Origin of the sequence: Bacillus infantis NRRL B-14911, from assembly GCF_000473245.1 — a bacterium.
GTDB lineage: Bacteria > Bacillota > Bacilli > Bacillales > Cytobacillaceae > Bacillus_AB > Bacillus_AB infantis.
On the sequence record NC_022524.1, the window covers coordinates 37,501 to 95,000 of the forward strand.

General features: G+C 47.8%; 57 protein-coding genes, 2 tRNA genes and 3 rRNA genes (2 of these 62 only partly in view). 58 read left to right on the top strand and 4 right to left on the bottom strand.

Annotated elements, in window-relative coordinates; genetic code table 11:
* Together N288_RS00180 and rrf are read left to right on the top strand one after the other, a co-directional pair.
* Positions 1-802, top strand: a 23S ribosomal RNA gene (locus N288_RS00180) (it extends 2,143 nt beyond the left edge of the window).
* 69 nt (positions 803-871) lie between these two features.
* A 5S ribosomal RNA gene (gene rrf / locus N288_RS00185) occupies positions 872-988 on the top strand.
* A 543-nt stretch (positions 989-1,531) separates the two neighbouring features.
* Here rrf and N288_RS00195 read toward each other — a convergent pair.
* Positions 1,532-1,735 carry a sigma factor G inhibitor Gin gene (locus N288_RS00195; RefSeq protein ID WP_022543201.1) on the bottom strand — a complete coding sequence of 68 codons (204 nt, stop codon included), beginning with the start codon at positions 1,733-1,735 and terminating at the stop codon, positions 1,532-1,534.
* A 228-nt stretch (positions 1,736-1,963) separates the two neighbouring features.
* Between N288_RS00195 and N288_RS00200 the strand changes: the two genes are divergently transcribed.
* The 10 genes from N288_RS00200 to rsmI all read left to right on the top strand — a co-directional run bounded on the left by N288_RS00200 (position 1,964) and on the right by rsmI (position 9,178).
* Positions 1,964-3,424 (top strand): aminotransferase class I/II-fold pyridoxal phosphate-dependent enzyme, encoded by a 1,461-nt coding sequence (locus tag N288_RS00200; protein WP_035401349.1) that lies wholly within the window; start codon positions 1,964-1,966, stop codon positions 3,422-3,424.
* On the top strand, positions 3,417-4,052 hold the full coding sequence (gene tmk / locus N288_RS00205) for a dTMP kinase (protein WP_022543202.1): 636 nt from the start codon (positions 3,417-3,419) through the stop codon (positions 4,050-4,052). The genes N288_RS00200 and tmk overlap by 8 nt, the downstream gene beginning before the upstream one ends.
* Positions 4,053-4,227: 175 nt before the next feature.
* The gene (locus N288_RS00210; protein WP_009791690.1) at positions 4,228-4,557 is read left to right on the top strand and encodes a cyclic-di-AMP receptor; all 330 of its coding nucleotides are present in this window, start codon (positions 4,228-4,230) and stop codon (positions 4,555-4,557) included.
* A 25-nt stretch (positions 4,558-4,582) separates the two neighbouring features.
* Positions 4,583-5,023, top strand: coding sequence for a YaaR family protein (locus N288_RS00215; RefSeq protein ID WP_009791691.1), 441 nt, complete (start codon positions 4,583-4,585; stop codon positions 5,021-5,023).
* 13 nt (positions 5,024-5,036) lie between these two features.
* Positions 5,037-6,044, top strand: a complete 1,008-nt coding sequence (gene holB / locus N288_RS00220; RefSeq protein ID WP_009791692.1) for a DNA polymerase III subunit delta' — start codon at positions 5,037-5,039, stop codon at positions 6,042-6,044.
* The gene (locus N288_RS00225; RefSeq protein ID WP_009791693.1) at positions 6,037-6,864 is read left to right on the top strand and encodes a PSP1 domain-containing protein; all 828 of its coding nucleotides are present in this window, start codon (positions 6,037-6,039) and stop codon (positions 6,862-6,864) included. Before holB ends, N288_RS00225 begins: the two co-directional genes overlap by 8 nt.
* A gap of 13 nt (positions 6,865-6,877) precedes the next feature.
* Positions 6,878-7,246 (top strand): DNA replication initiation control protein YabA, encoded by a 369-nt coding sequence (gene yabA, locus N288_RS00230; protein WP_009791694.1) that lies wholly within the window; start codon positions 6,878-6,880, stop codon positions 7,244-7,246.
* Positions 7,247-7,304: 58 nt separating this feature from the next.
* Positions 7,305-8,045 (top strand): tRNA1(Val) (adenine(37)-N6)-methyltransferase, encoded by a 741-nt coding sequence (locus N288_RS00235; RefSeq protein ID WP_009791695.1) that lies wholly within the window; start codon positions 7,305-7,307, stop codon positions 8,043-8,045.
* On the top strand, positions 8,035-8,322 hold the full coding sequence (locus N288_RS00240) for a GIY-YIG nuclease family protein (protein ID WP_009791696.1): 288 nt from the start codon (positions 8,035-8,037) through the stop codon (positions 8,320-8,322). Before N288_RS00235 ends, N288_RS00240 begins: the two co-directional genes overlap by 11 nt.
* Positions 8,300-9,178 carry a 16S rRNA (cytidine(1402)-2'-O)-methyltransferase gene (gene rsmI / locus N288_RS00245; protein WP_009791697.1) on the top strand — a complete coding sequence of 293 codons (879 nt, stop codon included), beginning with the start codon at positions 8,300-8,302 and terminating at the stop codon, positions 9,176-9,178. Before N288_RS00240 ends, rsmI begins: the two co-directional genes overlap by 23 nt.
* A 91-nt stretch (positions 9,179-9,269) precedes the next feature.
* Here rsmI and N288_RS00250 read toward each other — a convergent pair whose 3' ends face one another.
* Positions 9,270-9,554 carry an AbrB/MazE/SpoVT family DNA-binding domain-containing protein gene (locus tag N288_RS00250; RefSeq protein ID WP_009791698.1) on the bottom strand — a complete coding sequence of 95 codons (285 nt, stop codon included), beginning with the start codon at positions 9,552-9,554 and terminating at the stop codon, positions 9,270-9,272.
* Positions 9,555-10,735: 1,181 nt separating this feature from the next.
* On the opposite strand from N288_RS00250, the gene metG reads away from it, so the two are divergent.
* The 26 genes from metG (at position 10,736) to N288_RS00385 (ending at position 36,013) form a co-directional block, all read left to right on the top strand.
* Complete coding sequence (gene metG, locus N288_RS00255) at positions 10,736-12,697, top strand: methionine--tRNA ligase (RefSeq protein WP_009796187.1); 1,962 nt, start codon at positions 10,736-10,738, stop codon at positions 12,695-12,697.
* A 151-nt stretch (positions 12,698-12,848) separates the two neighbouring features.
* Positions 12,849-13,619: a TatD family hydrolase gene (locus tag N288_RS00260; protein WP_009796186.1), complete on the top strand. Its 771-nt coding sequence runs from the start codon at positions 12,849-12,851 to the stop codon at positions 13,617-13,619.
* 268 nt (positions 13,620-13,887) lie between these two features.
* The gene (locus tag N288_RS00270) at positions 13,888-15,081 is read left to right on the top strand and encodes a G5 and 3D domain-containing protein (RefSeq protein ID WP_022543204.1); all 1,194 of its coding nucleotides are present in this window, start codon (positions 13,888-13,890) and stop codon (positions 15,079-15,081) included.
* Between the two features lie 207 nt (positions 15,082-15,288).
* Positions 15,289-15,849 (top strand): ribonuclease M5, encoded by a 561-nt coding sequence (gene rnmV, locus N288_RS00275; protein ID WP_009796183.1) that lies wholly within the window; start codon positions 15,289-15,291, stop codon positions 15,847-15,849.
* Positions 15,842-16,723: a 16S rRNA (adenine(1518)-N(6)/adenine(1519)-N(6))-dimethyltransferase RsmA gene (gene rsmA / locus N288_RS00280; RefSeq protein WP_009796182.1), complete on the top strand. Its 882-nt coding sequence runs from the start codon at positions 15,842-15,844 to the stop codon at positions 16,721-16,723. The genes rnmV and rsmA overlap by 8 nt, the downstream gene beginning before the upstream one ends.
* A gap of 156 nt (positions 16,724-16,879) precedes the next feature.
* A complete protein-coding gene (yabG, locus tag N288_RS00285) occupies positions 16,880-17,755 on the top strand; it encodes a sporulation peptidase YabG (protein ID WP_022543205.1) in 876 nt (291 codons plus the stop codon).
* 313 nt (positions 17,756-18,068) lie between these two features.
* Positions 18,069-18,332 (top strand): biofilm formation stimulator Veg, encoded by a 264-nt coding sequence (veg, locus tag N288_RS00290; protein ID WP_009796178.1) that lies wholly within the window; start codon positions 18,069-18,071, stop codon positions 18,330-18,332.
* 158 nt (positions 18,333-18,490) lie between these two features.
* Positions 18,491-18,661 (top strand): small, acid-soluble spore protein, alpha/beta type, encoded by a 171-nt coding sequence (locus N288_RS00295; protein WP_009796176.1) that lies wholly within the window; start codon positions 18,491-18,493, stop codon positions 18,659-18,661.
* Positions 18,662-18,917: 256 nt separating this feature from the next.
* Positions 18,918-19,787, top strand: coding sequence for a 4-(cytidine 5'-diphospho)-2-C-methyl-D-erythritol kinase (gene ispE, locus N288_RS00300; protein WP_009796175.1), 870 nt, complete (start codon positions 18,918-18,920; stop codon positions 19,785-19,787).
* Positions 19,788-19,845: 58 nt separating this feature from the next.
* On the top strand, positions 19,846-20,673 hold the full coding sequence (gene purR / locus N288_RS00305) for a pur operon repressor (protein WP_035403610.1): 828 nt from the start codon (positions 19,846-19,848) through the stop codon (positions 20,671-20,673).
* A 14-nt stretch (positions 20,674-20,687) separates the two neighbouring features.
* Positions 20,688-21,062 carry a 2-iminobutanoate/2-iminopropanoate deaminase gene (gene ridA, locus N288_RS00310; protein WP_009796173.1) on the top strand — a complete coding sequence of 125 codons (375 nt, stop codon included), beginning with the start codon at positions 20,688-20,690 and terminating at the stop codon, positions 21,060-21,062.
* A gap of 228 nt (positions 21,063-21,290) precedes the next feature.
* On the top strand, positions 21,291-21,581 hold the full coding sequence (spoVG, locus tag N288_RS00315; protein ID WP_009336662.1) for a septation regulator SpoVG: 291 nt from the start codon (positions 21,291-21,293) through the stop codon (positions 21,579-21,581).
* Between the two features lie 242 nt (positions 21,582-21,823).
* Positions 21,824-23,197 (top strand): bifunctional UDP-N-acetylglucosamine diphosphorylase/glucosamine-1-phosphate N-acetyltransferase GlmU, encoded by a 1,374-nt coding sequence (gene glmU / locus N288_RS00320; RefSeq protein WP_009796169.1) that lies wholly within the window; start codon positions 21,824-21,826, stop codon positions 23,195-23,197.
* A gap of 28 nt (positions 23,198-23,225) precedes the next feature.
* Positions 23,226-24,182, top strand: a complete 957-nt coding sequence (locus N288_RS00325) for a ribose-phosphate diphosphokinase (RefSeq protein ID WP_009796168.1) — start codon at positions 23,226-23,228, stop codon at positions 24,180-24,182.
* 183 nt (positions 24,183-24,365) lie between these two features.
* A complete protein-coding gene (locus N288_RS00330) occupies positions 24,366-25,001 on the top strand; it encodes a 50S ribosomal protein L25/general stress protein Ctc (protein ID WP_009796167.1) in 636 nt (211 codons plus the stop codon).
* Between the two features lie 66 nt (positions 25,002-25,067).
* On the top strand, positions 25,068-25,631 hold the full coding sequence (gene pth, locus N288_RS00335; RefSeq protein ID WP_009796166.1) for an aminoacyl-tRNA hydrolase: 564 nt from the start codon (positions 25,068-25,070) through the stop codon (positions 25,629-25,631).
* Between the two features lie 132 nt (positions 25,632-25,763).
* Positions 25,764-25,994 (top strand): anti-sigma-F factor Fin family protein, encoded by a 231-nt coding sequence (locus tag N288_RS00340; protein WP_022543206.1) that lies wholly within the window; start codon positions 25,764-25,766, stop codon positions 25,992-25,994.
* Positions 25,995-26,075: 81 nt separating this feature from the next.
* Positions 26,076-29,615 carry a transcription-repair coupling factor gene (gene mfd, locus N288_RS00345; RefSeq protein ID WP_009796164.1) on the top strand — a complete coding sequence of 1,180 codons (3,540 nt, stop codon included), beginning with the start codon at positions 26,076-26,078 and terminating at the stop codon, positions 29,613-29,615.
* 265 nt (positions 29,616-29,880) lie between these two features.
* Entirely contained in the window at positions 29,881-30,417 is a 537-nt protein-coding gene (gene spoVT / locus N288_RS00350) for a stage V sporulation protein T (protein ID WP_009796163.1), read from the top strand.
* Between the two features lie 201 nt (positions 30,418-30,618).
* Entirely contained in the window at positions 30,619-32,220 is a 1,602-nt protein-coding gene (locus tag N288_RS00355) for a putative polysaccharide biosynthesis protein (protein ID WP_009796162.1), read from the top strand.
* A gap of 6 nt (positions 32,221-32,226) precedes the next feature.
* On the top strand, positions 32,227-33,687 hold the full coding sequence (yabN, locus tag N288_RS00360) for a bifunctional methyltransferase/pyrophosphohydrolase YabN (RefSeq protein ID WP_009796161.1): 1,461 nt from the start codon (positions 32,227-32,229) through the stop codon (positions 33,685-33,687).
* A 14-nt stretch (positions 33,688-33,701) separates the two neighbouring features.
* Positions 33,702-33,971 (top strand): RNA-binding S4 domain-containing protein, encoded by a 270-nt coding sequence (locus N288_RS00365; protein WP_009796160.1) that lies wholly within the window; start codon positions 33,702-33,704, stop codon positions 33,969-33,971.
* 128 nt (positions 33,972-34,099) lie between these two features.
* Positions 34,100-34,402 carry a sporulation protein YabP gene (gene yabP / locus N288_RS00370; RefSeq protein WP_022543208.1) on the top strand — a complete coding sequence of 101 codons (303 nt, stop codon included), beginning with the start codon at positions 34,100-34,102 and terminating at the stop codon, positions 34,400-34,402.
* A complete protein-coding gene (yabQ, locus tag N288_RS00375) occupies positions 34,399-35,025 on the top strand; it encodes a spore cortex biosynthesis protein YabQ (protein WP_009796158.1) in 627 nt (208 codons plus the stop codon). Before yabP ends, yabQ begins: the two co-directional genes overlap by 4 nt.
* 23 nt (positions 35,026-35,048) lie before the next feature.
* A complete protein-coding gene (locus N288_RS00380) occupies positions 35,049-35,456 on the top strand; it encodes an FtsB family cell division protein (protein WP_009796157.1) in 408 nt (135 codons plus the stop codon).
* An 86-nt stretch (positions 35,457-35,542) separates the two neighbouring features.
* Positions 35,543-36,013 (top strand): S1 domain-containing RNA-binding protein, encoded by a 471-nt coding sequence (locus tag N288_RS00385; protein WP_009796156.1) that lies wholly within the window; start codon positions 35,543-35,545, stop codon positions 36,011-36,013.
* 370 nt (positions 36,014-36,383) lie between these two features.
* On the opposite strand, the gene N288_RS00390 is transcribed toward N288_RS00385, so the two are convergent.
* Both N288_RS00390 and N288_RS00395 read right to left on the bottom strand, forming a co-directional pair.
* Positions 36,384-36,455: transfer RNA gene (locus N288_RS00390), tRNA-Glu, on the bottom strand.
* 16 nt (positions 36,456-36,471) lie between these two features.
* A tRNA-Met gene (locus N288_RS00395) sits at positions 36,472-36,545 on the bottom strand.
* Positions 36,546-36,877: 332 nt separating this feature from the next.
* On the opposite strand from N288_RS00395, the gene spoIIE reads away from it, so the two are divergent.
* The 20 genes from spoIIE to N288_RS00495 all read left to right on the top strand — a co-directional run.
* Positions 36,878-39,355: a stage II sporulation protein E gene (gene spoIIE, locus N288_RS00400; protein WP_022543209.1), complete on the top strand. Its 2,478-nt coding sequence runs from the start codon at positions 36,878-36,880 to the stop codon at positions 39,353-39,355.
* A gap of 89 nt (positions 39,356-39,444) precedes the next feature.
* Positions 39,445-40,182 carry a vWA domain-containing protein gene (locus tag N288_RS00405; RefSeq protein ID WP_009796154.1) on the top strand — a complete coding sequence of 246 codons (738 nt, stop codon included), beginning with the start codon at positions 39,445-39,447 and terminating at the stop codon, positions 40,180-40,182.
* Positions 40,151-41,143, top strand: a complete 993-nt coding sequence (locus tag N288_RS00410) for a serine/threonine protein kinase (RefSeq protein ID WP_009796153.1) — start codon at positions 40,151-40,153, stop codon at positions 41,141-41,143. Before N288_RS00405 ends, N288_RS00410 begins: the two co-directional genes overlap by 32 nt.
* A gap of 211 nt (positions 41,144-41,354) precedes the next feature.
* On the top strand, positions 41,355-42,743 hold the full coding sequence (gene tilS / locus N288_RS00415) for a tRNA lysidine(34) synthetase TilS (RefSeq protein ID WP_009796151.1): 1,389 nt from the start codon (positions 41,355-41,357) through the stop codon (positions 42,741-42,743).
* A 22-nt stretch (positions 42,744-42,765) separates the two neighbouring features.
* Complete coding sequence (gene hpt, locus N288_RS00420; protein WP_009796150.1) at positions 42,766-43,311, top strand: hypoxanthine phosphoribosyltransferase; 546 nt, start codon at positions 42,766-42,768, stop codon at positions 43,309-43,311.
* 143 nt (positions 43,312-43,454) lie between these two features.
* The gene (gene ftsH / locus N288_RS00425) at positions 43,455-45,443 is read left to right on the top strand and encodes an ATP-dependent zinc metalloprotease FtsH (protein ID WP_009796149.1); all 1,989 of its coding nucleotides are present in this window, start codon (positions 43,455-43,457) and stop codon (positions 45,441-45,443) included.
* Positions 45,444-45,690: 247 nt separating this feature from the next.
* Entirely contained in the window at positions 45,691-46,470 is a 780-nt protein-coding gene (locus N288_RS00430) for a type III pantothenate kinase (RefSeq protein ID WP_165352714.1), read from the top strand.
* Between the two features lie 27 nt (positions 46,471-46,497).
* Positions 46,498-47,376, top strand: coding sequence for an Hsp33 family molecular chaperone HslO (gene hslO, locus N288_RS00435; protein WP_009796146.1), 879 nt, complete (start codon positions 46,498-46,500; stop codon positions 47,374-47,376).
* Between the two features lie 24 nt (positions 47,377-47,400).
* The gene (locus N288_RS00440; protein ID WP_009796145.1) at positions 47,401-48,291 is read left to right on the top strand and encodes a peptidyl-prolyl cis-trans isomerase; all 891 of its coding nucleotides are present in this window, start codon (positions 47,401-47,403) and stop codon (positions 48,289-48,291) included.
* A 220-nt stretch (positions 48,292-48,511) separates the two neighbouring features.
* Positions 48,512-49,435, top strand: coding sequence for a cysteine synthase A (cysK, locus tag N288_RS00445; protein ID WP_022543210.1), 924 nt, complete (start codon positions 48,512-48,514; stop codon positions 49,433-49,435).
* 126 nt (positions 49,436-49,561) lie between these two features.
* Complete coding sequence (locus N288_RS00450; RefSeq protein ID WP_022543211.1) at positions 49,562-50,977, top strand: anthranilate synthase component I family protein; 1,416 nt, start codon at positions 49,562-49,564, stop codon at positions 50,975-50,977.
* Entirely contained in the window at positions 50,974-51,564 is a 591-nt protein-coding gene (pabA, locus tag N288_RS00455; protein ID WP_009796142.1) for an aminodeoxychorismate/anthranilate synthase component II, read from the top strand. Before N288_RS00450 ends, pabA begins: the two co-directional genes overlap by 4 nt.
* Positions 51,565-51,566: 2 nt before the next feature.
* The gene (pabC, locus tag N288_RS00460; protein WP_009796141.1) at positions 51,567-52,442 is read left to right on the top strand and encodes an aminodeoxychorismate lyase; all 876 of its coding nucleotides are present in this window, start codon (positions 51,567-51,569) and stop codon (positions 52,440-52,442) included.
* Complete coding sequence (gene folP, locus N288_RS00465) at positions 52,439-53,275, top strand: dihydropteroate synthase (RefSeq protein WP_009796140.1); 837 nt, start codon at positions 52,439-52,441, stop codon at positions 53,273-53,275. Before pabC ends, folP begins: the two co-directional genes overlap by 4 nt.
* The gene (gene folB, locus N288_RS00470) at positions 53,268-53,627 is read left to right on the top strand and encodes a dihydroneopterin aldolase (RefSeq protein WP_009796139.1); all 360 of its coding nucleotides are present in this window, start codon (positions 53,268-53,270) and stop codon (positions 53,625-53,627) included. Before folP ends, folB begins: the two co-directional genes overlap by 8 nt.
* Before the next feature lie 2 nt (positions 53,628-53,629).
* The gene (gene folK / locus N288_RS00475) at positions 53,630-54,157 is read left to right on the top strand and encodes a 2-amino-4-hydroxy-6-hydroxymethyldihydropteridine diphosphokinase (RefSeq protein ID WP_022543212.1); all 528 of its coding nucleotides are present in this window, start codon (positions 53,630-53,632) and stop codon (positions 54,155-54,157) included.
* A complete protein-coding gene (locus tag N288_RS00480; protein ID WP_009796137.1) occupies positions 54,109-54,324 on the top strand; it encodes a helix-turn-helix domain-containing protein in 216 nt (71 codons plus the stop codon). Before folK ends, N288_RS00480 begins: the two co-directional genes overlap by 49 nt.
* A gap of 30 nt (positions 54,325-54,354) precedes the next feature.
* Positions 54,355-55,347, top strand: coding sequence for a tRNA dihydrouridine synthase DusB (dusB, locus tag N288_RS00485; protein WP_022543213.1), 993 nt, complete (start codon positions 54,355-54,357; stop codon positions 55,345-55,347).
* Positions 55,348-55,582: 235 nt separating this feature from the next.
* Positions 55,583-57,040 (top strand): lysine--tRNA ligase, encoded by a 1,458-nt coding sequence (gene lysS, locus N288_RS00490; RefSeq protein ID WP_035403607.1) that lies wholly within the window; start codon positions 55,583-55,585, stop codon positions 57,038-57,040.
* A gap of 445 nt (positions 57,041-57,485) precedes the next feature.
* Positions 57,486-57,500, top strand: a 16S ribosomal RNA gene (locus N288_RS00495); it runs 1,535 nt beyond the window's last position.

The following is a 57,500-nucleotide window of genomic DNA, read 5'->3' on the forward strand; positions in this document are numbered from 1 at the left end:
TGGTACAGCTTGTACAGGATAGGTAGGAGCCTTTGAAGCCGGAGCGCCAGCTTCGGTGGAGGCATTGGTGGGATACTACCCTGGCTGTATTGAAATTCTAACCCGCGCCCCTGATCGGGGCGGGAGACAGTGTCAGGCGGGCAGTTTGACTGGGGCGGTCGCCTCCTAAAAAGTAACGGAGGCGCCCAAAGGTTCCCTCAGAATGGTTGGAAATCATTCGCAGAGTGTAAAGGCACAAGGGAGCTTGACTGCGAGACCTACAAGTCGAGCAGGGACGAAAGTCGGGCTTAGTGATCCGGTGGTTCCGCATGGAAGGGCCATCGCTCAACGGATAAAAGCTACCCCGGGGATAACAGGCTTATCTCCCCCAAGAGTCCACATCGACGGGGAGGTTTGGCACCTCGATGTCGGCTCATCGCATCCTGGGGCTGTAGTCGGTCCCAAGGGTTGGGCTGTTCGCCCATTAAAGCGGTACGCGAGCTGGGTTCAGAACGTCGTGAGACAGTTCGGTCCCTATCCGTCGTGGGCGCAGGAAATTTGAGAGGAGCTGTCCTTAGTACGAGAGGACCGGGATGGACGCACCGCTGGTGTACCAGTTGTCTTGCCAAAGGCATCGCTGGGTAGCTATGTGCGGAAGGGATAAGTGCTGAAAGCATCTAAGCATGAAGCCCCCCTCGAGATGAGATTTCCCATAGCGTCAAGCTAGTAAGATCCCTGAAAGATGATCAGGTTGATAGGTCTGAGGTGGAAGCGTGGTGACACGTGGAGCTGACAGATACTAATAGATCGAGGACTTAACCACATTTGATTGCTTTGTAATTCTTCTTCTGCATTATCTAGTTTTGAGGGAACAAAAACCTCATCTAAATAGTCTGGTGGCGATAGCGAGAAGGTCACACCCGTTCCCATACCGAACACGGAAGTTAAGCTTCTCAGCGCCGATGGTAGTTGGGGGCTCTCCCCCTGTGAGAGTAGGACGCTGCCGGGCAAAATGAAGAACAGTCTGTGGGACTGTTCTTTTTTTGTGCTGTTTTTAGTGAAATGGAGAAGGTTTTAATAAGAAAAGGGTTCTTGGGCGAAATTAGTGACGGCGTGGGGGAAATGAGCAGGTTTTCGTCGAGAATATTGGGGAGAGCAGCTGCTTTGGTTTTGAATTTAATCATTTGGCTCGATAATCTACCGACTCAGCGATTTATTTAATCAAATGGCCAATTAATTTACCAAAATCCCAACTAATTTACCATTTGCCTTAAATCCAACTACAGCCGGCAGCTGCTTTCTTAAATGTATGCCGGACGGGCGAATTGCTCTGCGTCCTTGCTTAACATATCGTTGAATAAAGCAGCTTTAACCATGAATAATCAATTCGCAAGACAATCCACCAACACCCCAACTAGACTAATAAATATAACCCTGCTGTCCAACCCCACACTCTGCCTTCTAATGTGATTGCCTGCTGCGGCCGCCATGGACACAATGTTAAAATGGATGCTTTCGTACAAAAAACCACAAAAAAAAGAAGCATCAGCTTCTACGAGAATATTTCCGGTGTATTTACTTTCCGCAGTTTCTTTAGATAATATTTATATTTTGGATTGTCCGTGTCGGTGTTAATCAGATCAGATTCACAATCTGTGCAGATGAAAGAAGTATATAAATGTATGCCCCTTGTTTTATCCTCTTCGCAAATGACACAGGTTTTCTTCATCTGATTGTTTGCCAATAAAGAATCCATATCTCCACCTCCACCTCTTATTCTGTCCATTGTGCAAAAAATAATACAATTTTTTGAAAAGTCTCGAGGGTATTTACATGTTTTCTATTGTATGTTCTGCTTCGCTTCCGGGTGTATGTCTATAGGCAATTCTTTTGGCAACAGCTTATTTTTATTTAGGGGACGCATTATCTTTTTAAGATGGGGTCTGATAAAATAGGTGAAGAATCTAACAATCTGGTGATAACAATGAATGACTATAATAATATTCCCCTGTACGGCAGGCTGCTGGATCATATAGGTAAGGACAGCATTTCCCTGCATGTCCCGGGACATAAGAATGGCCTTTTATATAAAGGCAGCCAAGAGGCCTACGCAGAGGCACTGAAGCTGGATGTGACGGAATTGTCCGGTCTGGATGATCTCCATGCTGCTTCAGGTGCCATCAAAGAAGCAGAACTTTTAGCAAGCAAGCTGTATGGAGCTAAAGAGAGCTCTTTTTTAATAAATGGGTCGACTGTTGGAAACCTTGCCATGATCCTTGGGACTGTGAAGGAAGGCGAGACGGTCCTTGTGCAGCGGAATTGCCATAAGTCCGTTTTGAATGGGATACGTCTTGCCAAGGCATCTTCTGTTTTCCTGGGGCCGGAGTATAATGGTGACTGGGGGGTGGCCGGTGGCATTGCTCCAGAGACGGTGGAAAAAGCTATCAGCCTTCACCCTGATGCCAAAGCAATCATCCTGACTTATCCGAACTATTATGGCATGGTATTTGATTTGCAGGCAATCATCCATAAAGCCCATCAGCATGGGATACCTGTATTGGTGGATGAGGCGCATGGGGCTCATCTGATTAAAATGTCCCGGCTGAAGTCAGCAGTGGAGCTGGGGGCTGATTTCGTGGTGCAGTCAGCCCATAAGACGCTCCCTGCCATGACGATGGGTGCTTATCTCCATTATAATAGCCGGCTCATCGGTTATGAGGGAGCAAGGGAATATTTGCAGATGCTGCAGTCCAGCAGCCCTTCTTATCCGATCATGGCATCATTGGATGGTGCCAGGCATTATTTAGAAACATTTACAGAAGAGGATGATAAAATCCTCCTTGAGCGTATAGAATCATTCAGGCGCGGGCTGGCCGGCATAAGCGGCCTGCTGGTGCTGGAATATGAAGAAGGTGCAGGAGACCCGCTGAAAGTTGTGATCCAGCCTGAAGGGTTGTCCGGCTTTGAGCTGCAGAGCCTGCTGGAGGATGAGGGGATTTATCCTGAAATGGCGGATCCCTATAATGTCGTGTTTGTCCTCCCGCTCTTAAAGAAGGATATGGATTTTCCTTTTAAAGAGATTATTTTTAAAACGGAGAAGGCCATGTCCGGAAAAAGGAAGGGCCAGACTGCAAAAGTGAATTATTTTCAAAAGCCATCTGTTTCGACCCTTGCCGTGAATGCCCAGGACCTGATGGGGATGAGCAGAAAAGCAGTATCCATGGAGGAGGCGGCAGGAAAGATATGCGCAGAGCTGATCATTCCGTATCCTCCAGGTATTCCGCTCCTTTTTCCCGGTGAAGTGATATCAGAAGAGGATGTGAAGAGCATCCGGCTTTTACAGGCAAGCGGTGCAAGGTTCCAGGGCGGCAGCCATTTAGATAAAAATCAAATCAGCATATATGCTTTACAAGCAGAATGTAAGCAGGAGGAACATGATGGATAAAGGTTTATTTATAACAGCGGAAGGTCCTGAGGGAGCCGGCAAGACGACTATTATCAATATGCTGGCGAGCGGGCTCGCTGATGAAGGATATAAAGTGATGCAGACGAGGGAGCCGGGCGGCATTGAAATCGCTGAGCAGATCAGGGCTGTTATCCTGGATACAAAGAATACGGCAATGGATCCTCGGACAGAGGCGCTTCTTTATGCAGCAGCGAGAAGGCAGCACTTGGCAGAGAAGGTGCAGCCTGCTCTTGATGAAGGCTATATCGTCCTGTGCGACCGTTTTATTGACAGCTCGCTTGCCTATCAGGGATATGCCCGGGGGCTTGGGATTGATGAGGTCTATTCGATCAATCATTTCGCCATTGAAGGCATGATGCCTGAGCTGACCTTATATTTTGATATTGATCCGGCTTCCGGCCTCCAGAGGATCGGCCGGAATCAAGGCCGGGAAGTGAACCGGCTGGATTTGGAGAGCCTGGAATTTCATACGAAGGTACGGGAAGGCTATGAGATCCTGCTTGCAAAATTCCCGGATAGGATTAGCCGCATAGATGCTTCTCTTCCTGTGGAAGAGGTTTACCAGCTGGCATCTGCCAGGCTGAAATCGCTGTTTGCAGATAAATAGATTCTGAACGAAAGGGCCTCATGGGGCCTTTTCTCCTTTTCAGGAAAGTTTTTTTGTTCTTTAGAGAACGGATTTATTTCATTGCTCCTGAATAGACACTGTTTATAGACAGAATTCTTGCTATAATATAGATAGATACACGCGGAAAAACACTTTTTAAAGGACGTGACAATAGATGAAGCTAATATTAGCCGTTATTCAGGATCAGGACAGCAATAAGCTGATGAGTGCGTTAGTGGAGCATAATTTCAGGGCAACAAAGATGGCGAGCACCGGCGGTTTTTTAAAAGCGGGCAACACGACCTTTATGATTGGTACAGATGATATCCGGGTGGACAAGGCCCTGCAGGTCATAAAGGACAGCTGCAGTGCGCGCGACCAGCTGGTGGCGCCAGTATCGCCGATGGGCGGGAATGCCGATTCTTATGTGCCGTATCCGGTTGAGGTCGAAGTGGGCGGAGCGACAGTATTTGTTCTGCCGGTTGAAAGCTTCCATCAGTTTTAATAAGGGATAACAGGAGACGATCGCTTTGAAAATAAATCAGGATTTGCGCCTTAACCTTGATAAGGTTAAGCAGGATCAAAAGCTTCAGCCAGGCGATGGGGCAAAGTTCCAGCAGCTTGTCCAGAAGCAGGACCAAAAAATGCAGATGGCCCAGCTTCAGGGGCTTTTGAAGGATATCGACTCTGCCGGGGAACGCCTGGGGAGATCGCGCAATTTCAAGGATCTTGCCAAGTTTAAAACACTTGTCAAACGTTTTGTGAAGGAAACAGTGGATTATGGGATGGAGCTGAACCAGTCCCACAGCTGGAACCAGTATGGACAGGGCCGGTCTTTAAAGATTGTGGAGACCATTGATCAGAAGCTGGCCGATCTGACGGAGGAAGTCATGAAGAAGGAAAAGCAGTCCATCGGTATTCTCGGGAAAATCGGGGAAATCAAAGGACTGCTCATTAATATATATATGTAGGTGAGTGATCAGTTTGGCAAAAACGTGGGAGCAGCTGGAGAGGCTTCAGCCTGCCGTATTGAAATTATTCAAAAACAGCATACAGAAGGACCGGCTTGCCCACGCCTATTTATTTGAAGGGATGAGGGGGACCGGCAAGAAGGATGCCGGGCTTCTTTTGGCAAAAAGCCTGTTCTGCGAAAGGCCGGAGGGCGGCTATATCCCATGTGAAGACTGCACGAACTGCAGGAGGATCAACAGCGGCAACCATCCGGACATACATCTGCTGGAGCCTGATGGGCTTTCAATTAAAAAGCATCAGATACAGGCGCTTCAGGAGGAGTTCTCGAAAACAGGAGTGGAGTCGAAGCGCAAGCTTTATATGATCAATCATGCCGATAAAATGACGGTAAATGCGGCGAACAGCCTTCTCAAGTTTCTGGAGGAGCCGAACTCTGACTCTGTCGCCATCCTGATGACCGAACAGGGACAAAGGATGCTGCCGACCATTTTGTCCCGCTGCCAGACCATTTCATTCATTCCGCTAACGCCCCAAAATATGGAAATGCAGCTTGCGGAAAACGGTGTAAGCCCGCAAATGGCGCCATTATTGGCCCAATTAACCAATAATTTGGATGAAGCAATCGCTCTCTCCAGTGATGATTGGTTTGCACAAGCACAAAAAATAGTGTTAAAATTATATGAAGTGCTGAAAAAGAATCCTTTAGAGGCGATGGTTGCACTGCAGGAAGAATGGTTTTTGCACTTTAAAGAGAAAGAGCAGTTTGATCGCGGTTTGGATTTGCTGATACTTATCTTTAAGGATTTACTATATATACAGCTTGGGAAAAAGGGACAGGCTGTTTATCTAAACGAGATGAACCGTTTAGAGCAATATGCATTACAAACGTCCGGACGTCGTCTGACCGAGCAGATGACAGCCATTTTGGAGGCAAAAAGAAAGCTGCACGCAAATATGAATCCGCAGCTGTTGATGGAACAGCTTGTGTTAAAATTGCAGGAGGGATCTTCATTTGTATGATGTAGTGGGAGTACGGTTTAAGAAAGCCGGGAAGATTTATTACTTCGATCCCGGAGATCTCTCAATTCAAAAGGACGACTTTGTAATCGTGGAAACAGTCCGGGGCGTAGAGTACGGAAAAGTAGTAATTGCCCGGAAGCAAGTGGATGAGAACGATGTTGTCCTTCCATTGAAAAAAGTTCTGAGAATTGCAGATCAAAAGGATCGGATGATTGTTGAGGAAAACAAGGAAGCTGCACATGAAGCCTATGAGGTGTGCTGTGAAAAAGTCAGCACTCATCAGCTTGATATGAAGCTTGTTGATGTTGAATATACATTTGATCGAAATAAAGTGATTTTTTACTTTACAGCCGACGGAAGAGTAGATTTCCGGGAGCTTGTAAAGGACTTGGCAGCGATCTTTCGGACAAGGATCGAATTGCGCCAAATTGGTGTTCGGGACGAAGCTAAGATGCTCGGTGGCATAGGACCATGCGGTAGGATGCTTTGCTGTTCTACCTTCCTGGGGGATTTTGATCCGGTGTCGATCAAGATGGCAAAGGACCAGAACCTTTCCCTTAACCCAACTAAAATATCCGGACTGTGCGGACGTCTCATGTGCTGCCTGAAGTACGAGAATGATGAGTATGAGTCTGCGAAAGAGCAGCTGCCGGATATAGGAGCGGTCATCAATACTCCACAGGGCCGCGGCAAAGTGGTTGGGCTCAATATTTTAGAACGCGTTCTGCAAGTGGAAGTGAGAGACCAGGAGCGTGTCCTTGAATATACGCTGGACGAAGTGCTGACAGAAGGTGCTGTTTCGGTACAATCCACAGATTAATGAGGTGGAACGCGTGGATAAAAAAGAAATTTTTGACTCCGTGATCAATATGGAAACCCAAATCGGACAACTGTATACACAGCTTGGCGAGCTTAAACAGCATCTGGCAGAGATACTTGAGGAGAATAATTCCCTGAAGCTGGAGAATGACCATTTAAGGCGCCGGCTGGAAACAACGGCAGAGCAACAGTCCAACAGGAAGAAAGACAAGAAAGGGAAAAGCAAGCCTCAGCAGGATGATAAAGTCATCGATATTGGTGAAGGCTATGACAATCTTGCAAGGCTTTACCAGGAAGGTTTCCATATTTGCAATCTGCATTTTGGGAGCCCGCGCAAAGAAGGGGATTGCCTTTTCTGCCTTTCCTTCCTTAATAAGAAATAATGTAAGCCTTCCTTTTGCCGGGAAGGCTCTTTTTACAATGTTTATCGGAGGAAATTGTATGCTGAATTTAAAAGGGGATGAGCGGCTGGATTATCTGCTTGCTGAAAAGCTGCGCATCATCCAGAGCCCGTCTGTGTTTTCTTTTTCCCTGGATGCAGTCCTGCTGGCGAGGTTTTCTTATGTGCCGATCCAGAAAGGGAACCTGATTGATCTGTGCAGCGGGAATGGTGTAATCCCGCTGTTTTTGAGCAGCCGGACAAAAGGGTCGATCACCGGTGTGGAAATCCAGGAGAGGCTCCATGATATGGCTGTGAGAAGCATAGAGTACAATGGGCTTGAAGACAGGATTAAAATGATTCATGGGGATATCAAGGAGATGCCGACCCTGCTTGGGCACGGGAAGTATGATATTGTAACATGCAATCCGCCTTATTTCCTTACCCCAGCCAAAGATCAGATCAATGCCAATGAACATCTTGCCATTGCCAGGCATGAGATTCTGTGCACACTGGAGGATGTGGTGCGCGTCTCAAGCCAGCTGCTGAAACAGGGAGGAAAGGCGGCTTTTGTCCACAGGCCAGGAAGGCTCCTTGATATGGTCACTCTGATGAGGCAGTATAAGCTTGAGCCGAAGCGTCTCCAGTTTGTTTATCCGAAACAGGGCAAAGAAGCCAATATGCTCCTTGTTGAAGGGGTCAAGCAGGGGAGCCCGGATTTGAAGGTGCTGCCGCCGCTTTATATCTATAATAAAGATCATGAATATACACCGGAAATCAGTGAGATGTTATATGGAAAATGATGCACATTACTTCTATGTTTTAAAATGCAGAGATGGCAGCCTCTATGCCGGCTACACCAATGATCTCGACAGGCGGGTCAGGCTTCATAATGAAGGGAAGGCGGCTAAATATACAAGGGGGCGGGGACCGGTTGTGCTAGTCTACCATCAGGTCTTTTCAGGAAAAACTGAAGCGATGAGGGCAGAATATCAATTCAAGCAGTTAAGCAGAAAAAAGAAAGAAGACTTTCTAATGAAGGAAACAGGTGATTTGGATGTGGCAGCAAAAGAGCTTTAGCAATGATTATAAGAAGGGTACGCTTTATTTGGTGCCGACGCCGATTGGAAACCTGGAGGATATGAGCTTCCGGGCCGTGCGGATGCTGAAAGAGGCTGATTATATTGCAGCTGAGGATACACGTAATACAAAGAAGCTTTGCAATTATTTTGAAATAGAAACGCCTGTCATCAGCTATCACGAGCATAATAAAGGCCATAGCGGTGAAAAGATCATTCAGATGCTTGAAGAGGGATCAGCGGTTGCCGTGGTGAGTGATGCCGGGATGCCGACTATCTCGGATCCGGGCTATGACCTGGTCGTAAAGGCGCTTGAACACCAGCTGACTGTTGTTCCGCTTCCAGGGGCAAATGCTGCACTGACGGCTCTCATTGCTTCAGGCATTGCCTCGCAGCCTTTTTATTTCTATGGTTTCCTGAACAGACAGAAAAAAGAAAAAAAGCAGGAGCTGGAAAAGCTCGCTAAAATGGATGCAACCATTATCCTGTATGAATCTCCGCATCGCCTGAAGGAAACACTGCAGCTGATGAGCGGGCAGTTAGGCGAACGCCAGGCCGTTCTATGCCGGGAGCTTACAAAGAGATATGAAGAATTCATCCGGGGCAGCCTTTCAGAGCTGGCGGAATGGGCAGAATCTGATGAAGTCAGAGGAGAATTCTGTATTATCCTGGAGGGGAACCCGGAGGGAGAATCAGCGGAAGAAGATATGTGGTGGGAGCAGCTTTCCATTGAAGAGCATGTGAAGCACTATATATCTGTGAAGGAAATGAGCTCCAAGGATGCCATCAAGCAGACAGCGAAGGATAGGAGCCTGAATAAAAGAGAAGTTTACAGCGCCTATCATATTGAACAATAGAAAAAAGCTTCCGGTATATGGAAGCTTTTTTCTTTTCATATAGTATCAAAAAGTATTACACTTACACAGAGCGCAAGTGACTATACTTTTATTATTTTGCAGTTTCAAATGTGCTTTGGATTTCTTTCAGCAGCTGCTCTGCACCGTCACGGCTCAGGATCAGCTTGCCGCCTGCAAGTGTGATGTTATCATCAGAGACTTCGCCGGTAACCTGGCAAGTCATGTTTGGCTTATATTTTTTCAAAATGATGCGCTCATCATCAACATAGATTTCAAGAGCGTCCTTTTCGGCGATGCCAAGTGTACGTCTTAACTCAATCGGAATAACTACGCGTCCCAGCTCATCAACTTTACGAACAATACCTGTAGATTTCATATTAAAAATCTCCTCTCATATCTCCACTATTTTCTTTTTCTCTATCTATAGATTCGTCATTATTCGACAAAATTCTTATAGATTACATAATACCAGCCATTCCCAAATCCGTCAATTACTTTTAAATCAAATTTTTTTAGAAATTTTTAGGCGATGAAGAAAGTTGCTATATCAGGGTTTTGTGGCTGGAGAGACACATTTTTGGTATAGAGCTGTTCTGAAGATTATTTTGAATTAAGAGTATAAATTTATACTATGATAACATCATTCGACAAAATTCTACAATAATGTCGAAACGCTTCATAATATATACTTCGTGCTTGGTTCCGGATTTTTGGGGATGGAAGGGGGAGCTTCAGACCTGGGCAAGCCGCCTCCGCTTTTCTTCATGTCCAGCTCCCGGCGCTAGCCCCTCGAGTCTTAAGCCAATCAGATCAGGAGGTTAAAGAACAACCTTCCGCTCTGCCCGTCTTAAGCTTGTCGGGGCTGAGCAAGCGCCCTCCGCCTTTCTTCATGTCCAGCTCCGGGCGCTAGCCCCTCGAGTCCTAAGCCAATCAGATCAGAAGGTTAAAGAACAACCTTCCGCTCTGCTCGTGTTAAGCTTGTCGGGGCTGAGCAAGCGCCCTCCGCCTTTCTTCTTGTCCAGCTCCGGCTCCTAGGTGCTCGAGTCATAAGCCACTTTGGAACCGAAGGCAAAGAACGCCTTCAATTCCAAAGCGTCTTATGCTGGGCTCACAGGATGTGGGTCATGCAGGCGTTGCCACAGGACGTGGCGTATTTAGCCTCCGTTCCTTAAATTGCAAGTCGCCTCCGCCTTTCTTATGTCCAGCTCCAGCGGCTAGAGCCTCGAGTCATAAGCCACGGCAGAATTAAAGGCAAAGAACGCCTTTTATTCTGCCGCGTCTTATGCTTGTCGGCTCTGGGCAAGCCGCTTCCGCCTTTCTTAGTTGCACTATTTGATATTTTTAGGTATATTTTGAGGGTATAAGAGGCTATGCTGACGAGTATAGAAAACATAGTGAATTTGCTTGATTGCGGGCATGCTAGGCTGATTTTCGCTCTCGTCCTGGAAAGGGCGGGATTTTTTGCATTCAGGGCCTGAGATGCCATGTCAAATAGATGGACGAGCTTGTTTCTTTTGCTTGCTCTTACTTTGCTGAACATTAACAGGAGGGAAACCAATGGAAGGAAAATTGAAGACCTTTTATCTTACAACCCCGATCTATTATCCGAGCGGAAATCTGCATATCGGCCATGCCTACACAACAGTGGCCGGAGATGCGATGGCCCGCTATAAGCGCCTGCGCGGCTATGATGTAATGTATTTGACCGGTACGGATGAACATGGACAGAAAATTCAGCAGAAAGCTGAAGAAAAAGGCGTAACGCCGCAGGAGTATGTTGATGAGATCGTCGATGGCATCAAGGACCTGTGGAGCAAGCTGGACATCTCCTATGATGATTTCATCCGCACGACCCAGGATCGCCACAAACAGGTGGTTGAAAAGATTTTCGCCCGCCTGCTTGAGCAGGGCGATATTTATTTGGGAGAATATGAAGGCTGGTATTGTACGCCTTGTGAATCATACTTCACAGAACGCCAGCTGGTTGACGGCAACTGCCCTGACTGCGGACGCCCTGTCAATAAAGTGAAGGAAGAATCCTATTTCTTCAAGGTGAGCAAATACGCAGACAGGCTGCTTAAGTATTATGAAGAAAATCCGCATTTCATCCAGCCAGAATCACGCAAGAATGAAATGATCAACAATTTCATCAAGCCTGGACTTGAGGACCTGGCTGTTTCAAGGACAACCTTTGACTGGGGCGTAAAAGTGCCGGACAATCCAAAGCATGTGGTATATGTATGGATCGATGCGCTTTCCAACTATATTACGGCCCTTGGCTACGGAACAGAAGACGACTCCAAATATCTGAACTATTGGCCTGCGGATGTCCATCTGGTCGGCAAGGAAATTGTCCGTTTCCATACGATCTACTGGCCAATCATGCTGATGGCGCTGGATCTGCCGCTGCCAAAGAAGGTATTTGCCCATGGCTGGCTTTTGATGAAGGATGGGAAAATGTCCAAATCCAAAGGGAATGTCGTTGATCCTGTTACATTGATTGACCGCTACGGACTGGATTCCCTCCGCTATTACCTCCTTCGCGAAGTGCCGTTCGGCGCTGATGGTGTTTTTACACCGGAAGGATTTGTTGAGAGGGTCAATTTCGACCTGGCAAATGACCTGGGCAATCTGCTTAACCGTACGGTGGCAATGATCGAGAAGTATTTTGACGGAACGATACCTGCCTATCAAGGATCTGAAGGCGAGTTTGACAAGCAGCTGCTTGATATGAACAAAGAAACAGTCGCCAAGTATGAAGAAGCGATGGAAAAGATGGAATTCTCTGTAGCCCTTTCATCTGTGTGGCAGCTTGTGAGCAGGACGAACAAGTACATCGATGAAACACAGCCATGGGTGCTTGCGAAGGACGAAGCACGCAAGGAAGAGCTGGGCAATGTGATGTTCCACCTGGCTGAGTCTCTGAGAAGGACCGGCGTATTGCTGAAGCCTTTCCTGACACGCACGCCGGATGGAATCTTCAATCAGCTGAATGTGAATACAGAAGAGCTGACATCATGGGAAAGCCTCGAGACGTTCGGCCTGATTCCGGAGAATACGAAGGTAGTCAAAGGAGACCCGATCTTCCCAAGGCTTGATATGAAAGAAGAAGTGGAATACATTAAAGAAAAAATGCAGGGAAGCGCACCAGCTCCTGCAGCAGAAGAGAAGAAGGTGCCTGAGAAGCCGGACAGCGAGGAAATCACAATTGATGATTTTATGAAGCTGGACCTGCGGGTAGCTGAAGTCATTTCGGCTGAGCCGGTCAAGAAAGCGGATAAGCTTCTAAAGCTTCAGCTTGATCTTGGGTATGAAAAGAGGCAGGTAGTTTCCGGGATTGCAAAATTCTATAAGCCGGAAGAGCTTGTCGGCCGCAAGGTTATCTGTGTGACCAACCTTAAGCCGGTTAAGCTGCGGGGCGAGCTTTCAGAAGGTATGATCCTGGCCGGAAGCGAGGACGGAGCGCTGTCACTTGCGACTATTGCCGAGTCACTGCCAAACGGAGCGCGTGTAAAATAAGCCAGTAGAATGGACATAGGGATGTTTTGCGTTTCATAAGCGTCGGACAGCCCTATGTTTTCTTTCATTTAAGGACAGGAAAGATATTTTGTAACATAAATGAAATAATAGAGATGTAAATATAATATTTTCTCTAGTAAGGAGTTTTTCTATGTTATTCGACACGCATGTACATTTGAATGCCGAACAGTTTGAGGAAGATCTGGAAGAAGTGATCGGGAGGGCGCAGGCAGAAGGTGTCTCCCATATGGTGGTTGTCGGCTTTGACCGCCCGACAATCACCAAAGCCATGGAGCTGGCAGAAGCCTATGATTTTATTTTTGCATGTGTCGGCTGGCATCCTGTCGATGCTATTGATATGACTGATGAGGACCTGGCCTGGATCGAGGAGCTGGCTGCCCATCCAAAAGTAGTGGCAATCGGGGAGATGGGGCTTGACTATCATTGGGATAAATCGCCGAAGGATGTCCAGAAGGATGTATTCAGAAGGCAGATCAGGCTGGCGAAGAAAGTTAAGCTGCCGATCGTCATCCATAATCGGGACGCAACGGCTGATGTTGTGGAAATCCTGAGGGAAGAGGGAGCGGGAGAGGTCGGCGGCATCATGCATTGCTACAGCGGGAGTGTCGAAGTGGCTAAGGAATGCCTTGATATGAATTTCTATATTTCTCTCGGTGGCCCGGTAACCTTCAAAAATGCGAAAAAACCGAAGGAAGTCGCAGAGGCAGTTCCTCTTGAAAAGCTATTGATTGAAACCGACTGCCCTTATCTTGCTCCGCATCCCTACCGGGGAAAAAGGAATGAGCCTGCCTATGTTAAGCTGGTGGCTGAGCAGATTGCCGAACTGAAAGGGCTGGCATTCAAAGAAGTGGCAGAAGCGACAACGGAAAATGCAAAAAGATTATTCGGCATCAACCGCTAAGCGTTTTTGTCGATTCATGGGGGAGCTTGTCCCTATTAAGTCCAATTCTTAAAAGTTCTACACGCCTCCTTTTCGTCATAGGATAACCGTGTCGATAAGTCTCTCTTTCCTTTCTCTTGTTTTTTTTGCATAATAGGAAATACGTTTTCCCCCTCCCGCCCAGGAAAGCAGCAAAATGAGAGAAAAGTGTTTGAGTTGACAGCCGGCAAGATACTCTATATAATCACTCCGAAGAGAAAAGGAGGCGTTTTTCATCGCGATTGAGAACATGAAAAACCTGTTTTCCAAGTCTTTGAGTAAGAAAAAACTGACCGTCATGGTTGCTAGTTTAATAGTTTTTTCGGCAGCTGCCGGGTTCATGATTTTTGAAACCACGAAAAAAACAGTAGCAGTTTCCATGAATGGCCAGGACAAAGTCATCAAAACACATGCAGATACAGTTCAAGATATATTCGATGATCTGGAAATATCCCTTCGCTCAGAAGACTATCTGTTTCCCTCGGGAAGCACAAAGGTAAAGGACGGCTTAGAGGTAGTATGGGAGCCGGCAAAACAGGTTCAACTGACAGACAGCAGCGGGAAGAAAACGATTTGGACAACGGCTGATACGGTTGGCGGGCTTTTAAAGGAGCAGAATATTGCACTTTCAGAGCACGATAAAGTCAATCCGAAGCCGGATGAGGGAATTAAGGACGATTTAAAGATAGAAGTGGAAAAAGCTTTTGCGTTGACGCTCATTGAGGGCGGCAAGAAACAACAAATGTGGTCAACTTCGACTACGGTCGCTGACTTTTTATCGCAGCAGGGAATTACACTAAACAATATGGACCGTGTTGAACCAAAGCTAGAAGAGACAGTCAAGGAAAATGCCATTGTCAATGTCATTCGAGTTGAAAAAGTCACCGATGTAGTGGAAGAACCAATCAGTTATGCCGTGGTTACAAAGAAGGACGCCAGCCTTGCCAAGGGGAAGGAACAGGTTGTCTCCCACGGGCAGGAAGGCCTTTTATCAAGGCAGTATGAAGTTGTTTTGGAAAACGGAAAAGAAACATCCAGAAAATTGCTCAGTGAAAAGAAAGTAAAAGAGAAAAAGGATAAGATTGTTGCTGTCGGCACGAAGGTTATGGCGCAGAGGGTTGCTGTTTCCCGCGGAGCGGGCTCAAGCGAGTCCGGCAGGGAGATGTATGTTTCCTCTACTGCATATACTCCAAGCTGCAGCGGATGCTCGGGCATAACCGCTACAGGGATCAATCTTAAATCAAACCCAGGCATAAAAGTCATCGCCGTTGATCCGCGGGTAATCCCGCTAGGCACGAAAGTCTATGTCGAAGGATATGGCTATGCAGTGGCAGCCGATACCGGCTCTGCCATTAAGGGCAATAAAATCGATGTATTCTTTGCTTCCAAGTCGGATGCATACCGGTGGGGAAGAAAGACGGTTAAAATCAAAATATTAGACTAAACGATTTATGCAGGGGAAGAATTTCTCCTGTTTTTTTGTTGGTTTAGCGGAGTCTGGCAATGCGGAATGATTTTTTCCCGGCGATTCGGTAATATATAATAAAACACAGACGGATTGTTTTTATTGTTACTCATACTATTAGACGATTCAGATTACAAAAATGTTTCAAGTTTTTATCAAATTTTTCATTTTAATTTTGGAGGACCAATGAAGATTAAAGAAATCATTGTAGTGGAAGGCAAGGATGATACGACGGCTATAAAGAGGGCGGTCAATGCTGACACGATTGAAACGAACGGTTCAGCCATCAATGCGGCAACTCTGGAAAGAATCAAGCATGCTCAAAGCAAGAGGGGTGTCATCGTTCTGACGGATCCGGACTTCCCGGGCCAGAAGATCCGTGATAGCATCACCCGCCATGTGCCTGGCTGCAAGCATGCTTTCATAGATAAGACGGATGCACTGCCGAAGTCGGGGAGAGGCCTGGGGGTCGAGCACGCTTCCCCTGAGACGATCAGGAAAGCACTCCGGGAGGCCCAGACTATGCAGGAAACAGCCCGGGAGGAAATTACCCAGGAAGATTTGATCCTGGCCGGCCTCATCGGCGGGAGCAGCGCGAGGGAGCGCAGGGAGAAGCTGGGAAGGCTTCTTAAGATTGGGTATACTAACGGAAAACAGCTTCATAAGAGACTGATGATGTTCCAGGTCCCGAAAGAAGACTTTGCATCTGCCATTGAAGCGATCGACCAGGAGGAGCGCCATGCATAAAGATATCGCAACACCACTTAGAACACGTGCCATACTTGAAAAATACGGCTTCAGCTTTAAAAAGAGCCTGGGGCAGAACTTCCTGATAGACACCAATATACTGAACCGGATCGTCGACCATGCCGAGCTCCGGGAAGGTTCAGGAGCAATTGAGATCGGGCCCGGCATTGGGGCACTCACAGAGCAGCTGGCCAAGCGGAGCGAAAAAGTGGTCGCCTTTGAAATTGACCAGAGGCTCCTTCCGATCCTGAAGGAAACGCTCGCACCTTATCCGAATGCTGAAGTGATCCATCAGGATGTCCTGAAGGCTGATGTTAAAACCACAATCGAGGAAAGGTTTGCACCGGGCCAGGATCTGATGGTGGTTGCCAATCTCCCGTATTATGTGACCACTCCGATCATCATGAAGCTCCTGGAGGAAAAACTGCCGATCCGCGGGATCGTCTGCATGCTCCAGAAGGAAGTGGCTGACCGCATTTCGGCCAAGCCGGGCTCAAAGGACTATGGATCGCTTTCAATTGCCGTCCAGTATTATACAGAAGCAGAAACGGTCATGATCGTTCCCAAGACTGTATTTGTTCCGCAGCCGAATGTCGACTCGGCCGTGATCAGGCTGACGAGGAGGGAGCAGCCTCCAGTGCTGGTGAAGGATGAGGCATTCTTTTTCCAGGTGACAAAGGCAAGCTTTGCTCAAAGAAGGAAGACCATCCTCAACAACCTGACAAGCCAGCTGCATGAAGGAAAGCAGAAAAAAGAGGCCATCCTTGCTGCATTGGAGACAGCAGGCATTGAGCCTTCCAGACGCGGGGAGACCCTTTCAATCGGGGAGTTTGGCCGCCTGAGCGATGAACTTTATCCCCATTTTAAAAATTAACGAGCAGGAGCCCGGAAATCGCCGGGCTTCTTTTTTTATTTGCCTGCTGCCGCCCATTCACCCGGAAGGCACATGTGCAGGGGCATTTGCATAGTTTATGAAAGAACCAGAAGCGATTAGACCAGCTCGGCACAGGAGCTTAATGGAGTGACGCCAGTGAGCATTAACCTTATGGATATTGTAGGAAGGGTTTCATATAACTGTGACATCATGTTTCGGGTGATCGATATACGTGAAGAAGAAGGCCGGAAGCTCGCGGTTCTGTATGGAGAGGATATCAGGCTGATAGCGGATGCGCCTTATGAAGATCTGATTGTGATCAACCAGTCAGAGCGGATGAAGATGTCAAGGCAGTATCAGTCCCTTGAGGAACAGTCTTATAATCTGTTCAGGCAGGATGTGAGCCTCCTGAAGCAGAAGCAGGAATACGAAGCAACCGGCGCATACAGCAAGCCGTTCAATTATTTTCAGATCCCGGGCAGGGTGCTTCATCTGGACGGTGATCCGTCCTATTTAAAAAAATGCCTTTCCCTATATGAGAAGATCGGTGTCCCGGTAACCGGGATTCACTGCAATGAAAAAGAGATGCCGAGTAAAATAGGCCAGCTCATCGACTATTACAGGCCGGATATCCTGGTCATCACAGGGCATGATGCCTACTCAAAGGCCAAAGGCAAGGTGACCGATATCAATGCTTACCGCCATTCCAAGCATTTTGTCCAGACGGTCAGGGAAGCGCGGAGAAAGATTCCCCATCTGGATCAGCTGGTCATATTTGCAGGGGCCTGCCAGTCGCATTTCGAATCCCTGATCCACGCAGGGGCCAATTTTGCAAGCTCGCCATCACGTGTCAATATCCATGCCCTTGATCCCGTCTATATTGTGGCTAAAATCAGTTTCACGCCTTTTATGGAGCGGATTAATGTATGGGACGTCCTCCGAAATACGCTGACAGGCGAAAAGGGGCTTGGCGGGATAGAGACAAAAGGTGTGCTCCGGACGGGCATGCCGTTTAATAAAGGAGCGGAATAAGGGGAATAAGCCGGCATAAGAGCGGGCTTATTTTTTTGTTCAGGCACTGTCTGGCATTTGCTTAAGTCAGGCAGGACAGGCTTTCGCCAGCTCTGTTTTCAGGCTGCCCAAATGATAAGCAGCAAGGTTTTCCTGTCTTATTCATATTTGGCACATAATTCGCTTATTTTAGGGAATGATAAAAATGTTGAAAAATAGGATAAAAAGTAGACGAAAATATATTGACAATCTTTTTTAAAGACTGTTATAATTTATGTTTTTATTTGACTCTACTGTGTCAGTGTGATATACTTTACATAGTGAGGTGGACCGAATGGCAAAAACATTAACGGACATAAAAAAGGCTCTTGATTCAAATTTGGGGAAAAGGCTTTTGCTTAAAGCCAATGGCGGGCGCAGGAAAACGATTGAACGTTCAGGCGTGCTGGCAGAAACATATCCCTCTGTATTTGTGATTGAACTTGATCAGGATGAAAATGCATTCGAACGCGTATCTTACAGTTATGCAGATGTTTTAACAGAAACGGTTCAAATTACCTTCTACGAAGACGCATCAGGACATATGGCTTTAAGCTGATATATATCCTTTTCTAAAAAGCAGGGGCGGCAAAACAATTTTTGCCGCCCCTGCTTTTTAATTTGCTCCCGCAGAAACAGTCAAATATAGGTTTGCATGGGCAGGCTTGATGCCGCCTACAATAAAAATACCGCAATGCTTAAAAAGGGGATGTTGCATTGAGCAGGAGAAAAGGCGTCATGTCAGAAGGATTCAAGGAAGAACTGGCGAAAGAGCTCGGCTTCTATGATGTTGTCCAGAAGGAAGGCTGGGGAGGCATCCGGGCGAAGGATGCCGGCAATATGGTGAAACTGGCGGTAGAAAAAGCACAGCAGAGCCTCCTTCAGTAAAAAATGATGTTCACTGCTTCAAGCTTGAAACCAAACAGCTGCATTTGCGGGCCCGGGGGCAACCCCCGGGTTTTTTGCGTCTAATGGGCTCCAAGGCCCTTCCAGACAGCTCATTCTGCCTTTTCTCTTTCCCATTCGCATGGTAAAATTACTTATTTGTTGAAGAATGTCTGATTCGAACGTCTTACAAGCCCTGTTTTGTGGTAAAATAGGACAAAAACTGAGACGTTGAAATGAGCAGAAGTAGGTGGGTATTTTGAAGCTTTTAGTAAAGGCGCCGGCTAAGATCAATTTATCGCTGGATGTATTATATAAACGGCCGGATGGCTACCATGAGGTGGAGATGATCATGACGACGATCGATCTCGCCGACCGCCTTGAATTGACTGAATTGAAAAAAGACGAAATCAGGATCATTTCCCATAACCGGTTTGTGCCTGATGACCAGCGGAATCTCGCATACCAGGCGGCATCCCTGCTGAAGGAGCGGTTCAAGGTAAAACAGGGAGTGGCCATTACGATAGAAAAGACCATTCCGGTCGCGGCAGGGCTTGCCGGCGGCAGCAGCGACGCAGCAGCAGCCCTGAGAGGCTTGAATAAGCTGTGGGGGCTCGGCCTTTCACTGGATGAGCTTGCAGAGATCGGAGCGGAAATAGGATCAGATGTATCTTTCTGTGTCTATGGCGGTACTGCGCTGGCGACGGGGCGGGGAGAAATGATTAAGCATCTGCCGGCACCGCCGACATGCTGGGTGATCCTCGCGAAGCCATTCATCGGGGTATCGACTGCGGATGTATACAGGCGCCTCGATCTGAAAGGGATCCATCATCCGAATACCGCGGGCATGGTAGAGGCGATCAAGGATGGCGATTACAGCAGCGTATGCGAAAATGTCGGGAATGTACTGGAAGATGTGACGCTCAATCTTTATCCTGAAGTCGCACAAATCAAAGATCAGATGAAAAGGTTCGGAGCGGATGCTGTGCTGATGAGCGGATCGGGGCCTACGGTGTTCGGCCTTGTTCACCATGATTCAAGAATGCACCGGATTTATAACGGCCTGAAAGGCTTCTGTGATCAGGTCTTCGCGGTACGAATGCTGGGTGATCAGCATAAGCTTGATTAAATCCGTATATTAGTGGTATATTATCGTTAATTATTCGGATTCCGGAGGTTTCGTAATGATGAAGTTTCGCCGCAGCGAGCGCTTAATAGATATGACGAATTATCTGCTGGAGCATCCCCGGCAGCTGGTGTCCCTCACTTTTTTTGCCGACCGTTACGGCTCTGCCAAATCTTCGATCAGCGAAGACCTGGCCATTATAAAAGAGACATTCGAACAGCGGGGAATCGGCACCCTTCAGACAGTGCCGGGTGCAGCCGGTGGAGTGAAGTACTCTGTAAAGGTAAGCGATGATGAGGCACGCCCTTTTATAAGCGGGCTTTGTGAGGTCATTGCCAGCCCCGAAAGGCTCCTGCCGGGAGGCTACCTGTATATGACTGATATCCTCGGCGATCCGGCGATTGTCCAGAAGGCGGGAAGAGTCTTTGCCTCCGCTTTTGCCGATGCTGATATCGATGTAGTCATGACCGTGGCAACAAAAGGGATCCCGCTTGCCTACGCTGTCGGGGCATACTTAAATGTGCCGGTCGTGATCGTCAGGAGAGACAGCAGGGTGACAGAAGGATCGACAGTGAGCATCAACTATGTTTCAGGGTCAGCCAAGCGCATCCAGACGATGGTGCTTTCGAAAAGAAGCCTGGAAGAAGGATCGAAGGTGCTGATTGTCGATGATTTTATGAAAGCAGGCGGTACGGTCAACGGCATGATCAGCATGCTGGAGGAATTCAAGGCACATGTTGCCGGGATTGCGGTCCTGGTGGAAGCAGAAAAAGCTGAAGAACGCCTTGTTGATGAATATTTGTCTCTTGTCCAGCTTGCAGATGTGGATGTCAAAGAGAAGAAAATCAATGTGACAGAGGGAAACTATTTCAGGCATAAGAACGGATAAAGGTGGGAGAAGCCATGAAAAAAGTTCATACAGAGATGGCTCCGGCTGCAATCGGACCATACTCACAGGGAATTGTCGTAAACAATATGTTTTACAGCTCAGGCCAGATTCCATTGACTGCCGGAGGCATCATGGTGGATGGCAATGTCAAGGAGCAGACGCACCAAGTGTTCAAGAACCTCCAGGCTGTACTGAAGGAAGCGGGTGCTTCGCTGGAAACGGTCGTAAAGGCGACGGTCTTCATCAAAGATATGAATGACTTCGCGGAGATCAATGAAGTGTATGGAGAATATTTCGGAGAGCACAAGCCGGCCCGTTCCTGTGTGGAAGTAGCAAGGCTGCCAAAAGATGCACTGGTTGAAATTGAAGTAATAGCGCTCGTTAAATAAAACGGGGGCTTTTTTTTTACCTCAAAATATTTTCTGAATTACCTGTAAATTTAGGTGGTTTGTACTGCTGTGGAAGGTCCGCACTTTCTGTAAGCGCCTCCTTTTGCTTCCTTTTCCCCAGAGCACGGGAAAAAACCCAAAAAAAAATTCCCATTTAAGAAGGAGAATTGGAAAATTTGTTGAATTAATAAAATTAGAATTTATTTACTAGTAAAGGTGGTGAACCAAATGGAGGTAACTGACGTAAGATTGCGCCGTGTAAATACAGATGGACGGATGAGAGCAATTGCTTCAATTACTTTAGACCATGAGTTTGTTGTTCATGATATCCGTGTCATTGACGGCAATAATGGCCTATTTGTCGCAATGCCAAGCAAACGTACACCTGATGGAGAGTTCCGTGATATCGCTCACCCGATCAATTCCGGAACGCGCGGCAAGATCCAAGAAGCTGTTTTGGCAGAATATCACCGCTTAGGCGAATTAGAAGTTGAATTTGAAGAAGCCGGAGCTTCTTAAGTATAATTGCAACGAGGGCCTACTTCATTAGTCAGGCTCTTTTTTATGGCCATTTTCACTGCCTGCTCCTTATTATTGCCTTTCCCCTGTAAGACCCCTGTATAAACCATCCTTCTTAAATAATTTCCTTCCCAGAAAATCTTCCTTATGACAAAAATATGTACTTTGGCAACATTCCTTGAAATGAAAGGCTTTTTGAGATATATTCTTAATGGATAAAAAGGTAAATTGGAGGCCTGTAAATGTCTACACGTTTCGCGGTAATTTTAGCCGCAGGCCAAGGGACACGCATGAAGTCAAAGCTTTATAAAGTGCTTCATCCCGTTTGCGGCAAACCAATGGTTCAGCATGTTGTGGATCAAGTATCGAATCTTCATATAGAAAAAATCGTCACCATCATCGGGCATGGCGCCGAGCTTGTCAAATCCCAGCTGGGTGATGCAAGCAGCTATGCGCTTCAGGAGGAACAGCTCGGCACAGCCCATGCTGTCATGCAGGCTAAGGATGCCCTTGAAGGAAAAGAGGGTGTGACCATCGTTGTGTGTGGGGATACACCACTCATCAAGGCAGAAACAATGGAGTCGCTCTTCCGCCATCATGAGGAAACTGGTGCAAAAGCAACCATCCTTACTGCCATTGCTCCTGATCCTGCAGGATATGGAAGAATTGTACGGAATGAAGAGGGGCATGTCGAGAAAATCGTCGAGCATAAGGATGCGACAGAGCAGGAGAGAAGCATCACCGAAATCAACACAGGTACATACTGCTTTGATAACGCATCGCTTTTCCGTGCCCTTAACAATGTCAGCAATGACAATGTCCAAGGAGAGTATTACCTGCCTGATGTCATTGAAATCCTGAAAACTGAAGGTGAGACGGTATCAGCCTTCGCAACAGGCGATTTCGATGAGTCACTGGGCGTCAATGACCGTGTTGCTCTTTCTCAGGCAGAACGCATCATGAAAAGGCGCATAAATGAGAAGCATATGAGAAACGGTGTGTCGCTCATCGATCCTGAACAGACGTATATCAGCCCTGAAGCGGTGATCGGCCAGGATACAGTCATCTATCCGGGAACAGTCATCCAGGGGGCTGCGGTGATCGGCTCAGAATGCGTGATCGGCCCCAACACGGAAATCAAGGACTGTACGATCGGGGACACCACTGTTATCAGGCATTCTGTCGCCCACGACAGCAGCATCGGCAGTGGTGTAGCGATTGGGCCGTTTGCCCATATCCGTCCTCAGTCAGATATCCATGATGAAGTGAAGGTCGGCAATTTCGTTGAAATTAAGAAGTCTGTTTTCGGCAAAGGAAGCAAGGCCTCCCACCTCAGTTATATTGGGGATGCGGAAGTCGGAAGCGATGTGAACCTCGGCTGCGGCTCAATCACAGTCAATTATGACGGGAAAAATAAATTCCTGACAAAAATCGAAGACGGTGCATTCATTGGCTGCAACTCCAATCTGGTTGCACCTGTAACGGTCGGAAAGGGCGCGTATGTAGCGGCCGGCTCTACCATCACGGAAGATGTGCCTGGAGAAGCGCTGGCAGTGGCCCGTGCAAGGCAGACGAATAAAGAAGATTATGTGAGCAAGCTTAATAACAAGAAATAATAGTGATAAAAAGCTAATGGAGGTTAACATGTCGAACCAGTATTTAGATCCAAACTTGAAGGTGTTTTCCCTGAATTCAAATCGTGATCTGGCATCGGAAATTGCAAAGGTTATCGGAGTGGAGCTTGGAAAGTGCTCTGTTACGCGTTTTAGTGATGGAGAGATCCAGATTAACATCGAGGAAAGCATCAGGGGCTGTGATGTATTCGTGATCCAGTCTACAAGCTCTCCTGTAAACGAGCACTTGATGGAGCTTCTGATCATGATTGATGCACTGAAGAGGGCTTCTGCCAAGACAATCAACATTGTTATGCCTTACTACGGCTATGCACGCCAGGACCGCAAGGCGAGAGCCCGTGAACCGATCACGGCCAAGCTTGCAGCCAACCTGCTTGAAACGGCAGGGGCGACGCGTGTCATCACGCTGGATCTTCATGCGCCGCAAATCCAAGGCTTCTTCGATATCCCGATCGACCATCTGATGGGTGTGCCGATTTTGGCCGATTATTTCGGAAACAAAGATCTGGATGGCGATATTGTCATCGTATCACCGGACCATGGGGGAGTAACCCGCGCACGCAAGCTTGCTGAGCGCCTGAAGGCTCCAATCGCCATCATCGACAAGCGCCGTCCTAAGCCGAATGTCGCGGAAGTCATGAATATCGTCGGAAATATCGACGGCAAGATTGCTATCCTTATCGATGACATCATCGATACGGCCGGCACGATCACCCTTGCTGCGAACGCCCTGATTGAAAATGGCGCGAAGGAAGTCTATGCGTGCTGCACACATCCTGTGCTGTCAGGGCCGGCGATCGAGCGGATCCAGAACTCAAATATTAAAGAACTGGCTGTCACAAACTCCATTGCTTTGCCTGAAGAAAAGAAAATCGCAAAAGTCAGGGAGCTGTCTGTAGCCCCTCTTATCGGGGAAGCGATCATCCGCGTCCACGAGGAGCAGTCTGTCAGCACTCTGTTCGATTAATTCAGCAATATAAGAGGCTTGCCGCAGGGCAAGCCTTTTATGCTATACTCATGTTATAAAACTGCTTGCAGGCAAATGTGTTTAAAACATCTCCATTTAGGGCATTTTTAAAAAGATAAGTATGCAGTCCATTTGCATGGTTCATTTTAATTACACCTTAAATTGAGGAAGGGGACGTTTTTTATGAGCACTGTACTTCAAGCCAAAGAACGAAAAGAATTCCGCAATTCCAATCTGACGCAGCTGCGCAATGAGGGGAATATTCCTGGTGTTGTTTATGGGAATAAAATCGAAAGCAAAGCAATTTACCTGAATGGCCCTGATTTTATCAAAACAATCCGGGAAACAGGCAGGAATGCTGTTTTTTCTCTTGATGTAGAAGGCACAAAACATGATGTGGTGCTGAGCGACTATCAGGCGGACCCTTTGAAAAATGAAATCACCCACCTGGACTTCAGGGCGGTTGATATGTCGCAGGAAATCACGGCAGAGGTGAGGATCGAGCTGGTCGGCGATGCGGCAGGCGTCAAAGACGGCGGAGTCCTTCAGCAGCCTGTCCATGAGTTATCTGTATCGGCCAAGCCGAATGACATTCCGCAGAGCGTAGAAGTAAACATAGCAGATCTCCAGGTCGGAGAAAGCATTACGGCCGCAGATATTAAAGCGGGCCGCGGCTTCACGATCAATACGGATGATGAAACAGTCATTGCTTCCATCCTTGCGCCAAGGCAGGAAGAGGAAATAAGCACAGGCGAAGAGCAGGAGCCAGGCATCCCTGAGAATCAGGAAGGCCGGGAAACTGAAGCAAACGAAGAGTAAACAATAAAGGGTCTGGCCCGCTCTGGTCAGACCTTTTCTTACGTTGATAGGCGGAGGTAATAAGACATGAAATTGTTTGTAGGGCTGGGGAACCCAGGGAAAGAGTATGAGAAAACAAGGCATAACATAGGCTTTGATGTTATTGACAGGCTGTCCGGGAAGCTGAATATCCCTTTGGACCAGGCAAAGTTCAAGGGTGTGTTCGGCATGGGGCGCGTCGATGGAGAAAAGGTATTTCTTCTAAAGCCGCTTACATATATGAATCTGTCAGGAGAATCGATCAGACCGCTGATGGACTATTATGATATTGACACAGAAGATCTGGCTGTCATCTATGATGATCTTGATTTGCCGCCGGGGAAAATCCGGCTCAGGCAGAAGGGCAGCGCAGGCGGCCATAATGGCATCAAATCAACAATTGCGCACACAGGCACACAGGAATTCAGCCGCATCCGCGTCGGGATCGGGCGCCCTGAAGGCGGGATGAAGGTGACTGATTATGTGCTCGGCCGTTTTACAGCAGAAGAGCAGAAGGTCATGGATGAGGCGGCAGACCGCTCGGCTGATGCCTGCATAGATTGGATCAGGAAGCCTTTCCTTGAGGTCATGAATCAATATAACCAATCTTAGCTTTTCATTATTTCATTTGGCCTTACATATGATAAAGTTAAGTTAGCGTTTTCTGCTGCGCTCTGTAAGTGAATAAGATTCCTTCCCGGGGCAATACTAGCAATAACAATTGTTAGACAGGGAGGGACAGGCATGGCACTTCATTATCATTGCCGCCATTGCGGCATGAAGATGGGAACGCTGGATAACTTGTCAATGCATGCAGAAAGCCTTGGGTTCCATAAATTGAATGAAGAAGAACGCCAGGATATGATTCTCTATGGGTCATCCGGGGATATACACATAACATCGATCTGCGAGGATTGCCAGGAATCACTGGAAAGAAATCCTGATTACCATCAGAACGATTACCTTATTCATTAAAAAGCTTTGGACGGACACTCCAAAGCGTTTTTCTGTTTTCATATGCACACATAACGACTTAGGACGAGAGGAGGGGTTGCCATGCTAGGATTAAAACAGCTTTTCACCCGGCAGGATGATATCAAGACAGTCATCACCGGAGTGAACGGGGGGCTGAAAGAGCAGCTGGTGGCCGGATTGACCGGCTCGGCACGGACGCTTTTCCTTGCCTCTATATATGAGCAGACAAAAAAGCCTATGCTGGTTGTAACTCACAATCTTTTACAAGCACAGAAATTATATGATGATATTGTCAATCTGATAGGCGAGGATGATGTATATCTTTATCCCGCCAATGAACTGATCGCATCGGAGCTGAGCATTGCAAGCCCCGAGCTGAGGGCGCAGAGAATCGACGCGCTCAACCATTGGAGCGGGAAGGGCACCGGCATTGTCATTATCCCTATGGCCGGGATGAGGAAGGTGCTTCCGCCTCCTTCCCTTTGGAAGAAGCGCCAGCTGATATTAAAGCTTGGCGATGATATAGAAATAGAGGAGCAGCTTCTTGAGTTTGTCAAAATGGGCTACAGCCGAACTGATATGGTGTCATCCCCGGGAGAATTCAGCGTCAGGGGCGGCATCATGGACATCTATCCGCTGACCGAAGCAGATCCTATCAGGATTGAGCTGTTTGACACCGAAATTGACAGCATCCGTTCTTTTTCCCTGGAAGACCAGCGATCGAAAGAAAAGCTGAAGCAGGTCCATATCGGCCCTGCAACCGAGAATCCTTTTGAGGATGAGCATTATGACAGGGTATATGAGAAGCTGGAAAAAGGCCTTTCAGCCAGTCTGAAGAAGCTGAAGGATGAGAAGGCAAAAGAGCTGCTGGCCCAGAATATCGGGTATGAACTGGAGCAGCTCCGGAACAGGCAAAGGCCTGAGCAGATGTTCAAATACCTCTCCTATGCTTATGAATCCAATAATAGTTTGCTAGATTACCTTCCGCAGGATGGGCTGATTTTTATCGATGAAATCAGCAGGGTCCAGGAGATGAATGAGTCCCTTGAGAAAGAGGAGGCAGAATGGTATACAAGCCTGCTTGGCGAAGGAAAAATTGTCCATGACGTCAAAATTTCCCACAGCCTGAAGGAATTCATCGCCCGGTCTTATCAGCCGATCGTTTACATGTCCCTATTTTTAAGGCATGTCCCGAATACGAATCCGCAGAATATCATCAATGTCTCCTGCCGGCAGATGCAGAACTTCCACGGCCAGCTGAATGTGCTGAAAAGCGAGCTGGAACGCTGGAGGAAGAGCGGCTTCTCTGTTTTGTTCCTCGGCCCTGACATGGCCCGGGTCAAGAAGCTTCAAAGCGTTTTGGCCGACTATGAAATTGAGGCTGCTGTCATCGAGCCTGATAAAGAAGTGCTGAAGGGCAAGTTCCAGATCACGGAAGGAAGCCTGCAGACAGGCTTTGAACTGCCGATCCAGAAAATTGCCGTCATCACGGAAGAAGAGCTTTTCAACAAGAAAACAGCAAAGCGGTCACCGCGCAGGCAGAAGCTTTCGAATGCTGAAAGAATCAAAAGCTATTCAGAGCTTAAAATCGGCGATTATGTTGTCCATGTGAACCACGGGATCGGCAAATATCTTGGCATTGAAACACTCGAAATCAATGGCCTTCATAAGGATTATCTGAATATACGCTATTCAGGCAGCGATCAGCTGTATGTTCCGGTCGATCAGATTGATCTTGTCCAGAAGTATGTAGGGTCCGAAGGCAAAGAGCCGAAGATCTATAAGCTTGGCGGCAATGACTGGAAGCGTGTCAAGAAGAAGGTTGAAAGCTCTGTTCAGGATATAGCGGACGATCTGATCAAATTGTACGCCGAGAGGGAAGCGTCGAAAGGTTATGCATTCTCTCCTGACGGGGACATGCAGCGCGAATTCGAGTTGTCCTTCCCTTACCAGGAAACAGAGGATCAGCTGAGGTCCATCCATGAAATCAAGCTGGATATGGAAAAAGAGCGGCCGATGGACCGCCTCCTGTGCGGCGATGTTGGCTACGGGAAAACTGAGGTGGCGATAAGGGCTGCCTTCAAGGCAATTGCGGACGGCAAACAGGTGGCCATCCTTGTGCCGACAACGATCCTTGCCCAGCAGCACTACCAGACAATGAGAGAAAGGTTCCAGGAATACCCTGTTGAGATCGGGCTCTTAAGCCGCTTCCGGACAAAGAAGCAGCAGACCGAGACAGTCAAGGGCCTTAAAAACGGCACCGTTGATATTGTTGTCGGCACCCATCGCCTGCTCTCAAAGGAAATCATTTATAAAGACCTCGGGCTGCTCATCATTGACGAAGAGCAGCGGTTCGGCGTCACTCATAAAGAAAAGATCAAACAGCTCAAAACAAATGTTGATGTCCTGACATTGACTGCGACGCCGATTCCCCGGACCCTGCATATGTCGATGCTCGGCGTGAGAGACTTGTCTGTCATCGAGACACCGCCGGAGAACAGATTCCCGGTCCAGACCTATGTAATGGAATACAATGGCGGACTTGTCCGTGAAGCCATCGAACGGGAGATGGCGCGGGGCGGCCAGGTATATTTCCTGTATAACAGGGTTGAGGACATCGAACGGAAGGCAGAGGAAATCTCCATGCTTGTACCGGATGCCAAGGTGGTTGCCGCCCATGGCCAAATGACTGAAAATGAGCTCGAATCAGTTATGCTGAGCTTCCTTGGAGGAGAAGCGGACGTCCTCGTCAGCACAACGATCATTGAAACGGGAGTCGATATCCCGAATGTGAACACCTTGATCGTATTTGATGCAGACAGGATGGGGCTCTCCCAGCTGTACCAGCTGAGGGGGCGGGTTGGCCGCTCAAACAGAGTTGCCTATGCGTATTTCACCTACCGGAAGGATAAAGTGCTGACTGAAGTGGCAGAAAAGCGCCTCCAGGCCATCAAGGAGTTCACGGAGCTGGGGTCAGGATTTAAGATTGCGATGCGCGATCTTTCCATCAGGGGTGCCGGCAATCTGCTCGGCTCTCAGCAGCACGGATTCATCGATTCTGTCGGCTTTGACCTGTATTCCCAGATGCTTAAAGAGGCGATAGAAGAACGGAAGGAAAATCCGGAAACATATAAAAAGCCTTCTTTGGAAATCGATCTTGAAATCGATGCCTACATCCCTGATGCTTATCTGGCGGATGGAAACCAGAAGATTGAAATGTATAAAAGGTTCCGCGGCATCGACTCGATGGATGAGGTCGAAGGGCTGAAGGAAGAAATGACAGACAGGTTCGGAGATTATCCGGATGAGGTCGCTTACCTGTTCCGGGTCGCCGAGATGAAGGTCCATGCCCAGGAGGCCGGTGTAGAGCTCATCAAACAGTCCAAGGCTGAAGTCCTGATTCTCTTGTCAGAGGAGGCAAGCTCTCTGATCGACGGACAGAAAATCTTCCAGGAAAGCACCAAACATGGACGGATGGTCGGCCTCGGCATGGAAGGCAAGAAGCTGAAGATGGTCATCCAGACAAAGGGTTACAGTACAGACAAATGGCTTAACACCGCCTATGATATGATTCTTGGAATAGATAAGGCCAAAAAGAAGCAGCAAAATCCAATATCGTAAAGTAATGGAAAAGTTCCTGTCACCTAAATGAAATGAGAAAAGTGTTTAATTAGAGTAGACAAGGGTATTTCAAATGGTAAGGATTTTTATACTGGAATGTTTATCCTATTGAGGAAATGTTATCACCCGAGAGAAAAAATATTTGCAAGTGTATAGAACTTTCCATATGAAAGATACTAAGTTCAAACATGGAGAAGATTTCAACAAAAGGAAGCAGAAATCTACTCCTGCTAAAAATCATCAGATGAAAGTGAGGCAACGCAGGATGAAAGCAACTGGTATAGTTCGTCGTATCGATGATTTGGGTCGTGTAGTAATCCCGAAGGAAATCCGCAGGACACTGCGAATTCGTGAAGGTGACCCGCTGGAAATATTTGTAGACCGCGATGGTGAAGTCATCTTAAAGAAGTACTCGCCAATCAGCGAATTAAGCGATTTTGCAAAAGAATATGCAGAAGCTCTGTATGACAGCCTTGGAAACCCGGTCCTGATTTGTGACAGGGATACATTTATCGCAACGGCAGGCGGATCAAAAAAGGATTATCTGAACAAAAACATCAGTGATCTGCTGGAAAAAACAATGGAAGACAGAACTTCTGTCCTCGTCAACACTCAAGGTGAGTATGCCCTTGCAGATGGGAATGAGGAAAGCCTTTCTGCTTATACAATCGGTCCAATCATTGCCAATGGCGATCCGATAGGGGCAGTCATCATTTATGCGAAGGAAGATTCGCTTGGTGATGTAGAACAGAAGGCTGTAGAAACGGCAGCTGGATTCTTGGCAAGGCAGATGGAGTCCTAATACCAATTTTGTATCTTATAGAGATGAAAAGGGGCAGCCTGGCTGCCTTTTTTCTATGGGAAAAATGAAAATGAATGCTTCAAAGCTATTTGTTTTATGACAGACGGATAACGAAACAAGGTTAATGCGCTATCATCCCATCCTGCGGCCAATAGTTATGCTATAATACTTTTCGAATTCATTATTGGAAGGAGATGGGCAATGAAGCCCGTTAATCAATCAGGAGATCTGTTCAAAGGAGCCCTGATCCTTGCAGCTGCAGCTTTGATCACAAAGGTTTTGAGCGCAGTTTACAGAGTCCCCTTCCAGAATATCGTAGGGGATGTCGGCTTTTATATTTACCAGCAGGTATATCCTTTTTACGGGATTGCCATCGTGCTGTCTACATACGGTTTTCCGGTCGTGATTTCAAAGCTTTATGCTGAACAGGCAAAGAGCAGGAAAGAAGCTCTTCAGCTGCTGGCGGCCTCCGGTCTTTTCCTTTTGGCCGCTGGTCTGGCTGCTTTCTTGATAATGTTTGCCGGGGCAGATTGGATTGCTTCGCAAATGGGAGATCCAAAGCTGGGTATCCTTTTAAGGACTCTTTCACCAGCCTTCCTTCTTCTGCCGGCGACAGCTCTTCTCAGGGGTTATTTCCAGGGCCGTGGCGACATGCTTCCGACTGCTGTTTCCCAGGTGGGAGAGCAGGCCATCCGTGTGGCGACCATTTTGGCTGCTGCGTTCATCCTCATGAAAGAAGGAGCATCACTATATACAGCCGGCAGCGGGGCCATTTTCGGTTCAGTGACAGGAGGCATTGCTTCTGCAGTCATCCTGTCCGCCTTTTTCTGGCGTGTGATAAAAAAGGAAGCAGCTGGGGCAGCGGGTATTGAACTGAGTGGAAAAGCAGTCCTGAAGACGATGAAAACCATCGCTCTCCAGGGTGCGGCCATCAGTGCGGCTTCTATGCTGCTCATCCTTCTTCAGCTGGCAGATTCTCTGAATCTGTATTCCCTGCTTGTATCGGCAGGGCTGGATGCTGAAGAGGCAAAGAAGCTGAAAGGGATTTATGACAGGGGCCAGCCGCTCATACAGCTTGGGACCGTTATTGCCACCTCAATGTCGCTTTCCCTTGTTCCGCTCATCACAGCTGAAAAACTGAAAAACAATCAGAAGTTCCTTGCTGAAAAGGCAGGCCTAGCCCTCCGTGTCAGCCTGCTCTTTGGGACAGGTGCGGCCTTAGGATTATGGGCCATTATCAAGCCGGTCAATATCATGCTGTTTGAGAATGCGGAAGGATCAGAAGTGCTCGCAGTGCTGAGCCTGTTCATTTTCTTTGCCTCGATCATCATGACCCTGGCGGCCATTCTGCAGGGGCTGGGCCACACCTTTTTCCCGGCGGCAGTGATTATTGGAGGCTTCGGGATAAAATATATCCTTAACATTCTGCTTGTGCCGGCTGCAGGGACGATGGGAGCAGCTATTGCTGCATGTGCAGCACTCGCCGTTGTGCTGCTTGTCCTGCACGCCAGGCTCCGCTTCTTATTCCGGCAGCCTTTAGTGCCGGGCCGCTTCATCCTGGGGCTCGGAACTGCTGCTGCTGTCATGCTGCTGTATTTGAAGGCCTACCTGCTGGCAGCAGGATCTTTGGCAGGGGAAGGGCGCCTTGCGGCCGGCCTTATAGCTTTAAGTGCAGCTGCAACAGGCGGAATTGTATTCATGCTTTTAGCTTTAAAAGGAGAGACTTTTAGAAAAGAAGAAATCAGCATGCTGCCTTTTGGAAGCAAGCTGGGCTATTTGCTGCCCGGCAGGAACAGGAGATGATTTGACATGAATAAGATTACGATTTACGGCCTTGGGGCGGGAGACCTTGAACAGCTGCCCTTTGGCGTCTATAAAGCTCTTCAGGCTGAGGGGGCGGTATATTTAAGGACAGAGGACCACCCGGTGATCCGGGAGCTTCAAGATGAAGGGATGGCTTTTCAATCATTTGATCGTATATACGAAAAGCACAGCCGCTTTGAAGAGGTATATGAGGAAATTTGCGATATTCTCCTGGCGAAAGCAGCAGATAGGGATGTTGTCTATGCTGTACCGGGCCATCCGCTGGTTGCGGAGAAAACGGTTCAGATTCTGCTTGAGAAAGGCCCTGTGCTGGGAATTGATATCGTGATTGGGGGAGGCCAGAGCTTTCTGGACGCCCTGTTTCAGGCACTGAAAATAGATCCGATCGAAGGCTTTCAGCTGCTGGATGCCACTGATCTGAAGAAAGATGAAGTGATGCTTAAGCATCATATGATCATCGGGCAGGTGTATGATACCTACGTGGCGAGCAATGTGAAGCTGACCCTGATGGAAATGCTTCCGTACGATTATGAAATTTATATTGCCACGGCAGCAGGGAGCAGCAGGGAAAGCATCAGGAAGGTGCCTTTGTTTGAGCTTGACCGGGAAGCGGAAATCAATAACCTGACCTCAGTCTATGTGCCGCCGGTAAAGGATGAAACCCTCCTTTACAGGGAATTCAGCAAGTTCCGGGAAATCATCGCCGCATTGAGGGGGCCGGACGGCTGTCCGTGGGATCTCAAGCAGACGCACCAATCGCTCAGGAAATACTTGATCGAGGAAGCTTATGAGCTTATCGAAGCGATTGATAATGAAGATATCGACCATATGATCGAGGAGCTGGGAGATGTCCTCCTGCAGGTAGTTCTGCACGCGCAGATCGGGGAAGATGACGGCTATTTCTCTATAGATGATGTCATTCAGGGTGTCAGCGAAAAAATGATCCGCAGGCATCCCCATGTTTTTGGCGACGCCTCGGCGGATACAGAAGAGCAGGTGCTGAAAAATTGGCAGGAAATCAAGGCTGAAGAAAAAGGAGCAGTTCCTGAGTCGCTCTTAAGCGGAATCGTCAAATCAATGCCGCAGCTGCTCCAGGCGGCGGATATCCAGAAGAAAGCAGCCGGCGCAGGCTTTGACTGGCAGGAAATCGGGCCGGCTTGGGAGAAGGTTAAAGAAGAGCTGTCTGAATTTGAAGAGGAAATGAACCGGGACCCGCGGTCAGAAGAGGCAGCAAAAGAGTTCGGCGATATCCTGTTTGCACTCGTGAATATTGCGAGATTCTGCAAAATCGATCCGGAGCAGGCGGTCTTCACGACCAATCAGAAGTTCATCAGACGTTTTAAGTATATTGAAGATAAAGTCAGGGAGAGCGGCCGGGACTTCAGCGGATACAGCCTGGAAGAGCTGGACCGGTTCTGGGATGAAGCGAAACAGCAAGGACTATAAAGGGGGAGACAAGAATGAGACTGGATAAATTTTTGAAGGTATCAAGACTGATTAAAAGAAGAACGCTCGCAAAGGAAGTGGCTGACCAGGGAAGGATCCTGATCAACGGACAGCAGGGGAAGGCCAGCTCAACCGTAAAGGTCGGCGATGAGCTGACGGTCAGGCTCGGGCAGCGGATTGTAACAGCGAAGATCGAGCGCCTCCAGGAAACAAGCCGCAAGGAAGAAGCCGCTGAAATGTACACCATCCTGAAGGAAGAGCGCACCGGCCAGCAGGAAAATTAATGTTTAAGTCAGCACCAGCGGGGAAACAGGTATTGTATAATGGCCGGACCTGACTGAATTGTTCTAAACGGCCCCCCTCCCTCATAACATGTACAAAAGGTTGTACTATGCGATTGTGGGGGATGAGGATGAGTCAATACTATGAATCAAACACAGGCAAAAGCAATGCTCCTGATCATGATGTCATCATGAGGGGACGAAAGCTTCTGGATATTACCGGCGTCAAGCAGGTCGAAAGCTTTGATAATGAAGAATTCCTTTTGGAGACAGTCATGGGCTTCCTGGCCATCCGCGGCCAGAATCTCCAGATGAAGAATCTGGACGTGGAGAAAGGGATCGTATCCATTAAGGGGAAAGTATTTGACCTCGTATATATGGATGAACAGCAAGGGGAAAAAGCTAAAGGGTTCTTTAGCAAGATATTCCGATGACCCTTTCTGCGCAGTTTCTTACCATGCTTGCCATGATTGGCATGGGAAGCGCGTTCGGCGCGTCGCTCGATACATATAACCGCTTCCTGCGCCGCGCCAAAAGAAAAAGCTGGATTGTCTTCATCAATGATTTTTTATTTTGGAGTCTGCAGGGACTTGCTGTCTTTTATGTATTGTTCGTAATCAACCAGGGCGAGCTGAGGTTCTACATCTTTATTGCCCTGTTCTGTGGATTTGCCGCCTACCAGAGCCTGCTTAAGCAGGGGTTCCTCCGGCTGCTTGAAATTTTGATAGGAGCGATTGCCGCGATATTCCGCTTTTTTGTCAGAATGGCACACCTTTTGGTTTATAAACCGATCCAATCGATCATCATGGGTATTATTTCACTTATTGTGCTGCTCGGAAAAGGCATACTGGCCCTTATGCAGCTGGTACTTAGGATCATATGGACCCTTTTAAAAGTGATTTTAAGCCCTGTCAAATGGATTTGGTCACTTTTTTGGTTTATTTTGCCGAAAAAGATTAAAAATAGCGTCGAGAAGTTATATAATAAATTGGCAGGAAATTTACACACATTCAAGAATAACTTAAACAGCTTAATAACCAGATGGAAAAATAAATAAATGGGCAAGGAGGGGCTGCGAGAGTGAGTGCCATCAGGAAACGCAAAGTAGCAAAAATCGAGACAAACTATGCCAAACAGCAAGAGAATGCAGAGATCAGCACAGCCAGGAAGAGAGTCCTGCTTATCCGCAGGCTGACTGTCTTTTTCGTTGGCGCTGCAGCCATCGCCGTATTGATGATCTCTACACTCGTCACGCAATCCTCTGCTCTTGAAGAAAAGGCCCTCGAAAAAGAGAAATTTGAAAAGAAGCTCGCCTCCCTTAAAAAGAATGAGGTCCTCCTGGAAGAAGAAATCGTCAAACTGAATGATGATGAATATATAGCCAAGCTTGCGAGGAAGAACTATTTCCTTTCCGAAAAGGATGAAATCATCTTTAATCTGCCTGAGGACAAGGACGGAAAGAAGGAAAAGGAAAAAACATCCGAGTAGCAGTCTTATTGACACTCTTTTTTGAAATTCTGTATAATATAAAGTAAGTTTAATTCTTTTAATCTTTAAGGAGGCAAAATCTTTTTATGTCAATCGAAGTAGGCAGCAAGTTACAAGGAAAGGTAACCGGCATTACAAACTTCGGCGCGTTCGTAGAACTGCCGGAAGGTTCAACCGGTCTTGTCCACATTAGTGAGGTCGCAGATAACTATGTTAAGGATATTAATGATCACCTGAAGGTCGGTGACCAGGTAGAGGTTAAAGTCATTAATGTGGAGAAGGATGGAAAGATCGGCTTATCCATCAAGAAAGCAATAGACAGGCCAGAGAGACCTGCCAGACCAGAAAGAACTGACAGGCCTGAACGCCGCGATTCACGGGGCGGATATTCCGGATCCCAGCGTCCGCGCCACGGAAGATCCAATGACAGCCGTCCGCCAAGAGAGAACTTTGAGTCTAAAATGGCCAAGTTCCTGAAAGACAGTGAAGATCGATTGGCCTCGCTAAAACGCAATACTGAATCCAAACGCGGAGGAAGAGGCGCTAAACGAGGATAACTTGCTGCTGATTTTTTCTATATATTGCATGACCATGACAGGCCGAGGGGCTTGTCTTTTTTTTGCGCTTTAACAGAACGAAAAAACACCTGCTCCCAATTGAGCAGGTGTTTTTGGATGTATGGGAAGAATCAGACAACCATCGAGTCTTAATTTAGGTCTCAAAAATAGAACTAAAAAGACGCCTTCATTTCTGAGGCGTCTTAAGCTTGTCGGCTCTGAGCAAGCCGCTTCCGCATTTCATTGTCCAGCTGCGGGTGCTAGCCCCTCGAGTCTTAAGCCACCTCAGAATTGAAGGCAAAAGACGCCATCATTTCTGAGGCGTCTTAAGCTTGTCGGGGCTGGGCAAGCACCCTCCGCATTTCATGTATGACCCCTACGGGATTCGAACCCGTGTTACCGCCGTGAAAGGGCGGTGTCTTAACCGCTTGACCAAGGGGCCGTATTAAAGATAAGGATAGCGGCGGAGGGGATCGAACCCCCGACCTCACGGGTATGAACCGTACGCTCTAGCCAGCTGAGCTACACCGCCATAATATAAGCACAAGGAATATAATACAAAGGATTGACCGTGGTGTCAATAATATTTTAAAAGAAAAATGTCGGTTCTCCTTTTTTTCGGTTCGCCAATTTTTTTTGACGGGCAAATCGCGCTTTCAAGGCATTATCAACCTCTTTTTGAGTGAATATTCAAAACATAAATTATATTTTAGGGATTATCTTCCATTATATTGTTTGCTTTTTTGTTATTAGGAGGAAAGCCGTCGAAAGAAAAACATGGGCTTGTCTCCTCTTTTGACAAACTTTTATGCATAACCAATTTTATAATAATCAGCAACGATACAAATACGGGGAGTGGAATAAATGGAAAAGGCGGAACAGACGGTAATGGATCCTGCTGGGGAAGTTGATTTCAACGGATCGAAGCTCGAATTGGCAAAAGGCCTTCACAAGTTCCAGATGAAGATGGAGGCCTTTTTTATCAAAAAGGGCTATATCCTTCTATTGATCGGATTTCTCTTGGGAAGGGCGCTCATCCTGGCGAAATTGACGCCCTTCAGCCTGCCGTTCTTTGCAGCGGTCTATCTGATCAAGAGGGATAAGGCACCGCTGGCCCTGATTGGGCTTACTGCCGGTGCATTCACTTTATCTATGATGAATGCAGCATCAGTGTTTGGAATCTGCTTTATATTCCTCTTCGCCTTCCGGGTTTCTAAAAAGTGGCTGAAAAATGAAGTAAGGGCCCTGCCGGTCTATACATTTTTCGTATTGGCGATCGGGAAGATTGCAGAAGCTTATATTGTTTCAGGACAGCTGTCGCTTTATGATGCGATGATGGCCGGCGTGGAAGCAAGCCTCGGCTTTATCCTTACTCTGATTTTCCTGCAGAGCCTGCCATTGCTCAGCATATCAAAAAGAAGGCAGTCTTTGAAAACTGAGGAAATAGTCTGCCTGATCATCATGCTAGCCTCAGTCATGACCGGAACGATCGGCTGGTCGGTGTATGACCTGTCTGTTGAACATATATTATCCAGATATCTGGTTCTATTATTTGCATTTGTTGCAGGCGCAACGGTCGGGTCAACAGTCGGGGTGGTGACCGGATTGATTTTCAGCCTGGCGAATGTTTCTAGTTTCTATCATATGAGCCTTCTTGCTTTCTCCGGCCTCCTGGGCGGCCTGCTGAAGGAAGGGAGAAAGCTTGGCGTGGCGTGCGGACTGCTGATTGCCACCTTATTAATCGGGATGTATGGGGAAGGAACGGGTACCTTGCTGAAAACAGTTCTGGAGACTGGTGCAGCAACGGTCTTATTTTTCCTGACCCCGCAGGCGCTGACAGGGAAGCTTGCCAGGCATATACCGGGGACCCCAGAGTATGCGGCGGAGCAGCAGCAGTATATGCGGAAGATGCGGGACGTTACAGCCCAGCGCGTTGCCCAATTCTCGACTGTATTCCAGGCTTTGTCCAAAAGTTTCTCTTCCCATGATAATCCCATTGATTGGGATGGGGAGGAAAGGGAGATGGATTATTTCCTGAGCAATGTCACGGAGAAAACATGCCAGACCTGTTTCAAGAAAGACCATTGCTGGGCAAGGAACTTTGATACAACCTATGAATATATGAAGGAAATTATGCATGAAATGGATGCCCAGCAGGGGACCGTTTCCGGAAGGCTGACAAGGGAGTGGGAAAAACATTGCACCCGCTCTAAAAAGGTATTGGAAACGATGCATCAGGAGCTGACGTTTTATCAGGCAAATCTGAAGCTCAAAAAGCAGGTTCAGGAGAGCAGAAGGCTTGTGGCAGACCAGCTGCTGGGCGTGTCAGAGGTAATGGGCGATTTTGCGAAAGAAATCCAGCGGGAGAGGGAAAATCATCATAAGCAGGAAGAGTCCATCCTCGACGCACTCCAGGGGTTTGACATCCAGATCGAACAGGTGGAGATTTACAGCCTGGAGCAGGGGAATGTCGACATTGATATGACGATCCCCTACTGCAGGGGGCACGGCGAGTGTGAAAAACTGATAGCCCCGATGCTGTCAGATATATTGGGAGAAACCATTCTTGTCAATTCAGAGGAGTGTTCCACATTTGGAAGCGGCAGCTGCTACGTGACTTTCCGATCGGCTAAAGCCTATGCGGTTGAAACCGGGGTGGCCCATGCAGCAAAGGATGGCGGACTGATTTCCGGTGACAGCTATTCGACCATCGAGCTTGGAGGAGGTAAATATGCCATTGCCATCAGCGACGGGATGGGGAACGGCGAAAGGGCCCATATTGAGAGCAAGGAAACCCTCCAGCTGCTTCAAAAGATTCTTCAATCAGGGATAGAGGAGAAGGTTGCGATTAAGTCGGTCAACTCTGTACTGTCATTGAGGACGACGGACGAAATCTTTTCCACTCTTGATCTGGCCATGGTCGATCTGCAAAATGCAGCAGCCAAGTTCCTGAAGATTGGATCGACACCAAGCTTCATTAAGAGAGGCGGCAAGGTCCTCAAGGTTCAGGCAAGCAATCTGCCGATGGGGATATTGCAGGAATTCGAGGTGGATGTGGTCAGTGAGCAGCTGAAGGCAGGCGATCTCCTGATCATGATGAGCGATGGTGTTTTTGAAGGTCCCAAGCATGTGGAAAACTATGACCTGTGGATGAAGCGGAAGATCCATGAGCTGAAAACAGAGGATCCTCAGGAAATAGCCGACCTGATCATGGAGGAGGTCATCAGGTCTCGTTCAGGCCTGATCGAGGATGATATGACTGTGGTAGTATCCAAAATAAAGCATAATACGCCAAAATGGGCTTCCATCCCGGTCCAGAAGCTGCGCCAAAAAGCCAACTGATTATTTTGTCCCTCTCTTCCTCCGAACATGTATATTTCCGTCCTGTTCCGTCGAAAATGGTACCAATAAGGAACAGGAGGGGAGATTATATGAAGACCGGAACACTGAAACAGATTCTGCTTATTACAGACGGCTGCTCCAATCAGGGCGAAGACCCTGTGGCCATGTCAGCTTTGGCGAAAGAACAGGGCATTACGGTAAATGTCATCGGAGTAATGGAGAAGGATGTCATTGACGAACGGGGCATGAATGAAATTGACGGGATTGCCCTCTCCGGGGGCGGGGTAAGCCAGGTCGTATACTCGCAGGCGTTATCCCAGACGGTCCAGATGGTAACGAGGAAGGCAATGACGCAAACACTCCAGGGTGTGGTGAATAAGGAGCTTCAGCAAATATTGGGCGGCTCCCAGACGGTTGAAGACCTTCCGCCGGAAAAAAGGGGAGAGGTCATGGAGGTTGTAGATGAGCTCGGGGAAACAGTCGAGCTTGAGGTGCTGGTCCTCGTCGATACAAGTGCGAGCATGAAGCATAAACTCCCGACGGTCAAGGAAGCCCTTCTCGATTTGTCTTTGAGCTTGAATGCCCGTTCTGGCGATAACCGTTTTGCAGTTTTTGTATTTCCCGGGAAAAAGAATGATGTCGAAAAACTGCTGGATTGGACGCCAAGGCTCGAATCACTGACAAGCATTTTTTCAAAGCTGTCAACAGGAGGCATCACCCCTACCGGGCCGGCAATCCGTGAAGCTTTAAGCTATTTCAAGAAAAAACGTTCACTAAGGAGCCTGCTTTCCCGTGATGATGAACAATACATTGAAGAGTCTATGTAAAGTAAGCCCTGGGACGATTATCGAAGGGAAATGGCATCGCAACCGGTATACGATTATAAGGGAGCTTGGCTGGGGGGCGAATGGGATCGTCTATCTTGCCCAGTGCCGGAATCAGCAGGTTGCCTTAAAGATGAGTGATAATGGAATGTCCGTTACCTCTGAAGTAAATGTGCTCAAATCCTTTGCCAAGGTCCAGGGTTCTGCCCTCGGGCCTTCTTTGCTTGATGTCGATGACTGGGAGAGGAAGGATGCCCGGATTTCCTTTTATGCAATGGAATACATACACGGACCTGATCTGCTCGGCTTCATCCGGCAAAAAGGTCCTTCCTGGACAGAAGTGCTTCTTTCCCAGCTGCTCAGCGATCTGGAAAAGCTTCATCAGAGCGGATGGGTGTTTGGCGATCTTAAGCCGGAAAACCTGATAGTGACTTCCCCTCCTCCGAGGATACGCTGCATCGATGTGGGCGGTACAACCATCAAAGGGAGGGCAATCAAGGAATTTACTGAGTTTTACGACCGCGGATATTGGGGGCTTGGTACAAGGAAGGCCGATCCGCAGTATGACTTATTCGCTGCTGCAATGGTGCTGATTAATCTATATTATCCTAAGCGGTTCAATAAGACTGCAGGTGGCATCGGCCAGCTCAGGGATATGATCAGACAGAACAAAGAGCTGATGAAATATGAGCTTATGCTCATGAAGGCACTGGAGGGAAGGTATGCATCCGCTGCTGAAATGAGGAAAGAGCTTCTTGCATTGCCTGCAGCGGGGCAGCCTGAAAGCCGCACGGCCAGGCGGAGTGCAGCCAGGAACCAGGCTGCCGGTCCTCGGCCAGCCCCCTCACGGACCAGGCAGGGAGCCAAGGATCAGAAGAAGAAAGGCGGATTCCTGGAAACGGTGCTCATTGTCTTTGTTATTTCAGTCCTTTATTTCGTTTATATTTATGGACAGCTGGTCTAAAGAAAAATGATGAAACTTTTCGCTTGTGCATACGTACATAATGGAGCAGGCAGAAGCCCCCTGGATGCGATATGCATTCCATCAGGGTTATGCTTTGGAGATTGCAGGCAAAGATGCTATTCTTAATATAGTAGTTTCCTTCAATAAGGTTATTCACCCATCACCAGGGGTATAAGGGACTATAGATTTTTCAGGTAAGGAAGAATTTATTATGCTTGATGCAAAAGCCGAAGCTTTCCTTCGGCATCATGGTGTGCGGCTTGAAGGCAAAAAGGTGCTTGTAGGCGTGTCCGGAGGCCCCGATTCCCTTGCACTTCTCCACCTGCTGTGGAAAAAACGCAAGGTGTGGGGAGCTGAACCCGCGGCGATTCATTTTGACCATATGTTCAGGGGTGAGGAATCCTATCAGGAAGCCCGATTTGTCCAATCCTTTTGTGAAGAGCGGAACATTCCGTTTGAGATGAGGAGGGAGGATGTATCGGCATATATGAAGGAATCCGGTAAAAGCTCCCAGACGGCGGCGCGCGAATGCCGGTACCGCTTTTTTGAAGAGGCCATGAAGGCATCAGGGGCATCATACCTGGCACTCGGCCATCATGGGGATGATCAGATGGAAACCATCCTGATGCGGCTGACAAGAGGCAGCACAGGGGAAGCAAGATCAGGGATCCCTTTCTCCCGTCCGTTTGGCGGCGGGGAGATCATCCGTCCTTTCCTGTGCCTTGAGCGGGGAGAGATTGAAGAGTATTGTTTAAGCAATGAGCTGGACCCCCGAAGAGATCCGAGCAATGAAAAGGATGTTTACAGCCGAAACCGTTTCAGGAGAAACGTCCTGCCATTCCTGAAGTCGGAAAACCCGCAGGCCCATGTTCATTTTCAGCGTTTCAGCGAAGAGCTGCGCGGCGATGAACAGCTCCTTCAGGAATTAACGGCCCGGGAAATGAATACAGTAATGAAGAAGAAGGAAGATGCCGAAATCACGATTGATGCAGAACGCTTCATGCTAATGCCAATGCCTTTACAAAGGAGAGGTATTCAACTAATATTAAACTATCTCTATCAAGAGAGGCCTGCATCATTATCCGCCTTACATATTGAGAAGATATTTTCAATATTGAACAATCCTCATCCTTCCGGTTCACTTGATTTCCCAAACGGCTTAAAAATTGTGCGATCATACGGCTTTTGCCATTTCAGGTACAGCCACTCTGAGGTGCAAGCCTATCGTTTTGAGATAAATCAGCCCGGAAAAATCGAGCTTCCGAGCGCCGGTGCCCTACTGGCAGGAGAGAGCGGAGATCATAGAGGAACGGCAGATCTGAATTGCTTTGAAGTCAGCAGGGATAATGTGCATTTTCCGCTTATTGTCCGCACCCGCGAAGCCGGGGACAGAATGACGATAAAAGGAATGAACGGGACGAAAAAAGTGAAATCTATTTTTATCGACAGGAAAATCCCTTTGCATGAACGGGACAGCTGGCCCATCGTGACTGACAGCAGCGGGGAAATCCTCTGGATTCCCGGATTGAGCAAATCTGCTTATATGCTGCCTGCAGGTTCTGACACCAGGAATATTTTTTTAACATATATAAAGCATTGATCTTCTAGGGGGCACACTATTCATGAAAAACGATATCGAAAAAGTACTAATTTCCGAAGAGGAACTCCAGGCAAAGACTAAAGAGCTTGCCCAGCAGCTGACTGAGGAATATATGGACCGCTATCCTTTGGCAATCGGCGTCCTGAAAGGGGCAATGCCTTTCATGGGAGACCTTTTGAAGCGCATTGATACGTATCTTGAGATGGACTTTATGGACGTTTCCAGCTACGGCAATTCAACAGTCTCTTCCGGAGAAGTCAAAATCCTGAAAGACCTGGATACTTCAGTGGAAGGCAGGGACATCCTGATCATTGAAGACATCATCGACAGCGGCCTGACACTAAGCTATCTGGTTGAACTGTTCCGCTACAGGAAAGCAAAAAGCATCAAGATTGTCACTCTTCTGGATAAACCGACCGGCAGAAAGGCAGATATCAAAGCCGATTATGTAGGGTTCATCGTTCCGGATGAATTCGTGGTTGGCTATGGCCTTGACTATGCGGAAAGATACCGCAACCTTCCATATATAGGGGTTTTGAAGCCTGAAGTATACACAAACAATGATTAAGCAATCCTATATGTGAGAGGTTTATGACAAGCCTTGCTAAAAGCATGGACCAGCCCGGTTTTCAAAAGTGTAATTTCTTGAATTGGCATGATTTACTATGATACTATACAATATAGTTTGTTTACCGTGGGAGGAGGTAAGGGATGAATCGGATCTTCCGGAATACCATCTTTTATTTATTAATCTTTTTAGTCATTATAGGCGTTGTCAGCTTCTTTAACGGCAACAATGAGCCGACAGACCATATATCTTATGACGAATTCGTCGGTTACCTGGACAGCGGCGAGGTAACAGAGCTTTCAATGCAGCCTGAGCGCGGGGTATTTGAGGTGCGGGGCAAGCTTGAAGGCTATGATGAAGATAAATTCTTTATCACATATGTATGGAACAGCGACAATCTGCTGGACCGCATAGATGAGGCGGCAGCCAATGCGAAGGTGGATGTACAGCCTGCCAAGGAAACGAGCGGCTGGGTAACATTCTTCACTAGCATCATTCCGTTCATCATCATTTTCATCCTGTTCTTCTTCCTGCTTAATCAAGCACAGGGCGGCGGCAGCCGGGTCATGAACTTCGGCAAGAGCAAAGCCAAGCTTTATAGTGAAGAAAAAAAGAAAGTCCGCTTCAAGGATGTTGCTGGTGCGGATGAAGAAAAGCAAGAACTTGTAGAAGTCGTCGAGTTCCTGAAGGATCCACGCAAATTCGCGGATCTTGGGGCCCGAATTCCTAAAGGGGTGCTTCTGGTCGGACCTCCGGGTACCGGTAAAACCCTGCTGGCGCGTGCTGTTGCCGGTGAAGCAGGCGTACCGTTCTTCTCGATCAGCGGTTCCGATTTCGTTGAAATGTTTGTTGGTGTCGGTGCATCCCGTGTGCGTGACCTGTTTGAGAACGCCAAGAAAAATGCACCGTGTATTATATTCATTGATGAGATTGATGCAGTGGGACGCCAGCGTGGCGCCGGACTTGGCGGAGGCCATGATGAGCGCGAACAGACGCTGAACCAATTGCTTGTTGAAATGGATGGATTCGGGGCTAACGAAGGAATCATCATCGTAGCCGCAACGAACCGTCCGGATATTCTTGACCCGGCCCTTCTGCGTCCGGGACGATTTGACCGCCAGATCACTGTTGACCGTCCGGACGTTAATGGACGTGAAGCAGTACTGAAGGTACATGCCCGCAATAAGCCGCTTGATGAGTCTGTAAATCTGAAGGCTATTGCAGCAAGGACGCCAGGCTTCTCAGGTGCCGACCTTGAAAACTTATTGAATGAGGCTGCCCTTGTCGCGGCACGCCAGAATAAGAAAAAAGTCGATATGACCGATATTGATGAGGCGACGGACAGAGTTATAGCCGGACCTGCCAAGAAAAGCCGCGTCATTTCCAAGAAAGAAAGAAATATCGTGGCATTCCATGAAGCCGGGCATACTGTGATCGGTGTCATGCTGGATGAGGCTGAAATGGTCCATAAGGTAACCATCGTTCCGCGCGGCCAGGCTGGCGGATATGCCGTCATGCTGCCGAAGGAAGACCGATACTTCATGACGAAGCCGGAGCTTTTGGATAAGATTGTCGGCCTCCTGGGCGGACGTGTTGCCGAAGAGATTGTCTTTGGCGAAGTCAGCACAGGCGCGCACAATGACTTCCAGCGCGCAACCGGCATTGCCAGGAGAATGGTGACTGAATTCGGTATGAGCGATAAGCTCGGACCGCTTCAGTTCGGACAGTCCCAGGGCCAAGTGTTCCTTGGCAGGGATTTCAACAACGAGCAGAACTACTCTGATGCGATTGCCTACGAAATCGACCTGGAAATCCAGCGCATCATTAAAGAGTGTTATGAAAAAGCAAGAAAAGTCCTTACAGAAAACCGCGATAAGCTTGACTTGATTGCCAACACACTTCTGGAAGTTGAAACTCTTGATGCTGAACAGATCAAGAGCCTTGTGGACAATGGCAAGCTGCCTGACCGCAAAGTGATCGACGCAAGCACAGATGATGTGAAGGTCAATATCAACATCAAGAAAGATGAAGATGCTGTGAAGGAAATCCATCCGGCAGATTCAAATGATCCGGTTGCACCTAAGGATGATGCCGGCCCAACCGGCAGCGCTGACGAAAAGCGCGACCTATAATCGACAAAGAAGCTGACTCAGGAAAGCCACAATCTGGCCGCCTGAGTCAGCTTTTTGCTTTTTGGGAAACAATAAGGGTATCTTTAAATGGGCACAGGCTCAGCAGCAGCGTCTGTTTTCAGGCACGCAGGATCTCCTGGCGGGCAAGGACAGGGTGCAGGTCTTTTTCTATTACGATTCGGCAGGAGTTGTGATATGATGTTGGCAGTGTGTTTGTGTTAGAAAAATTATAAAAGTGGTGAGAATGTTGATCTTTGTATTTGACGTGGGAAATACAAATATTGTGCTTGGTGTATATGATGGCGAAGAGCTGAAGCACCATTGGAGAATAGAGACGAACCGGAATAAAACAGAAGATGAATATGGGATGATCGTGAAATCTCTTTTTGAGCATGTGAATCTCTCATTTTCTAACATAGATGGCATCATTATTTCTTCGGTTGTGCCGCCGATCATGTTTGCGCTTGAAAGAATGTGCCAGAAGTACTTTCATCATAAGCCCCTTGTCGTTGGCCCCGGCATTAAGACCGGTCTTAATATCAAGTATGAAAATCCGCGCGAGGTGGGCGCTGACAGGATCGTCAATGCAGTTGCAGCCATCCATGAGTATGGCGGACCGCTTATCATAGTCGATTTTGGGACTGCGACAACTTACTGCTATATTAATGCTGATAAGCAGTATATGGGCGGAGCAATTGCACCAGGCGTCAACATTTCGACTGAGGCATTATATTCAAAGGCCGCTAAGCTTCCGAGGATAGAAATTGCCCGTCCTGAACATATTGTCGGCAAGAATACGGTAGCCGCCATGCAATCAGGCATTGTGTACGGATATGTTGGACAGGTAGAGGGCATCGTGAAGAGGATGAAGGACCAGAGTGATGAAAATCCATTGGTCATTGCCACCGGTGGACTTGCCAATCTGATTGCCCAGGAATCAAATATGATCGACATTGTCGACCCGTTTTTAACATTGAAAGGATTACAGTTAATTTATAAACGAAATAGGGAAAGTATAAAGAAATAGGAAATACAGCTTTGAAAGGAGTACAAGATGGAAGATTATTTGATTAAGGCGCTTGCCTTTAATGGACAGGTGCGTGCGTACGCTGCCCGCAGCACAGATACGGTGGGAGAGGCGCAAAGAAGGCATTACACGTGGCCGACGGCTTCTGCTGCTCTTGGCAGGGCAATGACTGCAGGTGTGATGATGGGGGCGATGCTGAAAGGCGAGGAAAAGCTGACCATCAAAATTGAAGGCGGCGGCCCGCTTGGCCCAATCCTGGTTGACAGCAATTCTAAGGGAGAGGTCCGCGGCTATGTGACACATCCGCAGACCCATTTCGACTTGAATGAGCAAGGGAAGCTGGATGTCCGCAGGGCAGTCGGTACTGATGGCATGCTGACTGTCGTCAAGGACATCGGGATGAGAGAGCATTTCACAGGACAGGTGCCAATCGTTTCAGGTGAGCTTGGAGAGGATTTCACTTATTATTTTGCTATGTCTGAGCAGCTTCCTTCCTCTGTCGGAGTTGGTGTTCTTGTAAATCCGGACAATACGATTCTTGCCTCTGGAGGGTTCATTCTTCAGCTCCTTCCAGGAACAGATGAAGAGACAATTACAAGAATTGAGAACAGGCTGAAGGAAATTCCTCCTGTGTCCAAGCTGATTGAAAAAGGCCTTACACCGGAAGAGCTCTTGAATGAGATTCTTGGAGAGGGAAATGTAAAGATTCTGGAAAAAATGCCAGTATCCTTTGAATGCACATGCTCCAAGGAGCGGTTTGCAACGAGCATCATCAGCCTGGGCAGGGATGAAATCCAGGATATGATCGATACAGACGGCGAAGCAGAAGCCCAATGCCATTTCTGCAACGAAAAATACCATTACTCAAAAGAAGAGCTTGAGGCACTAAAAAGCGAAGCGGTATAAAGCTGTTTTCTGGGGGAGGAAACTGTGAAAAAAAAGCATCTTTGGCTGATTATTGCCAGCCTGTTCGTTTTGAACATCATTTTTATCTTATTATTGACTATCAGGCCAGCTGTGCTGTTTGCCGGCAGCGGGGAAACAGTGGCCGAGGTCGGAAAAGATAAAATTACGAGAGAAGAATGGCTGAACGAAATGGAGCAGCGCTATGGCAAGGAAGTGCTGAATGATCTGATTGACCAGAAAGTGATCGGAGCCATGGCGGAGAAATACGATGTTGAGGTATCAAAGGATGCGGTCGAAAGGGAGCTCACGCTGGTCAAAACCATGTACCAGGGCAACCGGCTGCAGCAGCTTGATGAAAGCAAGTGGAAGGAGCAGATTAAATACAGCCTGCTCCTGGAGGAACTGCTGACAAGGGATGTTGTGGTGACTGAAGAGGAAATGAAGGACTATTATGATCAAAATAAGAGTCTTTTTCAGGTTCCGGATTCCTATCATATTTCCCAAATTGTCGTTAAAACAAAAAAGGAAGCTGAACAGACCATAAAAGAGCTTGAAAATGGCTCCAGCTTCCCGGTACTGGCCATGGAGAGGTCGATTGATGAATTCACGGCAAACCAGGGCGGGGAAACTGGCTTCATCAGCGAAGAGGATGAGCGCTTTTCACAGGATTTCATTGATGAAGCGGCAAAGCTGAAAGAAGGGGAATGGAGTGAACCGGTTGAAGTAGAGGACGGGTATGCAGTAATCCTGCTGCATGAGCATCTGGATGGACGCAATTATGCTTTCAAGGATGTGAAAAACCAAATCCGCCGGCAGGTCGCTCTCGAGCAGATGGACACCCCAGCTTCGGCCAAACCTTTCTGGAATGAAATCAAGGTCGACTCTTTCTATGATAAACAGGAAGAAAAGCAATAGGATGAAAACGGACAGGCAGCCTGTCCGTTTTTGTTTATCCGCAACATAAAGGCAGGCATGAGGGTATATAATACTACATAGTGAATTCCAAGGCTCCTTTATTAAAAGAAAATTCTAAAAAATAGGGTCGATTTGACTGCATATTGATTGACAATTCTCTGTTGCGCTGTTAAGTTTTTTATAAAACCAATAAAAATACTCGGATAGGGAGCGGATGTAAATGGTGCGTGTAGCAAACTCGATTACAGAATTGGTCGGGCAGACCCCGATCGTCAAATTGAACCGGCTGACAGATGACAATAGTGCTGATGTTTACTTGAAGCTGGAATATATGAATCCAGGCAGCAGCGTCAAGGACCGGATTGCGCTTGCCATGATTGAAGCTGCTGAACAGGATGGGAATCTGAAAGCCGGTGATACAATCATCGAACCGACTTCAGGGAACACTGGGATCGGACTGGCGATGGTCGCAGCAGCGAAAGGCTATAAGGCCATCCTCGTCATGCCGGAAACGATGAGTATGGAGCGCCGCAATCTTCTTCGCGCTTATGGAGCGGAGCTTGTGCTCACTCCAGGGCCTGAGGGAATGGGAGGAGCGATCCGCAAGGCTGAAGAGCTGGCGAAGGAGCATGGCTATTTCATGCCTCAGCAATTCAAGAACGAAGCCAATCCAGAGGTCCACAGAAGGACAACAGGAAAGGAAATTGCTGAACAGATGGATCAGGTCGACGCTTTCATCTCAGGAATCGGCACTGGCGGAACGATCACAGGTGCCGGAGAGGTGCTTAAGGAGAAGTTTGGCTCAGTTAAGATTTATGCGGTAGAGCCCGCAGATTCACCGGTCCTCTCCGGCGGGAAGCCGGGCCCTCACAAAATCCAGGGCATAGGCGCCGGGTTTGTACCGGATATCCTTGATACTGAAGTATATGACGGGGTAATCAAGGTAACGAATGATGATGCCTTTGAATATGCCCGCCGTGCGGCAAAAGAAGAGGGAATCCTGGGTGGAATCTCATCAGGTGCAGCCATCTATGCGGCCCTCAAAGTTGCCAAAGAGCTCGGAAAAGGCAAGAAAGTCCTTGCTATCATCCCGAGCAACGGGGAGCGCTATTTGAGCACACCGCTTTACCAGTTCGAAGAATAGAAGATACAAAGAGCAGCAGCCGCCCGGCTGCTGTTTTTTTCTGCTTTTACAGAGAGCAGAGGACCTGTCCTGGCGGCTCCAAATCATGTATGATGAAAAGTAGTTATTGGGATGGGAGTGTTCAGTTTGGAGAAGCTGTCAATCTACAGCAGGAGAACTGCTTATACATATACAGAGTTTTATCAGCATTACCGTCATTTATCTGCAGGCAAAGAGAATCATGTCCTCCTGGAGAGCGGACGTGGCGGAAGGTACAGCATGGCAGCCTTTGACCCGGAAGTGATCTTGACTGGCCGGGGCGTGCAACTTAAGGCTGTAACCCAAGCAGGTACAGAGCTGCTGGAAGGTAATCCGCTTCATTGCCTGAAGGAATATATGGGCCGCTATGAAGCTGAAAGGCTGGAAGAGCTGCCGGACTTCCAGGGAGGGGCAATTGGATATATTAGCTATGATTATGCAAGATATGTTGAAAAGCTCCCAGTCTGGTCAAAAGACGACCTAGAGCTTCCTGATGTCCATTTTTTTCTGTTCAGGGAATGGTTTGTCTTTGATCATGAAGAGGAGGAACTCTGGCTTCTGTTTTTATATGATTCCTCAGTTGATGCCGGCCGTATTGAAAAAAGGGCGGATGACTGGGTGAGCCGCTGGACAGGCACTGTTCCTGCCCTTTATATTCCGGAAAAAACACAGGCTGGCGAAGATCTTGAAGTATCAATGAAAGAAGAAGAATTCAAGGAAGCGGTAAGCAGGATTCAGGATTACATTTCCAAGGGGGATGTATTCCAGGTTAATCTGTCGGTTAGGCAGACAAGACCGATCGGTGTCGAAGCGATTGATGTGTACGACCAGCTCCGCCAGCTCAATCCGTCGCCATATATGGCTTTTATCCATACACCTGATTACCAGATTGTCAGCGGTTCGCCTGAGCTGCTGGTCAAGAAGAACGGGCAGGAGATCAGCACGCGGCCGATAGCGGGCACTAGATCGAGAGGGGCCGATGAAGCGGAGGACCTGAGGCTTGCCGAGGAATTGATCCAGAATGAGAAGGAGCGGGCAGAGCATGTCATGCTTGTAGACCTGGAGCGGAATGACCTCGGCCGTGTTGCCGAATACGGATCAGTGGAAGTGAATGAATTCATGGTGATTGAAAAGTACTCCCATGTGATGCATATTGTTTCCAATGTCAGGGGAGTTCTCGCACAAGGCAAATCTCCCTATGATGTCATAGATGCTGTTTTTCCCGGCGGGACGATTACCGGGGCGCCGAAGATCAGGACGATGGAGATCATTGAAGAGCTGGAGCCTGTCAGAAGGGGCTTGTATACAGGATCAATCGGATGGATCGGCTTCAACGGGGATATGGAGCTGAATATCGTCATCCGCACCATGCTCGTAAAAGACGGCAAGGCCCATGTGCAGGCAGGAGCCGGCATTGTCATCGACTCCAATCCGAAGCATGAATATAAAGAATCACTCAAAAAAGCGATGGCCCTCTGGAAGGCGAAGGAGCTGGCCGAGAATGGCGGGGAGCATCTGATATGATCTATATGATTGATAACTTTGATTCATTTACCTATAATCTCGTTCAATATTTGGGGGAACTGGGAGAAGAGCTGGTTGTAAAAAGAAATGATGAGGCGGCACTGGAGGACATTGCAGCAGCCAGCCCTTCTTTTCTGATGATCTCCCCAGGACCCTGCAGCCCGAATGAAGCAGGAATCAGCCTGGAAGCGATCTCCCATTTTGCAGGAAAGATCCCCATTTTTGGCGTCTGCCTTGGTCACCAGTCTCTTGCCCAGTCATTCGGCGGGGATGTTGTGCAGGCAGAAAGGCTGATGCATGGGAAAACCTCGGAAATCTACCATGACGGCAAAACCATTTTTGCCGGTTTGCCGAACCCTTTCCCGGCAACCAGATATCACTCTTTGATTGTGAAAAAAGAAACCCTGCCAGACTGCTTTGAAATTTCTGCATGGACAGAGGAAGGCGAAATCATGGCCATCCGCCATAAAACCTTGAGTGCAGAAGGTGTCCAGTTCCATCCAGAATCCATCATGACACAGTCGGGGAAAGTACTATTAAGCAACTTCATCGCCCATTATAAAAATGCTAAGATGGTTGGGGCTTAAGTATGCATATTTTAATAAACGACCGGCTTGTTTCAGCTGAAGAAGCGGTGATTTCGCCTTTTGACCATGGCTTTCTCTACGGAATGGGGCTTTTCGAAACATTCAGGGTATATGATGGCCATCCGTTTCTGCTGGATGATCATCTGGACAGGCTTAACCGGGGGCTCAGCACTCTCAATATCGAGGCTGCTTTTTCAAGAGAGGAACTAGCGGGGAAAATCAGCATGGTGCTGGAACGGAATGGCTGCACAAATGCCAATGTAAGGCTGAATGTATCTGCAGGCATTGAAGAGCTTGGCCTCCCCCCTGATGTTTACAGCAGCCCCCAGACGATCCTTTTTGCACGGCCGCTGCCGCCAGCGGGGGAAATGGCGGAAAAACAGCTGGTCCTCCTCAAAATGAGGCGCAATACGCCAGAGGGGGATGAACGGCTGAAGTCCCACCACTATATGAACAACATCCTTGCTAAAAGAGAGCTTGGGAATACACCTGGACAGGAAGGGATCTTTCTGACAAAAGAAGGGTTTCTGGCTGAAGGGGTTGTCTCTAATCTTTTCTGGACGAAAGGGAATATTTTATATACCCCATCCTTGGAAACGGGCATCCTGAACGGCATCACCAGGCAATTTGTGCTGCTGCTTGCCGAAAAAAATGGCCTGCAGGTGCAGGAAGGCTTTTATCAGGCAGAGGAAATGATGCGTGCAGACGAAGTGTTTGTTACCAACTCCATTCAGGAGATTGCACCTGCCGCAAGCTTTGCCGGTGTTTCTTTTCCAGGGGGCGCCGGCCGTCTTGCCGGAATGCTGCACAAAGAGTACAGGAAATACAGCAGTCATCTATGGGGACGAGAAGGACTTCTAATGGAGGGACAGAGATGAACAGACAAATCATAAATTGCGGGCCATATGAGCTGGACTATGGAAAAAAAACATTAGTGATGGGGATCCTGAACGCGACCCCCGACTCTTTTTCTGACGGAGGAAAATACTTTGATGCTGACAAGGCGGTGAAGCATGCGCTGGAGATGGCTGCTAACGGAGCTGATATCATTGACGTTGGCGGGGAATCGACAAGGCCGGGCTTTGCCGAGGTTTCTGCAGAAGAAGAGCTTGAGCGGGTGATTCCGGTGATCAGGGCGGTTGCGAAGGAAGTGCCTCTGCCAATCTCGATCGATACCTATAAAGCGGCTGTGGCAGAAGAAGCCATCAGCGCGGGCGCCCACATCATCAACGATGTGTGGGGGGCGAAGAAGGACCCTAAGATGGCAGAAACGGCATCAAGGCTTGAGGTACCCATCATCCTGATGCACAACCGGGAAAACAGGGATTATTCCGTATTTGTCCGAGATGTGCTCAATGATCTGTATGAAAGCATCCATATTGCCAGGAATGCGGGGGTTAAAGAGGAAAATATCATTCTTGACCCGGGAATCGGGTTTGCGAAAAACCTGCCTTACAATCTTGAGATGATGAGGAATCTTGACACAATCACCAGTCTCGGTTATCCGGTGCTTCTGGGTACCTCAAGGAAATCTTTTATCGGCACCATCCTTGATCTCCCTGTGGAGGAAAGGGTGGAAGGAACAGGGGCAACCGTCTGCTATGGCATCCAAAAAGGCTGCCAGATCATCAGGATCCATGATGTAAAGGAGATGAGCCGTCTGGCGAAAATGATGGATGCCCTGATGGGGAAGGGGGAGCTGCATGGATAAAATATATTTAAATAATATGAAATTCTATGGCTATCATGGTGTTTTTCCCGAAGAAACAAAGCTAGGACAGCGTTTTGCTGTTGATGTAATTGTAGAGACGGATTTAGAGAAAGCGGGTAAAAGCGACAATCTCGAGGATTCCATCAATTATGGAGAGATCTATCAGGTCTGCAAAGAGGTTGTTGAAGGAAAGCCGTTCAAACTCGTAGAAGCGCTGGCTGAAAAAATATCTGCTGAGATGCTGGGGCGGTTCCCTGCAATCAGCTCAGTAACCGTCAGAGTCATCAAGCCGGATCCGCCGATCCCTGGCCACTATGATTCTGTAGCAGTTGAAATTACAAGGGGACGATAAGCGTGGAAAATAGGGTATTTATCGCATTGGGCTCCAATATGGGGGACAGAGCGGCGAATCTCAAGGAAGCCATCCAAATGCTTTCAGAGCATCCTGGAATAGATTTGGCAAGTTATTCTTCCATTTATGAAACAGATCCGGTCGGCTACGAGGACCAGGGGGAATTCTTAAATATGGTCATAGCTGCAGATACAGACAGATCGCCGCATGAATTGCTGGAATCATGCATGTCCATCGAGCAGAAGATTGGCAGAAAAAGGGATATCCGGTGGGGTCCGCGCACTATAGACCTTGACATTCTGCTGTATAATCATGAAAATATGATAACAGAGGACCTTATCATTCCTCATCCCCGAATGAAGGAACGGGCATTTGTCATTGTGCCTCTTGCTGAAATAGGGGAGAGAACGGATGTTCCGGTAATGGACACGCCTCTTGAAGCATTGCTGGAGGAAATACCTGATAGAGAAGGAGTGCGAATATGGAAGCAGAAAAATGGGGAAGACGTATTCGGGCTTTTCGAAAATTAAAAGGTTTTACACAGGAAAGCTTTGCGAAGGAGCTGGGTGTCTCAGTCTCTGTACTTGGCGAAATTGAAAGGGGCAATCGTATGCCCGCTGATGATTTCATCGTCCAGGTAGCGCATGTATTGAAAATCAGCATTGAAGAATTAACTCCGACACAGGAGATTGACTAATAGAGATTGAAAGAAACAGGAGGTACCGACATGCTTAAGATTGGCAACATTGAGATGAAGAATCCTGTTGTCCTGGCGCCGATGGCCGGAATCTGCAACTCAGCCTTCCGCCTGACCGTTAAAGAATTCGGGGCAGGCCTCGTCTGTGCCGAAATGATCAGCGATAAAGGAATCGTCATGAAAAATGAAAAGACGATGAACATGCTGTATATAGATGAGCGGGAAAAGCCTTTAAGCCTGCAGATTTTTGGCGGAGAAAAAGATACACTGGTTGAAGCCGCCAAGTTTGTAGATGAAAATACAAACGCTGATATCATTGATATCAATATGGGATGTCCGGTTCCGAAGATCACCAAATGTGATGCCGGCGCCAAGTGGCTGCTGGATCCCGATAAAATTTATGAAATGGTTTCGGCTGTAACAGCGGCTGTTTCAAAGCCTGTAACCGTTAAGATGCGGATGGGCTGGGACGATGACCATATATATGCTGTGCGCAATGCCCAGGCTGTCGAACGTGCCGGAGGAAAGGCAGTTGCCCTTCATGGACGGACGCGTGTACAAATGTATGAAGGCCAGGCAAACTGGGATATTATTAAAGAAGTGAAGCAGAATATCTCCATACCGCTGATTGGAAACGGCGATGTCCAAACTCCGCAGGACGCGAAAAGAATGCTGGAAGAAACAGGGGTGGACGGCGTTATGATTGGACGCGCTGCACTCGGGAATCCGTGGATGATCTACCGTACCGTTAAGTACCTCGAAACGGGGCAGCTGATGGATGAACCATCTGTGCGAGAAAAAATAGATGTATGCATCCTTCACCTTGACCGCCTGATTGCCCTGAAGAGCGAGTATATCGCTGTGCGCGAAATGAGAAAGCATGCGGCCTGGTATCTAAAGGGAATAAGAGGGAATGGCAAGGCCCGCAATGCAGTCAATGAATGCAATACAAGAGAAGAGCTTGTAACTCTCCTTAATGCGCTTGCTCTTGATGCGGAAGCCAAGGAAATCCAGGCAGGCTAAGATGCTATCATTTTCTTCTCTATCTGAAACACTTTTGTTATAATTAGAAACTGCCAGTGGTTTGCTGGCAGTTTTTCGCTATTTCTGCATTTATGATGTCTGTTTCACGTCAATTGTGTAAAATAATAGAAGTATACAAAACAAACCTGATGTTCCTGAATGAGGGTTTACATAAAAAGATCAGTATTGGAGATGATTTTCCGTGAGCGAAAGCCGTGAAGAGTTAAATGACTTAATGAGAGTCCGCAGGGAAAAAATGAACAGCCTGCGGGAAAAAGGAATGGATCCATTCGGTAAGAGATTTGAGCGTTCCCATCAGTCCCAGGATTTGATTGATGAGTATGGCGAACAGGAGAAAGAAGCAATCGAAGAACAGAATATTTCTGTCACTCTTGCCGGCCGGATCATGACAAAGCGCGGAAAAGGAAAAGCGGGCTTTGCACACATCCAGGACCTTAAGGGCCAGATCCAGATCTATGTAAGACAGGACGCTATAGGGGAAGAAAGCTATGAAATCTTTAACAGTGCTGATCTTGGCGACCTTGTCGGCGTAACAGGCACACTGTTCAAGACAAAGGTTGGCGAACTTTCCATCAAGGTGGAGGCATTCGAGCTTCTGACCAAGTCACTGCGTCCGCTGCCTGAGAAATTCCACGGCTTAAAGGATGTTGAGCAAAGATACCGCCAGCGCTACCTGGATCTGATCATGAGCCAGGAAAGCAAAAAGACGTTCATTACAAGAAGCCGCATCATCCAATCGATGCGCCGCTATCTGGACAGCCACGGCTATCTTGAAGTGGAAACGCCAATGATGCACTCAATCGCAGGAGGAGCATCTGCACGCCCGTTCATTACCCATCACAATGCTCTTGATATGGAACTGTATATGCGTATCGCAATCGAGCTGCACTTAAAGCGCCTGATTGTGGGCGGGCTGGAGAAAGTGTATGAAATCGGCCGCGTATTCCGTAATGAAGGTGTTTCTACAAGGCATAACCCAGAGTTTACAATGATCGAGCTTTATGAAGCTTATGCAGATTACCGCGATATCATGAGCCTGACCGAGAACCTGGTTGCGCATATAGCTGAAGAAGTCCTTGGAACTACGACTGTCCAATACGGTGACTATGAAGTGAATTTAAAGCCGGAATGGACAAGACTTCATATGGTTGATGCAATCAAGGAGCATACTGGTGTAGACTTCTGGAAACAGATGAGCAAGGAAGAGGCCCAGGCCCTTGCAAAGGAACATAATGTAGAAATCAAAGAAACAATGGAATATGGCCATATCGTCAATGAATTCTTTGAACAGAAAGTAGAAGAAAAGCTGATTCAGCCTACATTCATCTACGGGCATCCTGTTGAGATCTCCCCTCTTGCGAAAAAGAACGAAGAGGATCCGAGATTCACTGACCGCTTTGAATTATTCATTGTTGCCCGTGAGCACGCTAATGCCTTCACGGAGCTGAATGATCCTATCGACCAGCGCGAACGCTTTGAAGCACAGCTGAAAGAGCGCGAGCAAGGAAATGATGAGGCGCATATGATGGATGATGACTTTATTGAAGCCCTTGAATACGGTATGCCGCCGACAGGAGGACTGGGAATCGGGATTGACCGCCTTGTCATGCTCCTGACAAATTCCCCTTCCATCAGGGATGTACTGCTGTTCCCGCTGATGCGCCACCGTTAATAGAAAAAATAAGGCCGCAGCTTTTTTGCCTGCTGGAGGCAGACCCGATCAACCGGGCCTGCCTCCAGCTTTTTTATTATAGAAGGAAATGGGGTTTTTAAGAGCGGGAGCGGACAATTAAGAGAGAAAGATTAGCTCTTGGCCTGCAAGTGTCCACGCTAAGCAAAAGCGGAAAAATAAGAATAGTTTTTCTTTAATAATGGTGTATATTTTTAATAAAAATGTATTGCGCACCTCTTATATAGGTGGTATATTAATATCTGTTGCTGCAAGACAGCAAGCAAGCCAGAAAAAAGAAATAAAAAAACTATTGACTCACTAACTTGGTTATGATAAGATAGTTAAGTCGCCTAATGAGCGACAACATAAAAGATTGTTCTTTGAAAACTGAACGAACAAAAACGTCAACGTAAATCTTATTTTTATCAGAGCTAAATCTTACTCTTATATGGAGAGTTTG

Excerpts from the sequence above, each read along its gene's own strand:
- N288_RS00195 (WP_022543201.1), bottom strand. The coding sequence starts at position 1,735 with ATGGATTCTTTATTGGCAAACAATCAGATGAAGAAAACCTGTGTCATT.
- N288_RS00200 (WP_035401349.1), top strand. The coding sequence starts at position 1,964 with ATGAATGACTATAATAATATTCCCCTGTACGGCAGGCTGCTGGATCAT.
- tmk (WP_022543202.1), top strand. The coding sequence starts at position 3,417 with ATGGATAAAGGTTTATTTATAACAGCGGAAGGTCCTGAGGGAGCCGGC.
- N288_RS00210 (WP_009791690.1), top strand. The coding sequence starts at position 4,228 with ATGAAGCTAATATTAGCCGTTATTCAGGATCAGGACAGCAATAAGCTG.
- N288_RS00235 (WP_009791695.1), top strand. The coding sequence starts at position 7,305 with ATGCTGAATTTAAAAGGGGATGAGCGGCTGGATTATCTGCTTGCTGAA.
- N288_RS00240 (WP_009791696.1), top strand. The coding sequence starts at position 8,035 with ATGGAAAATGATGCACATTACTTCTATGTTTTAAAATGCAGAGATGGC.
- rsmI (WP_009791697.1), top strand. The coding sequence starts at position 8,300 with ATGTGGCAGCAAAAGAGCTTTAGCAATGATTATAAGAAGGGTACGCTT.
- N288_RS00250 (WP_009791698.1), bottom strand. The coding sequence starts at position 9,554 with ATGAAATCTACAGGTATTGTTCGTAAAGTTGATGAGCTGGGACGCGTA.
- metG (WP_009796187.1), top strand. The coding sequence starts at position 10,736 with ATGGAAGGAAAATTGAAGACCTTTTATCTTACAACCCCGATCTATTAT.
- N288_RS00260 (WP_009796186.1), top strand. The coding sequence starts at position 12,849 with ATGTTATTCGACACGCATGTACATTTGAATGCCGAACAGTTTGAGGAA.
- N288_RS00270 (WP_022543204.1), top strand. The coding sequence starts at position 13,888 with ATGAAAAACCTGTTTTCCAAGTCTTTGAGTAAGAAAAAACTGACCGTC.
- rnmV (WP_009796183.1), top strand. The coding sequence starts at position 15,289 with ATGAAGATTAAAGAAATCATTGTAGTGGAAGGCAAGGATGATACGACG.
- rsmA (WP_009796182.1), top strand. The coding sequence starts at position 15,842 with ATGCATAAAGATATCGCAACACCACTTAGAACACGTGCCATACTTGAA.
- veg (WP_009796178.1), top strand. The coding sequence starts at position 18,069 with ATGGCAAAAACATTAACGGACATAAAAAAGGCTCTTGATTCAAATTTG.
- purR (WP_035403610.1), top strand. The coding sequence starts at position 19,846 with ATGAAGTTTCGCCGCAGCGAGCGCTTAATAGATATGACGAATTATCTG.
- ridA (WP_009796173.1), top strand. The coding sequence starts at position 20,688 with ATGAAAAAAGTTCATACAGAGATGGCTCCGGCTGCAATCGGACCATAC.
- spoVG (WP_009336662.1), top strand. The coding sequence starts at position 21,291 with ATGGAGGTAACTGACGTAAGATTGCGCCGTGTAAATACAGATGGACGG.
- glmU (WP_009796169.1), top strand. The coding sequence starts at position 21,824 with ATGTCTACACGTTTCGCGGTAATTTTAGCCGCAGGCCAAGGGACACGC.
- N288_RS00325 (WP_009796168.1), top strand. The coding sequence starts at position 23,226 with ATGTCGAACCAGTATTTAGATCCAAACTTGAAGGTGTTTTCCCTGAAT.
- N288_RS00330 (WP_009796167.1), top strand. The coding sequence starts at position 24,366 with ATGAGCACTGTACTTCAAGCCAAAGAACGAAAAGAATTCCGCAATTCC.
- pth (WP_009796166.1), top strand. The coding sequence starts at position 25,068 with ATGAAATTGTTTGTAGGGCTGGGGAACCCAGGGAAAGAGTATGAGAAA.
- N288_RS00340 (WP_022543206.1), top strand. The coding sequence starts at position 25,764 with ATGGCACTTCATTATCATTGCCGCCATTGCGGCATGAAGATGGGAACG.
- mfd (WP_009796164.1), top strand. The coding sequence starts at position 26,076 with ATGCTAGGATTAAAACAGCTTTTCACCCGGCAGGATGATATCAAGACA.
- spoVT (WP_009796163.1), top strand. The coding sequence starts at position 29,881 with ATGAAAGCAACTGGTATAGTTCGTCGTATCGATGATTTGGGTCGTGTA.
- N288_RS00355 (WP_009796162.1), top strand. The coding sequence starts at position 30,619 with ATGAAGCCCGTTAATCAATCAGGAGATCTGTTCAAAGGAGCCCTGATC.
- yabN (WP_009796161.1), top strand. The coding sequence starts at position 32,227 with ATGAATAAGATTACGATTTACGGCCTTGGGGCGGGAGACCTTGAACAG.
- N288_RS00365 (WP_009796160.1), top strand. The coding sequence starts at position 33,702 with ATGAGACTGGATAAATTTTTGAAGGTATCAAGACTGATTAAAAGAAGA.
- yabP (WP_022543208.1), top strand. The coding sequence starts at position 34,100 with ATGAGTCAATACTATGAATCAAACACAGGCAAAAGCAATGCTCCTGAT.
- yabQ (WP_009796158.1), top strand. The coding sequence starts at position 34,399 with ATGACCCTTTCTGCGCAGTTTCTTACCATGCTTGCCATGATTGGCATG.
- N288_RS00385 (WP_009796156.1), top strand. The coding sequence starts at position 35,543 with ATGTCAATCGAAGTAGGCAGCAAGTTACAAGGAAAGGTAACCGGCATT.
- spoIIE (WP_022543209.1), top strand. The coding sequence starts at position 36,878 with ATGGAAAAGGCGGAACAGACGGTAATGGATCCTGCTGGGGAAGTTGAT.
- N288_RS00405 (WP_009796154.1), top strand. The coding sequence starts at position 39,445 with ATGAAGACCGGAACACTGAAACAGATTCTGCTTATTACAGACGGCTGC.
- N288_RS00410 (WP_009796153.1), top strand. The coding sequence starts at position 40,151 with ATGATGAACAATACATTGAAGAGTCTATGTAAAGTAAGCCCTGGGACG.
- tilS (WP_009796151.1), top strand. The coding sequence starts at position 41,355 with ATGCTTGATGCAAAAGCCGAAGCTTTCCTTCGGCATCATGGTGTGCGG.
- hpt (WP_009796150.1), top strand. The coding sequence starts at position 42,766 with ATGAAAAACGATATCGAAAAAGTACTAATTTCCGAAGAGGAACTCCAG.
- ftsH (WP_009796149.1), top strand. The coding sequence starts at position 43,455 with ATGAATCGGATCTTCCGGAATACCATCTTTTATTTATTAATCTTTTTA.
- hslO (WP_009796146.1), top strand. The coding sequence starts at position 46,498 with ATGGAAGATTATTTGATTAAGGCGCTTGCCTTTAATGGACAGGTGCGT.
- cysK (WP_022543210.1), top strand. The coding sequence starts at position 48,512 with ATGGTGCGTGTAGCAAACTCGATTACAGAATTGGTCGGGCAGACCCCG.
- pabA (WP_009796142.1), top strand. The coding sequence starts at position 50,974 with ATGATCTATATGATTGATAACTTTGATTCATTTACCTATAATCTCGTT.
- pabC (WP_009796141.1), top strand. The coding sequence starts at position 51,567 with ATGCATATTTTAATAAACGACCGGCTTGTTTCAGCTGAAGAAGCGGTG.
- folP (WP_009796140.1), top strand. The coding sequence starts at position 52,439 with ATGAACAGACAAATCATAAATTGCGGGCCATATGAGCTGGACTATGGA.
- folB (WP_009796139.1), top strand. The coding sequence starts at position 53,268 with ATGGATAAAATATATTTAAATAATATGAAATTCTATGGCTATCATGGT.
- N288_RS00480 (WP_009796137.1), top strand. The coding sequence starts at position 54,109 with ATGGAAGCAGAAAAATGGGGAAGACGTATTCGGGCTTTTCGAAAATTA.
- dusB (WP_022543213.1), top strand. The coding sequence starts at position 54,355 with ATGCTTAAGATTGGCAACATTGAGATGAAGAATCCTGTTGTCCTGGCG.
- lysS (WP_035403607.1), top strand. The coding sequence starts at position 55,583 with ATGAGAGTCCGCAGGGAAAAAATGAACAGCCTGCGGGAAAAAGGAATG.